The organism is Mesorhizobium sp. WSM3879 (assembly GCF_002294915.1).
GTDB lineage: Bacteria > Pseudomonadota > Alphaproteobacteria > Rhizobiales > Rhizobiaceae > Mesorhizobium.
The window spans coordinates 1-56211 of the sequence record NZ_NSFZ01000021.1 but is presented as its reverse complement, the minus strand read 5'-3'; the positions used below and the strand labels follow the sequence as shown (position 1 = coordinate 56211).

Annotated in this window: 56 protein-coding genes, 1 tRNA gene and 1 riboswitch; of the genes, 24 read left to right on the top strand and 33 right to left on the bottom strand. The window is 64.6% G+C overall.

All coding sequences use genetic code 11. From position 1 onward, the window contains the following. Positions 1–81: 81 nt before the first annotated feature. The 22 genes from CK218_RS29145 to CK218_RS29040 all read right to left on the bottom strand — a co-directional run bounded on the left by CK218_RS29145 (position 82) and on the right by CK218_RS29040 (position 23191). On the bottom strand, positions 82–765 hold the full coding sequence (locus tag CK218_RS29145) for an ABC transporter ATP-binding protein (RefSeq protein ID WP_179294634.1): 684 nt from the start codon (positions 763–765) through the stop codon (positions 82–84). After that, positions 762–2045, bottom strand: coding sequence for a lipoprotein-releasing ABC transporter permease subunit (locus CK218_RS29140; RefSeq protein WP_067001237.1), 1284 nt, complete (start codon positions 2043–2045; stop codon positions 762–764). Before CK218_RS29140 ends, CK218_RS29145 begins: the two co-directional genes overlap by 4 nt. Further along, positions 2045–3370, bottom strand: coding sequence for a proline--tRNA ligase (gene proS / locus CK218_RS29135; RefSeq protein WP_095829712.1), 1326 nt, complete (start codon positions 3368–3370; stop codon positions 2045–2047). The genes CK218_RS29140 and proS overlap by 1 nt, the downstream gene beginning before the upstream one ends. A 577-nt stretch (positions 3371–3947) precedes the next feature. Further along, on the bottom strand, positions 3948–4232 hold the full coding sequence (locus CK218_RS29130; RefSeq protein ID WP_095779752.1) for a DUF1467 family protein: 285 nt from the start codon (positions 4230–4232) through the stop codon (positions 3948–3950). Continuing rightward, complete coding sequence (gene mce / locus CK218_RS29125) at positions 4229–4633, bottom strand: methylmalonyl-CoA epimerase (RefSeq protein WP_067001242.1); 405 nt, start codon at positions 4631–4633, stop codon at positions 4229–4231. The genes CK218_RS29130 and mce overlap by 4 nt, the downstream gene beginning before the upstream one ends. A 93-nt stretch (positions 4634–4726) precedes the next feature. Then, positions 4727–6397 (bottom strand): ribonuclease J, encoded by a 1671-nt coding sequence (locus CK218_RS29120; RefSeq protein WP_095779753.1) that lies wholly within the window; start codon positions 6395–6397, stop codon positions 4727–4729. Positions 6398–6446: 49 nt separating this feature from the next. Then, positions 6447–7268 carry a biotin--[acetyl-CoA-carboxylase] ligase gene (locus CK218_RS29115; RefSeq protein WP_095779754.1) on the bottom strand — a complete coding sequence of 274 codons (822 nt, stop codon included), beginning with the start codon at positions 7266–7268 and terminating at the stop codon, positions 6447–6449. Positions 7269–7272: 4 nt separating this feature from the next. Continuing rightward, on the bottom strand, positions 7273–8709 hold the full coding sequence (nuoN, locus tag CK218_RS29110; protein WP_095829700.1) for an NADH-quinone oxidoreductase subunit NuoN: 1437 nt from the start codon (positions 8707–8709) through the stop codon (positions 7273–7275). 13 nt (positions 8710–8722) lie between these two features. Next, positions 8723–10228, bottom strand: coding sequence for an NADH-quinone oxidoreductase subunit M (locus CK218_RS29105; protein ID WP_095826201.1), 1506 nt, complete (start codon positions 10226–10228; stop codon positions 8723–8725). Beyond that, positions 10228–12201 carry an NADH-quinone oxidoreductase subunit L gene (gene nuoL / locus CK218_RS29100; RefSeq protein WP_095780845.1) on the bottom strand — a complete coding sequence of 658 codons (1974 nt, stop codon included), beginning with the start codon at positions 12199–12201 and terminating at the stop codon, positions 10228–10230. The genes CK218_RS29105 and nuoL overlap by 1 nt, the downstream gene beginning before the upstream one ends. A gap of 11 nt (positions 12202–12212) precedes the next feature. Next, entirely contained in the window at positions 12213–12521 is a 309-nt protein-coding gene (nuoK, locus tag CK218_RS29095) for an NADH-quinone oxidoreductase subunit NuoK (protein WP_066998791.1), read from the bottom strand. Between the two features lies 1 nt (position 12522). Further along, the gene (locus CK218_RS29090; protein WP_066998787.1) at positions 12523–13143 is read right to left on the bottom strand and encodes an NADH-quinone oxidoreductase subunit J; all 621 of its coding nucleotides are present in this window, start codon (positions 13141–13143) and stop codon (positions 12523–12525) included. Positions 13144–13379: 236 nt separating this feature from the next. After that, entirely contained in the window at positions 13380–13871 is a 492-nt protein-coding gene (nuoI, locus tag CK218_RS29085; protein WP_066998784.1) for an NADH-quinone oxidoreductase subunit NuoI, read from the bottom strand. Continuing rightward, positions 13871–14914: an NADH-quinone oxidoreductase subunit NuoH gene (gene nuoH, locus CK218_RS29080; protein WP_066998780.1), complete on the bottom strand. Its 1044-nt coding sequence runs from the start codon at positions 14912–14914 to the stop codon at positions 13871–13873. The genes nuoI and nuoH overlap by 1 nt, the downstream gene beginning before the upstream one ends. A 2-nt stretch (positions 14915–14916) precedes the next feature. Continuing rightward, positions 14917–16998, bottom strand: a complete 2082-nt coding sequence (nuoG, locus tag CK218_RS29075) for an NADH-quinone oxidoreductase subunit NuoG (protein ID WP_095829699.1) — start codon at positions 16996–16998, stop codon at positions 14917–14919. 72 nt (positions 16999–17070) lie between these two features. Continuing rightward, a complete protein-coding gene (locus tag CK218_RS29070) occupies positions 17071–17751 on the bottom strand; it encodes an NADH-ubiquinone dehydrogenase (RefSeq protein ID WP_066998774.1) in 681 nt (226 codons plus the stop codon). Positions 17752–17823: 72 nt separating this feature from the next. Continuing rightward, on the bottom strand, positions 17824–19128 hold the full coding sequence (gene nuoF, locus CK218_RS29065; protein ID WP_095829698.1) for an NADH-quinone oxidoreductase subunit NuoF: 1305 nt from the start codon (positions 19126–19128) through the stop codon (positions 17824–17826). A 10-nt stretch (positions 19129–19138) separates the two neighbouring features. Next, positions 19139–20443: an NADH-quinone oxidoreductase subunit E gene (locus tag CK218_RS29060; RefSeq protein WP_095829697.1), complete on the bottom strand. Its 1305-nt coding sequence runs from the start codon at positions 20441–20443 to the stop codon at positions 19139–19141. After that, the gene (locus CK218_RS29055) at positions 20444–21634 is read right to left on the bottom strand and encodes an NADH-quinone oxidoreductase subunit D (RefSeq protein ID WP_095779761.1); all 1191 of its coding nucleotides are present in this window, start codon (positions 21632–21634) and stop codon (positions 20444–20446) included. It lies immediately after the preceding gene. Positions 21635–21643: 9 nt separating this feature from the next. After that, positions 21644–22249 (bottom strand): NADH-quinone oxidoreductase subunit C, encoded by a 606-nt coding sequence (locus CK218_RS29050; RefSeq protein WP_066998762.1) that lies wholly within the window; start codon positions 22247–22249, stop codon positions 21644–21646. Between the two features lie 4 nt (positions 22250–22253). After that, complete coding sequence (locus CK218_RS29045) at positions 22254–22835, bottom strand: NADH-quinone oxidoreductase subunit B (protein WP_013531090.1); 582 nt, start codon at positions 22833–22835, stop codon at positions 22254–22256. After that, on the bottom strand, positions 22826–23191 hold the full coding sequence (locus tag CK218_RS29040; RefSeq protein ID WP_027169002.1) for an NADH-quinone oxidoreductase subunit A: 366 nt from the start codon (positions 23189–23191) through the stop codon (positions 22826–22828). The genes CK218_RS29045 and CK218_RS29040 overlap by 10 nt, the downstream gene beginning before the upstream one ends. A gap of 327 nt (positions 23192–23518) precedes the next feature. On the opposite strand from CK218_RS29040, the gene CK218_RS29035 reads away from it, so the two are divergent. The 8 genes from CK218_RS29035 (at position 23519) to CK218_RS29000 (ending at position 33595) form a co-directional block, all read left to right on the top strand. Next, on the top strand, positions 23519–24718 hold the full coding sequence (locus tag CK218_RS29035; protein ID WP_095829696.1) for a winged helix-turn-helix domain-containing protein: 1200 nt from the start codon (positions 23519–23521) through the stop codon (positions 24716–24718). Between the two features lie 29 nt (positions 24719–24747). After that, a riboswitch (cobalamin riboswitch) is annotated at positions 24748–24947 on the top strand. A gap of 38 nt (positions 24948–24985) precedes the next feature. Further along, positions 24986–25414, top strand: a complete 429-nt coding sequence (locus CK218_RS29030) for a DUF1636 family protein (RefSeq protein ID WP_066998755.1) — start codon at positions 24986–24988, stop codon at positions 25412–25414. 1 nt (position 25415) lies between these two features. After that, positions 25416–26453, top strand: a complete 1038-nt coding sequence (gene cobW / locus CK218_RS29025; protein ID WP_095829695.1) for a cobalamin biosynthesis protein CobW — start codon at positions 25416–25418, stop codon at positions 26451–26453. Positions 26454–26470: 17 nt separating this feature from the next. Beyond that, positions 26471–30085, top strand: coding sequence for a cobaltochelatase subunit CobN (cobN, locus tag CK218_RS29020; protein ID WP_095829694.1), 3615 nt, complete (start codon positions 26471–26473; stop codon positions 30083–30085). Next, positions 30082–31443, top strand: coding sequence for a precorrin-3B synthase (cobG, locus tag CK218_RS29015; protein WP_095779766.1), 1362 nt, complete (start codon positions 30082–30084; stop codon positions 31441–31443). The genes cobN and cobG overlap by 4 nt, the downstream gene beginning before the upstream one ends. A 3-nt stretch (positions 31444–31446) precedes the next feature. Next, positions 31447–32079 (top strand): precorrin-8X methylmutase, encoded by a 633-nt coding sequence (locus CK218_RS29010; RefSeq protein ID WP_095829693.1) that lies wholly within the window; start codon positions 31447–31449, stop codon positions 32077–32079. Continuing rightward, complete coding sequence (locus CK218_RS29005; protein WP_095829692.1) at positions 32076–32834, top strand: precorrin-2 C(20)-methyltransferase; 759 nt, start codon at positions 32076–32078, stop codon at positions 32832–32834. Before CK218_RS29010 ends, CK218_RS29005 begins: the two co-directional genes overlap by 4 nt. Next, the gene (locus tag CK218_RS29000; protein ID WP_095829691.1) at positions 32831–33595 is read left to right on the top strand and encodes a precorrin-3B C(17)-methyltransferase; all 765 of its coding nucleotides are present in this window, start codon (positions 32831–32833) and stop codon (positions 33593–33595) included. Before CK218_RS29005 ends, CK218_RS29000 begins: the two co-directional genes overlap by 4 nt. Here the strand turns inward: CK218_RS29000 and CK218_RS28995 are convergent. Further along, positions 33559–34326 carry a cobalt-precorrin-6A reductase gene (locus tag CK218_RS28995; RefSeq protein WP_095829711.1) on the bottom strand — a complete coding sequence of 256 codons (768 nt, stop codon included), beginning with the start codon at positions 34324–34326 and terminating at the stop codon, positions 33559–33561. The two genes, CK218_RS29000 and CK218_RS28995, sit on opposite strands and share 37 nt — an antisense overlap. 1 nt (position 34327) lies before the next feature. Here CK218_RS28995 and cbiE point away from each other — a divergent pair, with 1 nt between their 5' ends. From cbiE to CK218_RS28955, 8 genes are all read left to right on the top strand, one after another. Next, the gene (gene cbiE / locus CK218_RS28990; protein ID WP_095829690.1) at positions 34328–35569 is read left to right on the top strand and encodes a precorrin-6y C5,15-methyltransferase (decarboxylating) subunit CbiE; all 1242 of its coding nucleotides are present in this window, start codon (positions 34328–34330) and stop codon (positions 35567–35569) included. Further along, the gene (locus CK218_RS28985; RefSeq protein WP_095780855.1) at positions 35566–35952 is read left to right on the top strand and encodes a cobalamin biosynthesis protein; all 387 of its coding nucleotides are present in this window, start codon (positions 35566–35568) and stop codon (positions 35950–35952) included. The genes cbiE and CK218_RS28985 overlap by 4 nt, the downstream gene beginning before the upstream one ends. After that, entirely contained in the window at positions 35949–36713 is a 765-nt protein-coding gene (gene cobM, locus CK218_RS28980; RefSeq protein WP_095829689.1) for a precorrin-4 C(11)-methyltransferase, read from the top strand. The genes CK218_RS28985 and cobM overlap by 4 nt, the downstream gene beginning before the upstream one ends. After that, the gene (gene cobA, locus CK218_RS28975; protein WP_179294633.1) at positions 36710–37525 is read left to right on the top strand and encodes a uroporphyrinogen-III C-methyltransferase; all 816 of its coding nucleotides are present in this window, start codon (positions 36710–36712) and stop codon (positions 37523–37525) included. The genes cobM and cobA overlap by 4 nt, the downstream gene beginning before the upstream one ends. Further along, on the top strand, positions 37522–38838 hold the full coding sequence (locus tag CK218_RS28970) for a cobyrinate a,c-diamide synthase (protein ID WP_095780857.1): 1317 nt from the start codon (positions 37522–37524) through the stop codon (positions 38836–38838). Before cobA ends, CK218_RS28970 begins: the two co-directional genes overlap by 4 nt. Further along, entirely contained in the window at positions 38835–39605 is a 771-nt protein-coding gene (cobS, locus tag CK218_RS28965) for an adenosylcobinamide-GDP ribazoletransferase (protein WP_095829688.1), read from the top strand. The genes CK218_RS28970 and cobS overlap by 4 nt, the downstream gene beginning before the upstream one ends. A gap of 24 nt (positions 39606–39629) precedes the next feature. Next, the gene (gene cobT, locus CK218_RS28960; protein WP_066998717.1) at positions 39630–40655 is read left to right on the top strand and encodes a nicotinate-nucleotide--dimethylbenzimidazole phosphoribosyltransferase; all 1026 of its coding nucleotides are present in this window, start codon (positions 39630–39632) and stop codon (positions 40653–40655) included. Between the two features lie 88 nt (positions 40656–40743). After that, a complete protein-coding gene (locus CK218_RS28955) occupies positions 40744–41139 on the top strand; it encodes a hypothetical protein (protein ID WP_095829687.1) in 396 nt (131 codons plus the stop codon). A gap of 48 nt (positions 41140–41187) precedes the next feature. On the opposite strand, the gene CK218_RS28950 is transcribed toward CK218_RS28955, so the two are convergent. Together CK218_RS28950 and CK218_RS28945 are read right to left on the bottom strand one after the other, a co-directional pair. Then, a tRNA-Lys gene (locus CK218_RS28950) sits at positions 41188–41263 on the bottom strand. Positions 41264–41368: 105 nt separating this feature from the next. After that, positions 41369–42271 carry a PhzF family phenazine biosynthesis protein gene (locus CK218_RS28945; RefSeq protein WP_095829686.1) on the bottom strand — a complete coding sequence of 301 codons (903 nt, stop codon included), beginning with the start codon at positions 42269–42271 and terminating at the stop codon, positions 41369–41371. A gap of 132 nt (positions 42272–42403) precedes the next feature. Here CK218_RS28945 and CK218_RS28940 point away from each other — a divergent pair, with 132 nt between their 5' ends. The 3 genes from CK218_RS28940 to CK218_RS28930 are packed head-to-tail and all read left to right on the top strand — an operon-like array spanning position 42404 to position 45611. After that, on the top strand, positions 42404–43690 hold the full coding sequence (locus CK218_RS28940) for an efflux RND transporter periplasmic adaptor subunit (protein WP_095829709.1): 1287 nt from the start codon (positions 42404–42406) through the stop codon (positions 43688–43690). Continuing rightward, positions 43687–44397, top strand: a complete 711-nt coding sequence (locus tag CK218_RS28935) for an ABC transporter ATP-binding protein (protein WP_095829685.1) — start codon at positions 43687–43689, stop codon at positions 44395–44397. The genes CK218_RS28940 and CK218_RS28935 overlap by 4 nt, the downstream gene beginning before the upstream one ends. Further along, positions 44394–45611, top strand: a complete 1218-nt coding sequence (locus CK218_RS28930; protein WP_095829684.1) for an ABC transporter permease — start codon at positions 44394–44396, stop codon at positions 45609–45611. Before CK218_RS28935 ends, CK218_RS28930 begins: the two co-directional genes overlap by 4 nt. Positions 45612–45639: 28 nt before the next feature. On the opposite strand, the gene CK218_RS28925 is transcribed toward CK218_RS28930, so the two are convergent. Next, positions 45640–46359: a hypothetical protein gene (locus tag CK218_RS28925; protein WP_095829683.1), complete on the bottom strand. Its 720-nt coding sequence runs from the start codon at positions 46357–46359 to the stop codon at positions 45640–45642. Positions 46360–46363: 4 nt separating this feature from the next. Beyond that, positions 46364–47476 (bottom strand): endonuclease/exonuclease/phosphatase family protein, encoded by a 1113-nt coding sequence (locus CK218_RS28920; RefSeq protein WP_095829682.1) that lies wholly within the window; start codon positions 47474–47476, stop codon positions 46364–46366. Positions 47477–47638: 162 nt separating this feature from the next. Between CK218_RS28920 and CK218_RS28915 the strand changes: the two genes are divergently transcribed. Both CK218_RS28915 and CK218_RS28910 read left to right on the top strand, forming a co-directional pair. Then, positions 47639–48235: a BA14K family protein gene (locus CK218_RS28915; RefSeq protein ID WP_095829681.1), complete on the top strand. Its 597-nt coding sequence runs from the start codon at positions 47639–47641 to the stop codon at positions 48233–48235. A 164-nt stretch (positions 48236–48399) separates the two neighbouring features. Beyond that, positions 48400–48684 carry a PilZ domain-containing protein gene (locus CK218_RS28910; protein ID WP_067323293.1) on the top strand — a complete coding sequence of 95 codons (285 nt, stop codon included), beginning with the start codon at positions 48400–48402 and terminating at the stop codon, positions 48682–48684. Between the two features lie 58 nt (positions 48685–48742). On the opposite strand, the gene ilvC is transcribed toward CK218_RS28910, so the two are convergent. The 3 genes from ilvC to CK218_RS28895 form a co-directional block, all read right to left on the bottom strand. Further along, the gene (gene ilvC / locus CK218_RS28905) at positions 48743–49762 is read right to left on the bottom strand and encodes a ketol-acid reductoisomerase (protein WP_067323290.1); all 1020 of its coding nucleotides are present in this window, start codon (positions 49760–49762) and stop codon (positions 48743–48745) included. A 129-nt stretch (positions 49763–49891) separates the two neighbouring features. Next, a complete protein-coding gene (locus CK218_RS28900) occupies positions 49892–50566 on the bottom strand; it encodes a TetR/AcrR family transcriptional regulator (RefSeq protein WP_245435234.1) in 675 nt (224 codons plus the stop codon). A 128-nt stretch (positions 50567–50694) separates the two neighbouring features. Beyond that, a complete protein-coding gene (locus CK218_RS28895) occupies positions 50695–51150 on the bottom strand; it encodes a MarR family winged helix-turn-helix transcriptional regulator (RefSeq protein ID WP_095829680.1) in 456 nt (151 codons plus the stop codon). A 95-nt stretch (positions 51151–51245) separates the two neighbouring features. Between CK218_RS28895 and CK218_RS28890 the strand changes: the two genes are divergently transcribed. Next, positions 51246–51551: a Rieske (2Fe-2S) protein gene (locus CK218_RS28890; RefSeq protein WP_095829679.1), complete on the top strand. Its 306-nt coding sequence runs from the start codon at positions 51246–51248 to the stop codon at positions 51549–51551. A gap of 1 nt (position 51552) precedes the next feature. Continuing rightward, complete coding sequence (locus CK218_RS28885) at positions 51553–52272, top strand: glutathione S-transferase family protein (RefSeq protein ID WP_179294632.1); 720 nt, start codon at positions 51553–51555, stop codon at positions 52270–52272. Here the strand turns inward: CK218_RS28885 and CK218_RS28880 are convergent. Both CK218_RS28880 and CK218_RS28875 read right to left on the bottom strand, forming a co-directional pair. Beyond that, complete coding sequence (locus CK218_RS28880) at positions 52160–53455, bottom strand: NAD(P)/FAD-dependent oxidoreductase (RefSeq protein ID WP_095829677.1); 1296 nt, start codon at positions 53453–53455, stop codon at positions 52160–52162. The genes CK218_RS28885 and CK218_RS28880 overlap by 113 nt on opposite strands. 91 nt (positions 53456–53546) lie before the next feature. Then, a complete protein-coding gene (locus CK218_RS28875) occupies positions 53547–53957 on the bottom strand; it encodes a helix-turn-helix domain-containing protein (RefSeq protein ID WP_095829708.1) in 411 nt (136 codons plus the stop codon). A gap of 166 nt (positions 53958–54123) precedes the next feature. On the opposite strand from CK218_RS28875, the gene CK218_RS28870 reads away from it, so the two are divergent. Continuing rightward, the gene (locus CK218_RS28870) at positions 54124–55017 is read left to right on the top strand and encodes an SDR family oxidoreductase (protein WP_095829676.1); all 894 of its coding nucleotides are present in this window, start codon (positions 54124–54126) and stop codon (positions 55015–55017) included. Positions 55018–55051: 34 nt separating this feature from the next. On the opposite strand, the gene CK218_RS28865 is transcribed toward CK218_RS28870, so the two are convergent. Beyond that, entirely contained in the window at positions 55052–56092 is a 1041-nt protein-coding gene (locus tag CK218_RS28865) for an aldehyde reductase (protein ID WP_095829675.1), read from the bottom strand. Between the last annotated feature and the right edge of the window lie 119 nt (positions 56093–56211).

The window sequence follows — 56211 nt, the reverse complement described above, 5'->3', positions numbered from 1 at the left end:
TCCGAGGACCGGAGACGGCGGTACTGTACGCGCAAGAAACTGCGGTCGATAGCGCCGGCCTCAGCCTACTATCGGCTTGCCTTAAAGCGGCACCACCTTGCCTTCTGCCAGCGTCACCCGCCGGTCCATTCGCGAGGCCAGCTCGTGATTGTGGGTGGCGATCAGCGCCGCCAGCCCCGACTGCCTGACCAGCGCCTCCAGCGCATCGAACACGTAAGAGGCGGTGGCCGGGTCGAGATTGCCGGTAGGTTCGTCGGCCAGCAGCACCAGCGGCGCATTGGCGACCGCGCGCGCGATCGCCACGCGCTGCTGCTCGCCGCCGGATAGCTCGGCCGGCCGGTGCTGCGCCCGCTTGCCGATCTGCATGTAGTCGAGAAGCTGCGCCGCCCGCTCGGATGCCTCCTTGCGGCCGAGCCCCTTGATCAGCTGCGGTATCATGATGTTTTCGAGCGCGGTGAACTCCGGCAGCAGATGATGGAACTGGTAGACGAAGCCGACATCGTTGCGGCGGATAGCGGTGCGCTCGTCATCCGACAGCCGGCCACAGGCGCGGCCGCTGAGGATCACGTCGCCGGCGTCCGGCCGCTCGAGCAGCCCCGCCGTATGCAGCAGCGTCGACTTGCCGGTGCCCGACGGCGCCACCAGCGCCACCATCTCGCCACGCCTAAGCGAGAAGTCGGCGCCGTTCAGAATGGTCAGCTTGCGCGGCCCCTGGACATAGTGCCGCTCGACGCCCTTAAGCTCGATAATGGCTTCGGCCATCACTCGTACCTCAAGGCTTCGACCGGATCGAGCCGGGCTGCCCGCCAGGCCGGAAATACCGTGGCCAGGAAAGACAGGGTGAGCGCCATGATGACGACATAGGTGGTCTCGCGCGGGTCCATTTTCGCAGGCAACTGGCTGAGGAAATAGAGCTCGGGATTGAACAGGATCCTGCCGGTCATCCAGGAGAAGAACTGGCGGATCGATTCGATGTTGAGACAGATGACGACGCCGAGCAGCACGCCGGCGATGGTGCCGGTGACCCCGATCGCAGCCCCGGTCATCAGGAAGATGCGCAGGATCGCGCCGCGCGACGCGCCCATGGTGCGCAGGATCGCGATGTCGTGTCCTTTGTCCTTCACCAGCATGATGAGGCCGGAGATGATGTTGAGTGCCGCCACCAGTACGATCAGCGTGAGAATCATGAACATGACGTTGCGCTCGACCTGCAGCGCCGAGAAGAAGGTCTCGTTGCGCTGGCGCCAGTCGACGAGGTCGACCGGCCGCTGCGCCGCCTGCTCGACCAACGGCTTCAGCGCATCGACATTGTCGGGATTGTCGACGTAGATCTCGATGGTCTGCGCCCGTCCGTCCATGTTGAAATAGAGCTGGGCTTCCGAAAACGGCATGTAGACGATCGAGCTGTCATATTCCGACATTCCGACCTCGAAGATCGCCGCCACCTTGTAGCCCTTCATGCGCGGCGTGGTGCCAAGCGGGGTAACGTCGCCTTCGGGTGAGATCAGCGTGATGGTGTCGCCGAGCACCAGCCCGAGATTCTCGGCCATGCGCTTGCCGATCGCCACGCCATCGCCGGTGTCGAAACCGTCGAGCGTGCCCTGCTTGATGTTGCTGGACACAATCGAGATCTTGTTGAGATCCTCGGCGCGAATGCCGCGCACCAGCGCGCCGGTGCCGCCGCCGACATTGCCTTGCGCCAGCACCTGCCCGTCGATCAGCGGGATGGCGTATTTGACGCCGGCAACGCCGTTGATGCGGCTCGCCACCTGCGCATAGTCCTCCAGCGGCGAATCGAGCGGCTGCACGATCAGATGGCCGTTGACGCCGAGGATGCGGGTGAGCAGCTCGGCGCGAAAACCGTTCATCACCGCCATGACGACGATCAGCGTGGCGACGCCCAGCATGATGCCGAGGAACGAGATCGAGGCGATGACCGAGATCACCGTCTCCTTGCGCCGCGAACGCAGGTAGCGCCACGCCACCATGCGCTCGAAGCCTGAAAAGGCGCCTGCCGGCGATCGAGCTGCAGCCGCCTCGCCCATCAGGCGATACCCAGGCGTTTCTGGGCCTCCGCAATCGGCAGCGTCTCGCGCTCGCCGCTCCGGCGGTTCTTGATCTCGACCTCGCCGCTAGCCACCCCGCGCGGTCCGACGATCACCTGCCAGGGCAGACCGATCAGGTCGGCGGTTGCGAACTTGCCGCCCGGCCGCTGGTCGGTGTCGTCATAAAGCACGTCCTTGCCGGCCGAGGTCAGCGCTGCGTAGAACCCGTCGCAGACGCGGTCGCATTCGGCGTCGCCGACCTTCATGTTGATCAGACCGATATCGAACGGCGCGACCGCTTCCGGCCAAATGATGCCGTTCTCGTCATGGCTCGCCTCGATGATCGCCGCGACCAGCCGCGACGGGCCGATGCCGTAGGAACCGCCCGAAGCATAATGGTCCTTGCCATCGGGACCGGTGACCTTCGCGTTCATCGGCTTCGAATACTTCTCGCCGAAATGGAAGATATGGCCGACCTCGATGCCGCGCGCCGAGAGCCTCTCGCCTTCGGGCACCTTCTCCCATGCCGCTTCGTCATGCATCTCGTCGGTGGCGGCGTAAGGAGTCGTCCATTTCGTCACGATGCCGCCGATCTCGGCATCGTTGGAGAAGTTCGTATCCGCGCCGGGCACGTCGAGCGACAGATAGGCGCGGTCGCAGAACACCTGGCTCTCGCCGGTCTCGGCCAGGATGATGAACTCGTGGCTGAGGTCGCCGCCGATCGGGCCGGTATCGGCGCGCATCGGAATGGCCTGCAGGCCCATGCGCGTGAACGTCCTCAAGTATGAGACGAACATGCGGTTATAGGCGGCTCTGGCGCCTTCAAAATCGAGATCGAAGGAGTAAGCGTCCTTCATCAGGAACTCGCGCGAGCGCATCACGCCGAAGCGGGGGCGCACCTCGTCGCGGAACTTCCACTGGATGTGATAGAGGTTGAGCGGCAGGTCCTTGTAGGACTTGACGTAGGCGCGGAAGATCTCGGTGACCATTTCCTCATTGGTCGGACCATAGAGCATGTCGCGGTCCTGCCGGTCCTTGATGCGCAGCATCTCCTTGCCGTAGTCATTGTAACGGCCGCTCTCGCGCCACAGATCCGCCGACTGGATCGTGGGCATCAGGATTTCCAGCGCGCCGGCTCGGTTCTGCTCCTCGCGGATGATCTGGCAGACCTTGTCCAGCACGCGCTTGCCGAGCGGCAGCCAGGAGAAGCTGCCCTGCCCCTGCTGGCGGATCATGCCGGCGCGCAGCATCAGCCGATGCGAGACAATTTCGGCCTCACGGGGGTTTTCTTTCAGAATGGGCAGGAAGTAGCGCGACAAACGCATGGACTGGTCCGTGAATGAAAAAATGGCGGCGCGGGGAATCGGCGCAACCGAGGCTGCTTGCCCGGGCTTCATAGCCATTTCATGACCGAATGGAAACCCGAGCGCTCTAAAGTGTTGCGGCGTTCTGCGGATGATCAAAAGGGCCCGTTTTGGCCACCAAAGTGCCGCATCTGGCCTTTTGATCGATTCACAAGCAAGCCCTGCCCCACTATTGTGCAGTGCAGCACGATATTGCCTATTTGGGGGCAAAATTCTTCGTGACATTTTCACCTGCCTTGGTCTAGTGTGCGCCGATAACCGAGAGGGCGGAGAAAAATCTGCTCTCCTACGCGGTCAAAGTCTTGGGAGGATGCGATCTAGGCGCGGTTACTCGCTGCCGCCGGACACCGGAAACAGATCGGACGCGTTTAAATTGCAAGGCCTCGTGCCTTGCATTTTTTTTGTGCAATCATCTGCTTAGCACCACGACCTGCCAAACAGCATTATGCTGCGCCAGCCCTTGAAATCGGAAGCCGGCCTCCAATTTCAACCAGCACGGGCGCGGGCTGATCAATACTTGCGGAAACAGTGCAGGCCGCTAGCGGCCGGCAGTATGAGTAAAGTCCGGCACGATGTGCGGAATGTCATCGAAGCCGAAGCCGAGCCCCCTTGTCAGGCCGTAGAAAATGCCGATCACGATCGCGGTGACGATTGTCGTGCGGATCGCCGCGCGCAGCATGTGCGGTCCCTTCGGCGCGCTCGAGACCGTGCCGAGCGTCACGTCCTTGTCCTCATCCTGGGTGCGCAGGCTGAACGGCAGCACCGCAAACAGCACCAGCCACCAGGTGACGAAGAACAGTGCGACAAAGGAAACCCAGTTCATGCCTGCTCCAATTCCACCAGCGTGCCGAAAAAATCCTTGGGATGCAGGAACAGCACAGGCTTGCCATGCGCGCCGATCTTCGGATTGCCGTCGCCGAGCACACGCGCGCCGCTTGCTTTGAGCTGGTCGCGCGCGGCGAGGATATCGTCGACCTCGTAGCAGACATGATGCATGCCGCCCGACGGGTTCTTCGCGAGGAAGGCTGCGATCGGTGAAGCGTCGCCCAGCGGCTCCAGCAGCTCGATCTTGGTGTTGCCGACATCGACGAACACAACCGTGACGCCATGTTCCGGCAGCGCCTGCGGCTCGCTCAGCTGAGCGCCCAGCGTATCGCGATACGCAGCTGTCGCCGCAGCCAGGTTCGGCACGGCAAGCGCGACATGATTTAGGCGTCCGAGCATAAGCGCTCCGAAAGTTAGGGGAGTAGGGGGGTAGGAAAGACTCCGAGCTATTTGCTCTTCCCTACTCCCTTATTCCCGTACTCCCCTACTCCCTTATCTAGTGACAAACACCGTCACCAGCGGCTTCTTGCCCCAGGCTTCGTTGGCGGCGCCGCGGACGGCGCGGCGCACGGCCTCCTGCACAAGGTCGAGGTCTTTTCTGCGCTGGCGGGGGATCGAGTCCACCGCGCCGATTGCCGCATCGAGCATCAGGTCCTCTAGCGTCTCGCCGCTGGCATCGGCCTCGGCGACGCCGATCGCCACCAGATCGGGATCGCCGGCTAGCTCGTATTTCTCGTCGAGCACGACGTTGACCGCAACATGTCCGGCATAGGACAGCTTGCGCCGGTCGCGTATGCCCATCGCCTGATCGGTGCCGATCAAGTATCCATCCTTGTAGAGGCGGCCGAACGGCACCTGGTCGATGATCGTGGCCGGACCGGGCCAGAGCCTCAACATATCGCCGTCGCGCACCTGCGCCACCTGGCCGATGCCCGACATCGACATCAGCGAGCCCTGCGCCACCAGATGCGCCGCCTCGCCGTGCACCGGCACGCCGATCTGCGGCCGCACCCATTCATACATCTTGCGCAACTCGCTGCGGCGCGGATGGCCGGAGACATGCACCAGCGCGTCGCCGTCCTCGATGATCTTCATGCCGAGGTCGATCAGCCGGTTCTTGATTTCCAGGATCGCCTTCTCGTTGCCGGGAATGGTGCGCGACGAAAACACCACCGTGTCGCCGGCCGTCAGCGCCACCGACTTCATCTCGTCGCGCGAAAGCTTCGCAAGTGCGGCCAGCGGCTCGCCCTGGCTGCCGGTGCAGATGACCACCAGATTCTCGCGCGGGATATAGCCGTAATCCTCCTCGGCAATGAATTCCGGCAGGCCGTCCATGTAGCCGAGTTCGGTCGCGACATCGATCACGCGCTTCAGCGAGCGGCCGAGCACAAGGCACTGCCGGCCTGCATCCCGCGCAGCCTTGGCGATCGAAACGATGCGCCCAACATTGGAGGAAAAGGTGGTGACCGCGACGCGGCCCTTGGCGTTTTCGATGACGCCTTTCAGGCCCTCGCCGACCGCCACTTCCGACGGCGACTCCCCTTCCCTCAGCGCATTGGTGGAATCGCAGATCAGCGCCAGCACGCCCTTGTCGCCGTAAGCGCGGAAGCGCGCCTCGTCCGTCTTGGGGCCGATCGTCGGCGCCGGATCGATCTTCCAGTCGCCGGTGTGGATTACCGTGCCGGCGGGCGTGGAGATCGCCAGCGACATCGGCTCGGGAATGGAATGCGCAACCGGGATGGCTTCGATCTCGAACGGCCCGACAGTGAACGTCTCGCCGGCCCTGTAGATCATTGCCGGGATTTTTGGCGCGTTCTGCTCGCCCTGCCGTTTGGCCTCCAGCAGGCCGGCGGTGAACGGCGTCATCCAGACCGGCACTTTGAGCTTCGGCCAGATATCGAGCAGCGCGCCGTAATGGTCCTCATGCGCATGCGTTATGACCACGCCGCGCAAGCCGTCGAGGTTCTCCTCGATGAAGCGTGTGTCGGGCAGGATCAGATCGACGCCCGGATGCGCGCTGTCCGGAAATGTGACTCCGACATCGACTACGATCCATTCGCGCGCGTCCGCGGGCCCGTAGCCATAGAGGGCGAAGTTCATGCCGATCTCGCCGACGCCGCCGAGCGGCGCGAAGACGAGTTCGGCGTTCTCAGTATTCGCCATAAATCCTTTCCTTCCTGGCCAGTCAGGCCAAGCCAATCAAATCAAGTCGTCAAAGACGGGCCGACGCGACCGCGCCGAAATGCACGTCGCCGGCCGCGATCGTCAAAACAGTTCCGTCATCGTCGCGGATCACGAAACGGCAGTCCTCGTCAATGGTTTCGAAGACGCCGCGCACCACATTGCCGTCAATTCTGACAGCAACCTCGCCGCCGAGCCCCGCGGCGCGAGCCAACCAGCGTTTCCTAATCGCGCTAAGTCCCCGCCCGTCATCCCACAATCTGAAATTCTCGCTCCAGGCATCCGAGAGCGCCAGGAACAGCATCTCGGCATCGCAATTGGCGCCAAGTGCCTGCAGCGACGTCGCCGGATAAGGCAGATCCTCGGGGTATGCCACGACGTTGACGCCGATGCCGACGGCAACCGCGAAACGGCCGCCTTCGAGCAGGGTCGATTCCAGCAGGATGCCGGCAAGTTTGGCGCCGGTGGCGAGCACGTCGTTCGGCCATTTCAGCTCGAAGCGGTTGCGTCCTTCGCTGGCTCCGTCCAGGCCAACGGCGATCCGCCCTTGCGGGACGACGGCATCGAGCGCGTCGGCCAATGCAAGCCCAGCGACGAAGCCAAGCGTCGCGGCGAGCCGCAACTCGCCATTCGGAACCAGAAGCAGCGTCGCCGCCAGATTGCCTTCAGGCGTCGCCCAGGCGCGGCCGCGCCGACCGCGTCCGCTTTCCTGCCTCTTCGAGACGACCCAGAGTTTTCCCGGATCGCCCGCGCGTGCATGCTCAAGCGCCAGCGCGTTGGTCGAGCCGACGCTGTCATGGGCCTCGAGCCGGAACCCCTCCGACGCCGCGGTTGGAGCCAGCCGAAATGCCATCCCGTCAGAAGAAGGTCTTGGCGGCGGCTTCGGCATAGCTGCCGATCGGCCCGCCGATCAGCACATAGAACAGCACGAAGGCGCCGCTGACGCCGAGCACGAGGCGCAATTCGCTGGCCATCGGCACGAAGCCGCCGACAGGCTCGTCGAACCACATGATCTTGATGATGCGCAGGTAATAGTAGGCACCCACCACCGAAGCCAGCACGCCGATGATCGCCAGGGCATAGAGATGCGCGTTGATGGCGGCGAGGAACACGTACCATTTCCCCCAGAAGCCGGCGAGCGGCGGAATGCCGGCCAGCGAGAACATCAGGATGGTGAGGATGGTGGCCATGATGGGATTGGTCGAGGCGAGGCCCGCCAGATCGCCGATCTGCTCGACATTGCCCTCCTTGCGCCGCATGGCGAGGATGAAGGCGAAGGTGCCGAGCGTCATCACCAGATAGATCAGCATGTAGATCGCCACGCCGCGCACGCCGGCCTGGCTGTTCGCGGCAAGGCCGACCAGCGCGTACCCCATATGGCCGATCGAGGAATAGGCCATCAGCCGTTTGATGTTGGTCTGGCCGATCGCGGCGAAGGCGCCAAGCGCCATCGAGGCGATCGAGATGAACACGACGATCTGCTGCCAGTCGGCGGCGATCGGCTTGAAGGCCCCCATGGTGACGCGCACGATCAGCGCCATCGCCGCCATCTTCGGCGCGGCGGCCAGGAAGGCGGTGATCGGCGTCGGCGCGCCCTCATAGACGTCCGGCGTCCACATGTGGAACGGCACCGCCGAGATCTTGAAAGCGAGGCCGGCGAGCACGAAGACCAGGCCGAAGACAAGGCCGAGCTGACGTTCGCCGCTGCCCAGCGCCGTCGCGATCTCGTGGAAGCCGGTGTTGCCGGTATAACCGTAGACCAGCGAGATGCCGTAGAGCAGCATGCCCGACGACAGCGCGCCGAGAACGAAATATTTGAGGCCGGCCTCGGTCGAGCGGACATTGTCACGGTTGATCGCCGCCAGCACGTAGATCGCCAGCGACTGCAGCTCGAGCCCGAGATAAAGGCCGATCATGCCGTTGGCCGAGATCATCAGCATCATGCCGAGCGTGCACAGCACGATCAGCACCGGATATTCGAACTTGTCGAAATGCTCCTGCCTGGCAAACCGCATCGACATGACGAGCGTGACGGCAGAGCCGATCAGCGCCAGCATCTTCATGAAGCGGCCGAAGGAGTCCTGGACGAAAGCGCTGCCATAGGCAGACCCCTCGCCGCCGGAGAAAGCCAGCCACAGGCCGGCGATCACAAGCACCGCGACCGCGAGCCCGGTCACCGTCATGGTGTTGTTGGAGCGCGAATACGCACCCACCATCAGAAGCGCCAGCGCGCCGACGGCGAGGATCAGTTCCGGCGTCGAGAGCGAAAGGCTGGAGAGAAGGTCCGGCGTCATGGTGTTTCCCCGGTCAGTTCGCCGCCGCGGTTTGCGCGGAATTGATGGATGCGGTGACGTTGGTGACGAGCGCCTTGACCGACTGCGTGGTGGCATCGAAGACAGGCGCCGGATAGACGCCGAAGAAGATCACCAGCACCACCAGCGGGTAGATGATCGCCTTCTCGCGCGTCGAAAGATCGAGCAGGTTCTTCAGGCTCTCCTTGGTCAGCGCGCCGAAGATCACGCGGCGGTAGAGCCAGAGCGCGTAGGCCGCCGACAGGATCACGCCGGTAGCGGCGAAGAACGCCACCCAGGTGTTGACCCGAAACACACCGAGCATGGTCAGGAACTCGCCGACGAAGCCGCTGGTGCCCGGCAGGCCGACATTGGCCATGGTGAAGATCATGAACGCGGTCGCGTATTTCGGCATGTTGTTGACCAGCCCGCCATAGGCGTCGATCTCGCGCGTATGCATGCGGTCGTAGATGACGCCGACGCACAGGAACAGCGCGCCGGAGACGAGCCCATGGCTGAGCATCTGGAACATCGCGCCCTGCACGCCCTCCTGATTCATCGCGAAGATGCCCATGGTGACGAAGCCCATATGGGCGACCGACGAATAGGCGATGAGTTTCTTCATGTCCTCCTGCATCAGCGCCACCAGCGAGGTGTAGATGATGGCGACGACCGAGAGCGTGAAGATCAGCGGCGCGAACATCTCCGACGCCAGCGGGAACATCGGCAGCGAGAAGCGCAGGAAGCCGTATCCGCCCATCTTCAACAGGATGCCGGCCAGGATGACCGAACCCGCCGTCGGCGCCTCGACATGCGCGTCGGGCAGCCAGGTGTGCACCGGCCACATCGGCATCTTCACCGCGAAGGAGGCGAAGAAGGCGAGCCACAGCCAGGTCTGCATGTTGGCCGGGAAGTTATGCGTCAGCAGCGTGGTGATGTCGGTCGTGCCGGACTGGAAGAACATCGCCATGATGGCGAGCAGCATCAGCACCGAGCCGGCAAGCGTATAAAGGAAGAACTTGAACGAGGCATAGACGCGCCGCTTGCCGCCCCAGACACCGATGATGATGAACATCGGGATCAGGCCGCCCTCGAAGAAGACGTAGAAGAGCACAATGTCGAGCGCGCAGAACACGCCGATCATCAGCGTCTCGAGGATCAGGAAGGCGATCATGTAGGCCTTGACGCGCTTCTCGATCGCATCCCACGAGGCCAGGATGCAGAGCGGCATCAGGAAGGTGGTCAGGATGACGAACAGCATCGAGATGCCGTCGACGCCCATATGGTAGGAGATGCCCGAATCCAGCCAGGCGTGCTTCTCGACGAACTGGAAGCCGGCCTGCGAATTATCGAAGCCCTTCCAGATGAACAGCGACACCACGAAGGTGAACGCCGTCGTGATGAAGGCGATCGAGCGGATGTTGCGGCGCGCGTTTTCGCTGTCGTCGCTGATCGGCAGAATGAGCAGAACACCAACCAGCGGCAGGAAGGTGACCAGCGAGAGGATTGGCCAGTCGGTCATCAGAGCATCATCCAGGTGACGAGAGCGGCCACGCCGATCAGCATGGCGAAGGCATAGTGGTAGAGGTAGCCGGTCTGCAATTTGACGACGCGGTTGGTGACGTCGACGACGCGCGCCGAGATGCCGTCGGGGCCGAGCCCGTCGATGATGGCGCCGTCACCGGTCTTCCATAGGAACCGGCCGAGGCGCTTCGCCGGCCGCACGAAAAGGAAGTCGTAGAGCTCGTCGAAATACCATTTGTTGAGCAGGAAGCCGTAGAGCAGGCGATGGTTGGCGGCGACGCTCCGGGGCAGTTCCGGCGAGCGGATGTAGAACTTCCACGCGACCGCAAAGCCGATGACCATGGCGATGAACGGAGCCAGTTCCACCCACAACGGCAATTCGTGGATCTCGTGCAGGATGTGGTTGTCCGGCAGCGTGAACAGCGAGGCCTTCCAGAACTCGGCATAGCCCTCGCCGATGAAGGCGCCGTGGAAGATGACACCGGCAAACAGCGCGCCGGCAGCCAGCACGTAGAGCGGCACCAGCATCACCGGCGGCGATTCATGCACGTGATGCATGACCTCGTGGCTGGCGCGCGGCTCGCCGTGGAAGGTCATGAAGATCAGTCGCCAGGAATAGAAGCTTGTGAAGGCGGCGGCGATCACGAGCAGCACGAAGGCAAAGCCCGCGACCGCGTTGTGGCTGGCAAAGGACGCTTCGATGATGGCGTCCTTGGAGAAGAAGCCGGCGGTGCCGATCACCGTCGCCGGGATGCCGACGCCGGTCAGCGCCAGCGTGCCGATCACCATCATCCAGTAGGTCTTGGGGATAAGCGTCCTCAACCCGCCCATCAGGCGCATGTCCTGCTCGTCGGAGACGGCATGGATGACCGAGCCAGAGCCGAGGAACAGCAGCGCCTTGAAGAAGGCATGCGTGAACAGATGGAAGATCGCCGCGCCATAGGCGCCGACGCCGAGCGCCACGAACATGTAGCCGAGCTGCGAGCAGGTCGAATAGGCGATGACGCGCTTGATGTCGTTCTGGACAAGGCCGACGGTGGCCGCGAAGAAGGCGGTGAAGGCGCCGATGAAGGTGACGACGGTCAGCGCCGAATGCGACAACTCGAACAGCGGCGAGAGCCTCGCCAGCATGAACACGCCGGCCGTCACCATGGTCGCGGCATGGATCAGCGCCGAGACGGGCGTCGGGCCTTCCATGGCATCGGGCAGCCAGGTGTGCAGCGGCACCTGCGCCGACTTGCCCATGGCGCCCATGAAGAGCAGCAGGCAGACCACCGTCAGCGCCGTGTGCTTGTCGAGCGCATGGCCTAAGAAGGTGAGCACCGCGGCTCCCTCCGGCGCGCCTTCGGCCGGAAGGAAGGAGGCTGCGTTGGCGAAGACTGTGCCGAGATTGACCGAGCCGAACAGCACGAAGACGCCGAAGATGCCGAGCGCGAAGCCGAAGTCGCCGACGCGGTTGACGACGAAGGCCTTGATCGCCGCGGCGTTGGCGGAGGGCTTCTTGTACCAGAAGCCGATCAGCAGATAGGAGGCGAGGCCGACGCCTTCCCAGCCGAAGAACATCTGCACCAGATTGTCAGCCGTCACCAGCATCAGCATCGCGAAGGTGAACAGCGACAGATAGGCGAAGAAGCGCGGCCGGTTCGGATCGTGGTGCATGTAGCCGATCGAATAGATATGGACCAGCGCCGACACGGTGTTGACGACGACCAGCATCACCACCGTCAGTGTGTCGATCCTGAGCGCCCAGGCGACGTCGAGCCCGCCCGCCTGGATCCAGCGCAGCACCGGCACGGTGAACACTTCGCCATGGCCGAAGCCGACGGTGAAGAAGGCGATCCACGACAGCACCGCCGCGATCACCAGGAAGCCGGAAGTGATGTATTCGGATGCCTTGGCGCCGAGCGAATTGCCGAACAGGCCGACAATCAGGAAGCCGAGCAGCGGAAGGAAGACGATGGCCTGGTACATGGTTGTTCCCGTCAACCCTTCATCTGGTTCACGTCTTCGACCGCTATCGAGCCGCGGTTGCGGAAGAAGACGACAAGAATGGCAAGTCCGATCGCGGCCTCCGCCGCGGCGACCGTCAGCACGAACAGGGCGAATACCTGCCCTACGAGGTCATGCAGCGCCGCCGAGAAGGCGACGAAGTTGATGTTGACCGCGAGCAGGATCAGCTCGATCGACATCAGGATGACGATGATGTTGCGGCGGTTCAAAAAGATGCCGAACACGCCGAGCGTGAACAGGATCGCCGATACGGTCAGATAATGCGCGATGCCGACGACCATCTCAGATACCCTCGCCCGACTTGACCTTGCGGATTTCCATGCCCGTTGCCGGCGTGCGGCCGACCTGGGCGGCGATCGACTGCCGCTTGACGCCTTCCTTGTGGCGCAGCGTCAGCACGATGGCACCGATCATGGCGACCAGAAGCACGAGGCCGGCGATCTGGAAATAATAGAGATAGTCCGTGTAGAGGATGTCGCCGAGCGCCGCCGTGTTGGAGCGCGCGGCGAGGTCCGGCGTTGCCTTCGCCACCGTCGAAGCAAGCTGCGGCGCGAAGCTGTAGCCGCCGAGCACGACGATCAGTTCCGCCGCCAGGATCAGTCCGACCAGCGCGCCGATCGGCGCATATTGCAGCGCGCCCTGCTTCATCTCCGCGAAGTCGACGTCGAGCATCATGACGACGAAAAGGAACAGCACCATCACAGCGCCGACATAGACGACGAGCAGGATCATCGCCAGGAACTCGGCGCCGGTCAGCATGAACAGGCCAGCGGCATTGAAGAAGGTGAGGATCAGGAACAGCACCGAATGCACGGGGTTGCGCGACGAAATGACCATGAAGGCCGACGCCACGGCGATAAAGGCGAAGAGGTAGAAAAAGACCGCCTCTAGTCCACTCAGCATGGGGTTCCCTCGGGTTCCTGTCCGAACACTGGCTCAGCGCCCCTGCTCGATGTCGCCGCCGCCTCCGGCTGGCAACGTTGCGTGTTCCTATCGCATGTTCCGATCGGGTTGAAAGACCCGATCGGAAGAAACATGCGACACTCTTTTCATTCCGGAGGATGATCTGGTCCGAAAGTCTGCAACTTTTCGGGGACCATCCTTTGGACGAGGCCCTCGCCCCGTCCATGCGTCAAATGTCAGCGATAGGGCGCGTCCAACGCGATGTTGCGCGCCAGCTCACGCTCCCAGCGATCGCCGTTCGCGAGCAGCTTTTCCTTGTTGTAGTAAAGCTCCTCGCGCGTCTCGGTCGCGAATTCGAAATTCGGCCCCTCGACGATGGCGTCGACCGGGCAGGCTTCCTGGCAGAAGCCGCAATAGATGCACTTCACCATGTCGATATCGTAGCGCACGGTGCGCCGCGTACCGTCGTTGCGGCGCGGGCCGGCTTCGATGGTGATCGCCTGTGCCGGACAGATCGCCTCGCAAAGCTTGCAGGCGATGCAGCGCTCCTCCCCATTGGGGTAGCGGCGCAGCGCGTGCTCGCCGCGGAAGCGCGGGCTGGTCGGTCCCTTCTCGTGCGGATAGTTGATCGTCTCCTTCGGCGCAACGAACTGGCGCATCGACAGGAAGAAGGCGCTGACGAAATCCTTCAGCAACAGGGCCTTTGCGGCTTGGGCAAGAGCGGACATCACGCAAACCCCGTGATCTTGAGGAAGGCCGCGGTGGCGACGACCATGAACAGCGAGATCGGCAGGAAGACCTTCCAGCCTAGCCGCATCAGCTGATCATAGCGGTAGCGCGGCACAAACGCCTTCACCATCGAGAACATGAAGAACACCAGGCAGACCTTGAGCACGAACCAGATCAGGCCCGGCACCCAGGTGAAGGGCGCGAAGTCGAACGGTGGCAGCCAGCCGCCGAGGAACAGGATGGTGGCCAGCGCGCACATCAGGACGACGGCGACGTACTCGCCCAGGAAGAAGAGCAGGAACGGCGTCGACGAATATTCGACCATGTGTCCGGCGACGAGTTCCGATTCCGCTTCCACCAGATCGAAGGGCGGACGGTTCGTCTCGGCCAGCGCCGAGATGAAGAACACGATGAACATCGGGAACAGCGACAGCCAGTGCCAGTCGAGGAAGGTGTTGGGCAGGCCAAGCTTGGTGCCGAGGCCATCCTGCTGCGAGAGCACGATGTCGGAGAGGTTGAGCGAGCCGACGCAAAGCAGCACGGTGACGATGACGAAGCCGATCGACACCTCGTAGGACACCATCTGCGCGGCTGAGCGCAGCGCGCCCAGGAACGGATATTTCGAGTTCGACGCCCAGCCGCCCATGATCACGCCGTAGACCTCGAGCGAGGAGATGGCGAAAACATAAAGGATGCCGACATTGATGTTAGCGATAGCCCAGCCTTGATTGACCGGAATGACCGCCCAGGCCGAGATCGCGAGCACGGCTGAGACCAGTGGCGCCAGCAGGAAGACGCCCTTGTTGGCGCCCGACGGGATCACCGGCTCCTTGAAGACGAATTTCAAAAGGTCGGCGAAGGCCTGCAGCGTGCCCCAGGGACCGACCACGTTCGGGCCGCGGCGCAGCTGCACCGCCGCCCAGATCTTGCGGTCGGCATAAAGCACGTAAGCCACGAAGATCAAAAGAACGACGATCAGCACGACCGACTTCAACAGGATCAGCAGCGCCGGCAGCACGTAGAAGGAAAAGAAGGTGTCCATGCTTATTCCGCCGCCTGCTTGAAGCCGCTCTTGGCCAGCGCCGAGCACTCAGCCATCACGGCCGAGGCCCGCGCGATCGGGTTGGTGAGATAGAAGTCCTTCACCGGCGAGGTGAAGGTGCCCTTGTTCAAGCGCCCGCCGAGCTTCGCCGCCCTGGCAACGCCGTCGGCGCTGCCCGCCGCGACATGATCGACGCGGGCAAGATGCGGGTATTCGCCATAGAGCTTGGCGCGCAGCTGCGCGAGCGAATCGAACGGCAGCTTCTTGCCGAGCACATCCGACAGCGCCCGCAGGATCGCCCAGTCCTCGCGCGCTTCGCCCGGGGCGAAACCGGCGCGGTTGGTCTGCTGCACGCGGCCTTCCGTGTTCACATAGGTGCCGGACTTTTCGGTGTAGGCGGCAGCCGGCAGGATGACATTGGCGCGGTGTGCGCCCACATCGCCATGCGTGCCGATATAGACGACGAAGGCGCCGCCGGTCTTGGCCATGTCGATCTCGTCGGCGCCAAGCAGGAACAGGAGATCCGTCGCGCCCAGCATGCCGGCGACATTCTTGCCGCCCTCGCCCGGCACGAAGCCGACGTCGAGCCCGCCGACTCTGGCCGCCGCGTTGTGCAGCACCGCGAAGCCGTTCCACTCGGCCGTGACGGCATTGATGGCCATCGCCAGCCTTGCCGCCTGGCCGAGCACTGCCGCGCCGTCCGAGCGCGCCAGGGCGCCCTGGCCGACGATAATCAGCGGATGCGCTGCATTCTTCAGCACCTCGAAGAACCTGCCGTTGCCGTCGGCCAAGTCCTTCAAGGATTCTGGGCCGGCGCCGATGAGCTCGTAGTCATAGCGCGTGTCGCCGATCTCGCCGATGACGCCGATCGGCATGTTGCCGACGCGCCAGCGCTTGCGGATGCGGGCGTTGAGCACCGAGGCCTCGAAGCGCGGATTGGCGCCGACGATCAGCACCGCGTCGGCCTGCTCGATGCCTTCGATGGTCGGATTGAAGATGTAGCTCGCGCGGCCGAGCGACGGATCGAGCGCAGCGCCGTCCTGGCGGCAGTCGATGTTCTTGGAGCCGAGCGCTGCCATCAAAAGCTTGAGCGCATAGATTTCCTCGACCGCGGCGAGGTCGCCGGCGATGGCGCCGATGCGCTCGGGCGCGGTCTTCGACACCTCGTTCTTGATCGCCGTGAAGGCTTCCGCCCAGCTTGCCGGAGCAAGCTTGCCGTTCTTGCGAACGTAGGGACGATCGAGGCGCTGGGTGCGCAGGCCATCCCAGATGAAGCGCGTCTTGTCCGAGATCCACTCCTCGTTCACGGCCTCGTTGACGCGCGGCAGGATGCGCATCACCTCGCGGCCGCGGCTATCGACGCGGATCGCCGAGCCGACGGCGTCCATGACGTCGATCGACTCCGTCTTGGTCAGCTCCCACGGCCGCGCCTGGAAGGCGAACGGCTTGGAGGTCAGCGCGCCGACCGGGCAAAGGTCGATGACGTTGCCCTGGAGCTCCGAGGTCATCGCCTGTTCGAGATAGGTGGTGATCTCGGCATCCTCGCCGCGGCCGATCAGGCCGAGTTCGGAGATGCCGGCGACCTCGGTCGTGAAGCGGACGCAGCGCGTGCAGTGGATGCAGCGGTTCATCACCGTCTTGACCAGCGGACCGATATACTTGTCTTCGACCGCCCGCTTGTTCTCATGGTAGCGCGAGGAGTCGACGCCGAAGGCCATCGCCTGGTCCTGCAAGTCGCACTCGCCGCCCTGGTCGCAGATCGGGCAATCCAGCGGATGGTTGATCAGCAGGAACTCCATCACGCCTTCGCGGGCCTTCTTGACCATCGGCGTGTTGGTCAAGATTTCCGGCGCTTCGCCATTCGGGCCGGGGCGCAGGTCGCGCACGCCCATGGCGCAGGAGGCCTGCGGCTTGGGCGGGCCACCCTTCACCTCGATCAGGCACATGCGGCAATTGCCGGCGATGGACAACCGCTCATGGAAGCAGAAGCGCGGCACTTCCGCGCCGGCGTCCTCGGCCGCCTGCAGCAGCGTGTAATGGTCGGGTACCGTGATCTCTTTCCCGTCGACCTTGAGCTTTGCCATTCGCCTCAAACCCTCGCGGATTTCCCGCAATCTTTCGTTCCGGGGCGCGACTGCGCCCGGCATTTCATCTCACTATTTGGCGGCCAGCGCCGCCGCTTGGCCAGTCCAGTCGTCGCGGCCGACGCGGCCGGCGAGCGACAGGTAATCCTCGACCCAGGCGATCTCTTCCAAGGTCCAGGCAGCGATCTGGTCGTAGGACCAGATGCCAAGACCATTCAGCACCTTCTCCAGCTTCGGCCCGATGCCCGATATCGCCTTCAGGTCGGACGGCTTTGCCGGCTTGTCGATCGCCTTGGGCTGCCTGAAATCTTCCGGCATCAGACCGGTCGCGGCCGTTCCGGCTACCGTGTCGCCTCTCGCGTCGAGCGCCTTCTCAGCGCTGGCGTTCGCCGCGATGTCGGTCACATCCCTGGCGAAGGTCTGCGCCTCGGCGATCAGCGTCTCGGTCGCTTTGCGCGCTTTGGACGAATTGTTGGCGGCCTCGGTCCGCGCCTCGAGATCGTCGAGGAACGGCTGGAGCATGCGCTGCGAGGCTTCGACGGCGCCGGAGAGCGCGCCCATCCAGACACCCAGGGCATGGTTGGCGAAACCGATGCCTACCGCAGATAGCGCAGCCACGCCCGCGACAGGATGCGCCATCAGGTTGACGGCGCTGGCCATCTCCCGCGGCATCATCTTGGTCAGGTCCGGGTTCATCTTCTCGAGTTCGTCCAAATAAGGCATCAGCGGGTAGGCTATCGAATACGGCGCCATAGACATCTCCTGGTCGTTTCTTCGTACGCCCCGCCCCTGCTTTCCGTCCCGGGCAATGCCCGTCTTGCAAATCTATTCCGCCGCCACCATCACCGGCTCGACCCGGTGCGCGTTGCGCGAAAACTCGTCGATGCGGCGCTCCACCTCGCCGCGGAAATGTCGCATCAGGCCCTGGATCGGCCAGGCCGCGGCATCGCCCAGCGCGCAGATCGTGTGACCTTCCACCTGCTTGGTGACATCGAGCAGCATGTCGATCTCGCGCTTCTGCGCTTCGCCGCGCACCAGCCGTTCCATCACCCGCCACATCCAGCCGGTGCCTTCGCGGCACGGCGTGCACTGGCCGCAGCTCTCATGCTTGTAGAAGTAGGAAAGCCTGGCGATCGCCTTCACGATATCGGTCGACTTGTCCATGACGATGACAGCCGCAGTGCCGAGGCCGGATTTGAGGTCGCGCAATGCATCGAAATCCATCGGCGCGTCGATGATCTGCTCGGCCGGCACCAGCGGCACCGAAGCGCCGCCCGGGATGACCGCGAGCAGATTGTCCCAGCCGCCGCGAATGCCGCCGCAATGCGTCTCGATCAGTTCGCGGAACGGGATCGACATCGCCTCTTCGAAGGTGCACGGATTGTTGACGTGCCCGGACACGCAGAAGAGCTTGGTGCCGGCATTGTTCGGCCGGCCGAAGGACGAGAACCAGGCAGCACCCCGGCGCAGGATCGTCGGCGCCACCGCGATGGATTCGACGTTGTTGACCGTGGTCGGGCAGCCATAAAGGCCGACATTGGCCGGGAATGGCGGCTTCAGTCGCGGCTGGCCCTTCTTGCCCTCGAGGCTTTCGAGCAGCGCCGTCTCCTCGCCGCAAATATAGGCGCCGGCGCCGTGGTGCATATAGACGTCGAAGTCGTAGCCGGAGGTGTTGTTCTTGCCAATGAGCTTGGCCGCATAAGCCTCGTCGATGGCGCGCTGCAGCGCCTCGCGCTCGCGGATGAACTCGCCGCGCACATAGATGTAAGCAGCGACCGCGCCCATGGCGAAACCGGCGACCAGCGCGCCCTCGACCAGCGTATGCGGATCGTTGCGCAGAATGTCACGGTCCTTGCAGGTGCCGGGCTCGGATTCGTCGGCATTGATGACGAGATAGCTCGGCCGGCCATCGCTCTGCTTGGGCATGAACGACCATTTCAGGCCGGTCGGGAAGCCGGCGCCGCCACGGCCGCGCAGGCCGCTTGCCTTCATTTCGTTGATGATCCAGTCGCGTCCCTTGGCGATCAGGCCGGGTGTATCGTCCCACATGCCGCGCGCCTGCGCTCCGGCCAGCGACTTGTCGAACAGGCCGTAGATGTTGGTGAAGATGCGGTCTTTGTCCTGAAGCATTGTTCGTCCCTCAGACCGGCTTCTTGCCGAAGACGCGGATGTACTCGGCGACGCCGCCCTTGGCGAGCGCCTTGGCCTGCTTCGCCCAGTCGTCGCGCTCGATACGGCCGCGGAAATTGAGATAGCCGTCGACCCATTCGCGCTCGGCCTTCCTCCACGCAGAGACCTGCGCGAAAGTATAAATGCCAAGCGAATGCAGGACGCCTTCGATCTTCGGACCGACACCGGAGATCAGCTTCAGATCGTCGACCGTTGCCGGACGCGCGATCCCGGCCGGGCGGTTCTTGTCCTCGAGCGAAGGCTTGGCCGTCTTGGTCGCAGGCTGCTTCGCTTCCGGCGACTTGAAGGCGGACGCCGGCTCGGCCTTGGCCTTCGGCCCGCTGCGCGGCTTCGAAACCGCCTCGACTTCCGGAGAAGCCTGGTTGGCATTGGCTGCGGAGTGGCGCGGCGCCCTGACGCTGGCCGCCTTCTCGGTGGCGGGCGAAACCTTGACCGGCGACGGTGTCCTTAGTGCCGGACTGGTTTCGGGCGCGTCGGTTTTCGGCTTGCCGGATTTCGATGGCCCGACAGGGGCCGAGGGCGGCGCGGCAGGCGCCTGCGAGACGACGGCGGCGGATGCAGCAGCGGGCGCTGCGGCAGCAGCTTGTCTGGCTGCCTTCGCGGCGGCCTTGGCTTCCTTGTCGCGGGTGGATTTCAGGATTGCCTTCTCGCTCTTCAGCGTCGTCAGGCCCGTGGCCGGCTCCGAACCGGTGCGGCCGTTCTGCGGACCGGGCTTCACCTCGGCGCCTTTGCCGGCTTCATAGAGATCGATGATCTCGGCAAGGCGCTCCGGCGTCAGGTCTTCGAACGTGTCCTTGAAGATCATGACCATCGGCGCGTTGACGCAGGCGCCGAGGCATTCGACCTCCTCCCACGACAGCGTACCCTTGTCGTTGGTATGGAACTGGTCGTGATGGATCTTCGAGCGGCACACATCCATCAGCGCTTCCGAGCCGCGCAGCATGCAGGGCGTGGTGCCGCAGACCTGGATATGGGCGCGGGTGCCGACCGGATTGAGCTGGTATTGCGTGTAGAAGGTGGCCACCTCGAGGCCGCGGATGCGCGGCATGCCGAGCATATCCGAGATCGTCTCGATCGCCGCCTTCGTTACCCAGCCTTCCTGTTCCTGAGCGATCATGAGCAATGGGATGATGGCCGACTGCTCGCGTCCCTTCGGGTATTTGGCGATCCACTGCTGCGCCGCCGCGGCGTTCGCCTTGTTGAAGGCGAAGGAGGCTGGCTGGACGCTGGCATCTGCGAGACGGCGGACTGACATTTAGCGATCGACCTCACCAAACACGATGTCGAGGGAGCCAAGCACGGCGGTGACGTCGGCCAGCATGTGGCCGCGGCACAGGAAATCCATGGCCTGCAGATGCGCAAAACCCGGCGCGCGCAGCTTGCAGCGATAGGGCTTGTTGGTGCCGTCGGAGACGAGATAGACGCCGAACTCGCCCTTCGGCGCCTCGACAGCCGCATAGACCTCGCCGGCCGGCACGCGGTAGCCCTCGGTGTAGAGTTTGAAGTGATGGATGAGCGCTTCCATCGAGCGCTTCATCGCCGCGCGCTTCGGCGGCACCACCTTGCCGTCGAGGTTCGATACCGGGCCACCGCTTTCCTTGCCGAGCAGCAGATCGACGCACTGGCGCATGATCTTCGCCGACTGGCGCATCTCTTCCATGCGCACGAGATAACGGTCGTAGCAGTCGCCGTTCTTGCCGATCGGGATGTCGAAATCCATCTCGGAATAGCATTCATAAGGCTGCGCCTTGCGCAGGTCCCAGGCCGCGCCCGAGCCGCGCACCATCACGCCCGAAAAACCCCAGGCCCAGGCGTCGGCGAGCGACACCGTGCCGATGTCGACATTGCGCTGCTTGAAGATGCGGTTGCCGGTGAGCAAGGCGTCAAGGTCGTCGACCGACTTCAGGAACGGATCGATCCACTTGCCGATATCCTCGATCAGCTTCTGCGGCAGGTCCTGATGCACGCCGCCTGGCCGGAAGTAGGCCGCATGCATGCGCGAGCCGGAGGCGCGCTCATAAAACACCATCAGCTTCTCGCGCTCGACAAAGCCCCACAGCGGCGGCGTCAGCGCGCCGACGTCCATCGCCTGCGTCGTCACATTGAGGATGTGCGACATGATGCGGCCCATTTCGGAATAGAGCACGCGGATCAGCTGGCCGCGCTTCGGCACCTCGATGCCGAGCAGGCGCTCGGCCGCGAGCGCGAAAGCATGCTCCTGGTTCATCGGCGCGCAATAGTCGAGCCGATCGAGATAGGGCACCGCCTGCAGATAGGTCTTGGCCTCGATCAGCTTCTCGGTACCGCGATGCAGCAGGCCGATATGCGGATCGACGCGATCGACCACCTCGCCGTCCAGCTCCAGCACGAGACGCAAAACCCCGTGCGCAGCAGGGTGTTGAGGCCCAAAGTTAATGTTAAAATTGCGGACGGAGGTTTCAGCCATTGTGGCGCCTCAATTTGGCTTCGCCTTTTCATCGCCCGGAAGGACGTAATCCGTTCCCTCCCACGGGCTCAAAAAGTCAAAGTTTCTAAATTCCTGCTTCAATTCCACCGGCTCATAGATGACTCGCTTGGCCTCGTCGTCGTAGCGAACCTCGACGAAGCCGGTCAGCGGGAAGTCCTTGCGCAGCGGATGCCCTTCAAAGCCGTAGTCGGTGAGGATGCGGCGCAGGTCCGGATGGCCGGAGAAGAGCACGCCGTAGAGATCATAGGTCTCGCGCTCGAACCAGTCGGCGCCGGGATAGACGCCGGTCAGCGACGGCACCAGCGTCTCCTCGTCGGCCTGGACCTTGAGGCGGATGCGGACGTTCTGCTTCGGCGACAACAGGTGGTAGACGACGTCGAAGCGCTTGGCACGCGACGGATAGTCGGCGCCGCAAATGTCGATGATCGAGACGAACTGGCAGCGCGGGTCGTCGCGCAGGAAGGTCGCGACCTCGGTCAAGTTGCCCGGCTCGACGCAAACCGTCAGTTCGCCATAAGCAAGCACCGTTTCGCCGATGCGGCCGGAGAGCTTCTCGCCGAGATAGGTGGAGAGTTCGTGCAACGCCAAGGCCATTGGTTCACCGTTCGATCGTGCCGGTGCGGCGGATCTTCTTCTGCAACAGGAGAATGCCGTAGAGCAGCGCTTCGGCGCTCGGCGGGCAGCCGGGGACATAGATGTCGACCGGCACGATGCGGTCGCAGCCGCGCACCACCGAATAGGAATAGTGATAATAGCCGCCGCCATTGGCGCACGAACCCATCGAGATGACGTAGCGCGGCTCCGGCATCTGGTCGTAGACCTTGCGCAGCGCCGGCGCCATCTTGTTGGTCAGTGTGCCCGCGACGATCATGATATCGGACTGGCGCGGAGACGCGCGCGGCGCGACGCCGAACCTCTCTGAGTCATAGCGCGGCATCGAGGTGTGGATCATCTCGACCGCGCAGCAGGCGAGACCGAAGGTCATGAACATCAGCGAGCCGCTGCGCGCCCAAGTGATCAGCGCCTCGGTCGAGGTGACAAGGAAGCCCTTGTCGGCCAGCTCATTATTGATCTCGAGGAAGAAGGGATCGTCCTCCCCCACCGGCCTGCCGGTGTTGGGATCGATGATGCCCTTGGGCTTCGGCGCGACGAGGGTGCCTGAACTGTCGTTCAATCCCATTCTAGCGCTCCTTTTTTCCATTCATAGGCAAAGCCGATGGTCAGCACCGCCAGGAACACCATCATCGACCAGAAGCCGAGCATGCCGAGCTTGGAGAAGGACACCGCCCACGGGAACAGGAAGGCGACCTCGAGATCGAAGATGATGAACAGGATCGACACCAGGTAGAAGCGGATGTCGAACTTCATGCGGGCGTCGTCGAACGAGTTGAACCCGCATTCATAGGCGGAAAGCTTTTCCGGATCGGGATTGCGGTAGGCAACCAGGAACGGCGCAACGATCAGCGCCAGGCCGACAACCATCGCCACTGCGATGAAGAGCACGATAGGCAGATACGAACTTAGGAGTGCGCTCATGCGGCGACTTTCCTTCGGCGGCCAGTTCACTTTGATTACAGCAACGGACTCTAAGGCGGAAGCGTGACAGTTTAACCCGCTGAACCGTTTTAGGTGGCCTATGCTGCGACGCGGCGAGGGTTAGCGCAGCGGTTTCGGCGACGCAAGTCAAACCTTGTTCAAAATCCGGCGCTGGACGCCATATCGGAAGAAACTGGTCCGATCCGCTCCTGTTTGATTTCCTTCATGTTTTACTCCACTTTTCTATCCTGACATATCTCCCGCCATTTGCCTGCTAGCATGGCCGGAATCACCGACTGGAAACCCCGGCAAAGGATCGGTAGCTGGATGAAGGAAAAGATCTCGCTCGCCGCAGCAAGGCGCATTGCGCTCGGTGCGCAGGGTTTTACCGATGCGCGGCCTGCCGGCACGCCCGATCGTCGCCATCTCGCCCGCGTGCTTTCCCGAACTGGCCTGCTGCAGATCGATTCCGTCAGCGCCGTGGTGCGCGCCCACTATATGCCGCTCTATTCGCGCCTCGGCCCCTACCCGCTTGCGCTGCTCGACAACGCGGCCGTCACCCGCAAGCGAACCGTCTTCGAATACTGGGCCCATGAGGCTTCCTTCCTGCCCGTCGAGACCTATCCGTTGATGCGCTGGCGCATGCAGCGCGCCGAGCAAGGCGAGGAAATGTATCTCGGCCTCGCCAAATGGGGCCGCGAGCGCAAGGCGATGATCGAGGAGATCTACGGCCAAGTCGCGCAACGCGGGCCGATCGCCGCCTCCGACATCGAAGGCCACAAGGGCAATGGCGGCTGGTGGGGCTGGAGCGAGGCCAAGCACGCTTTCGAATGGCTGTTCTGGGCCGGGCGCATCACCACCGCCTACCGGCGCGGATTCGAGCGCTATTACGACCTGCCCGAGCGGGTTCTGCCGCAGGCCGTGCTCGACCTGCCGGTGCCCTCGGTCGAGGACGCGCATCGCGAATTGCTGCGCATTTCCGCCCGCGCCCATGGCATCGCCACCTATGGCGATCTGCGCGACTATTTCCGCCTGGCGCCTGGCGATACGAAGGCCAGGATCGAGGAACTGGTCGAGATGGGCGAACTGCTGCCGGTGAAGGTCGAAGGCTGGGACAAGCCCGCCTATCTCCACAAGGACGCCCGCTTTCCGCGCCGGATCGAGGCCCGCGCCCTGCTCGCGCCCTTCGATCCGGTGGTATTCGAACGCACCCGGACGGAAAAACTCTTCGGCTTCCGCTACCGCATCGAGATCTACACGCCGGCCGAGAAGCGCCAGTACGGCTACTACGTGCTGCCTTTCCTGCTCGGCGACCGGATCGTTGCCCGGGTCGATCTGAGAGCTGACCGCCCGGCCGGCGTGCTGCGCGTCCATGCGGCTTTTGCCGAAGCCGGCGCTCCCGCCGAAACGGCCGCACAGCTCTTCGATGAGTTGAAACAGATGCAGGCATGGCTCGGCTTGGAAACCATCGAGGTGACGCCGGCCGGCGACCTTGGGCCGGCGTTGGCCGACATTTCGGTGTCGTAGCCGCGCGTTGACATGCCAGCACCTCTAAGCCTAAATCCGCCGCAGACGGTCTCCTCCCGGCAAGGGGAGGAGCCAAGAGGGAATGCGGTGCGGGAAAACCCAAATCCGCGGCTGTCCCCGCAACTGTGAGCGACGAGCCTCAGCCGAAAACCACTGGGATGTTCCCGGGAAGGCGGCGCAAGGCGACGACCCGCGAGCCAGGAGACCTGCCGTCTGAGACATGAGAATCCGATCGCTCGGCGGGTTTTCCGGGCAAGGAGCCTGGTTTTGGATCGCAACGTCAGTTTTCCGGCTAGTACCGCGGACATTTCGTCCGAACCCCGCGACGCGCTATCGGAAGTGACCGTCATCGTCTGCTCCTCCTGCCGCGATGAGACCGGTTCGGACGCGCATCCGCGCGCCGGCGCCCTCCTTGCCGAAGACGCGCGCCGCGCCGCGCCGGACGAGAAAATCCGCATCCGCACCGTCGAGTGTCTCGGCAATTGCAAACGCCGCCTGAGCGCGGCGCTGCTGCGCGACGGCTGCTGGAGCTATGTCTTCGGTGACCTGGAAACGACCAGCGGCGCCGACCTCGTCACCGGCGCAAAGCTCTTTGCCACCTCGACCGACGGCCTCATCCCCTGGCGAGGCCGGCCCGATTCCCTCAAGCGCGGCCTGGTTGCCCGCATCCCTCCCCTCGACCTGCTGAAGGACTGACATGACCGCATCCCTCTCCCGTGTTCCCTGCACTGTCGTCACCGGCTTTCTCGGCGCCGGCAAGACCACGCTGATCCGCAACCTGCTCGAAAACGCCAAGGGCAAGCGGCTGGCGATCATCGTTAACGAATTCGGCGATGTCGGCATCGACGGCGAGATCCTGAAAGGCTGCGGCATCGACACCTGCCCAGAGGAAAATATCGTCGAGCTCGCCAATGGCTGCATCTGCTGCACCGTCGCCGACGATTTCGTGCCGGCGCTCGACCAGATCCTGTCGCGCACGCCGAAGGTCGACCACATCCTGATCGAAACCTCCGGCCTCGCTTTGCCGAAGCCGCTCGTCCAGGCCTTCCAGTGGCCGACGGTGAAGAGCCGCGTCACGGTCGATGGCGTCATCGCCGTGGTCGACGGTCCGGCGCTGGCCGACGGCCGCGTCGCCTCCGACCTAGACGCCTTGCAGGCGCAGCGCGCCGCCGACGATTCCCTCGACCACGATGATCCGGTCGAAGAGGTGTTCGAGGACCAGATCGCCTGCGCCGACCTCATCATCCTGTCGAAGAGCGATCTGATGGACGCGGCCGGCTCGGAGCGCGCCAATGCCGTCATCGGCGAGCATGTGGCGCGCGCCGTCAAGGTCGTGCCGACCGCGCAGGGCAAGGTCGACCCCTCCGTGCTGCTCGGTCTTGGCCTCGCCGTCGAAGACGACATCGAGAACCGCAAGACCCATCACGATGACGAGCTCGACCATGAGCATGACGATTTCGACTCCTTCGTCCTCGATATCCCGTCCATCGCCAGTCCGGATGAGCTGGCAAAGCGCGTCGCTCTCGCCGCCGAGCAGGAAAACGTTCTGCGCGTCAAAGGCTTTGTCGAGGTGGGTGGCAAGCCGATGCGGCTGCTGCTCCAAGCCGTCGGCCCGCGCGTCAACCACTATTACGACCGCGCCTGGACGCCGGACGACGACCGCCGATCGCGGCTCGTCGTCATCGGCCTCAAGGGGCTGAACCGCCCGGCGATCGAGCGTATCCTCGCCGGCTGAGGCAAGACCGAACCGCGATGCACATCCTCACCACGACATCCGCCTCGCTCGACGATCTCGCCGAGCCGATCGACCTCAGGCAGACGCCTGCGGATGTCGTGGCCCTGTCCTTCACCGACAGCGATCTCGCCGGCCTCGCCGCTGCCTGGAAGGCCGACGCCGCTCGGCTGCCGTCGATGCGGCTGGCAGCACTTCGCGATCTCCGCCATCCGATGTCGGTCGATCTCTGGATCGGAAGTGTCGCGCGCCATGCCAGGGTCGTCCTGGTCCGCATTCTCGGCGGCTACGACTGGTGGCGCTACGGCTGCGACCAGCTCGCAGCGGTTGCGCGCGAGCGAAATATCAAACTGGCGCTGCTGCCGGGCGAAAGCCACGACGAGGATCTGCGGCTGATCGAAGGCTCGACCCTGCCGCGCGCCGAACTCGACGCCCTGCTCGGCTATTTCCGCGAAGGCGGCCCAGCGAACATGAGCGCGCTGGTGCAAAGACTGGCAAGGCTCGCCGGGTCGGATACGGCCGTGGCCGAGCCGGTGAGCGTGCCGAAGGCGGGGTATTACCAGGCTGGATTGGGGGTTGTAGAGGAGCCTGAGATCATCGATGTCGGCGGTCCTTCACACCCCCCTCTGTCCTGCCGGACAGAGGGGGGTGTGACAGAGCTCAACATCGACAGCGTCGGTGCCCCCGTCATCCCCATCCTCTTCTACCGTTCGATGCTGCTCGCCGCCGACGTCGCCCCAATCGATGCCCTGACGGAGGCGTTGCGGTCGCAGGGCATCATGCCCGTGCCGATCTTCGTTTCGAGCCTCAAGGACCCGGTATCGCTGGCTTTCGTCGAAACCGCCATCACCTCGTTGAACCCGTCCGCCATCGTCACTGCAACCGCCTTCGCTTCCGGTGCCGAGCCTGGTGCCGAAACGCTCTTCGACCGTGCCGGCGTGCCGGTGTTCCAGGTCATCGTCGCCACGACGCGGCGCGAAGTCTGGGAGAAAAACCAGCGCGGCCTGGCGCCCGCCGACCTTGCCATGCATGTCGTGCTGCCCGAGCTCGATGGCCGTATCCTCGCCGGCGCGATCTCCTTCAAGGGCGAGATTGACACCGATCCGGCGTTGGCCTTCCGCGCCTTCGCCAACCGTCCTGAGGCGGATCGCGTCGCGCAGGTCGCCGCTCGCGTCGCGGCGATCATTCGCCTGCAGCAGACCGAGCGGGCGGAACGCAAGCTGGCGATCCTGATTCCGGATTATCCAAGCGCGCCCGGACGCACCGGCTATGCTGTCGGCCTGGATGTGCCGTCGAGCGTGCTCGCCATGCTGCATGACCTGAAGGAACAGGGCTATACGGTTGACAGGATTCCGCAATCGCCGCGCGGATTGCTGGAGGCACTGGAGCTTGGCGGTCAAGGGTTGACCCTGCGCGATTATCGAAACCTCTCGTCGGAGCTTCCCGAAGCAGCACGCGACGTAGTTGAGGCGGCATGGGGCAAAGCCAACAACGAAGCTCACGTCAATGCGCCCCCCTCTGTCCTGCCGGACATCTCCCCCACCTGGGGGGAGATTGGCAGTTCTGCTGCCGGCTCTTTTCCTGCACCGTGGGGGATTGGCGAAAGCCACCACGCAAGCTCAATCTCCCCCCTAGTGGGGGAGATGTCCGGCAGGACAGAGGGGGGCGCGACAGAACGCCTACCTTTGCAGACAAGCCCCGAAACCCGCTTCCCCTTCCGCGCCGCCGCCTTCGGCAACGTCACCGTGGCGCTGGCCCCCCACCGTGGTCGCTCCGCAGACCGCCGCGCTGACTACCATGACCCGACCCTTCCCCCGCGCCACGAGCTGATCGCCTTCGGCCTGTGGTTGCAAAAGTCGCTCGGCGTCCACGCCATCGTCCATGTCGGCGCGCATGGCACGCTCGAATGGCTTCCCGGCAAGACGGTCGCGCTCTCCGACAACTGCTTCCCTGAGATCGTCACCGGCTCTCTGCCCGTCATTTATCCTTTCATCGTCTCCAATCCCGGCGAGGCGGCGCAGGCCAAGCGCCGCATCTCGGCCGTCACGCTCGGTCACCTGCCGCCGCCGCTGACCGGCGCCGGGCTCGACGAGGCGCAACAGAGGCTTGAGCGGCTGGTCGACGAATACGCACAAGCCGACGGGCTCGACCGCCGCCGCCGTGACCGACTTGCAAGGCTGATCGTCGAAACGGCGCAGAAGACAGGCCTTGCTTCTGAAGCCGGAGTTGCCGGAACCGATGCGCCGGACGAGGCGCTGCGCCGCATCGACGCGTGGCTGTGCGACCTCAAGGATTTTGCCGTCAAGGACGGGCTGCATGTCTATGGCCGCGCGCCCGATGACGAAGCCGATCCGCTGCGCCGCCAAAGCGTCGAGACCGAAAAAAACGCCCTGCTCGCTGCGCTCGACGGCCGTCACATCAAGGCCGGACCGGCAGGCGCGCCGGCGCGCGGTCGTTCCGATGTCCTGCCCACCGGCCGCAACCTTTTCACCTCAGATCCGCGCACCATGCCGACGTCGACGGCCTATGATCTCGGGCAGGCGGCGGCGGAAGAAGTCGTGCGCAGCTACATGCAGAGCCATGGCGACTGGCCGCGCTCGTTGGTCATCGACCTCTGGGGCTCCGCCTCGTTGCGCACCGGCGGCGAGGAGATCGCGCAAGGCCTGGCGCTGATGGGCTGCCGGCCGCAATGGGATGCCGCAACGGGCCGCGTCACCGGCATCGAGGTGATGCCGCCGGCCGCCCTCGGCCGCCCGCGCGTCGACGTCACCTGGCGCATCTCCGGCCTGTTTCGCGATATGTTCCCGACCCAGATCGGGCTGATCGACGCCGCTGCCAGCGCCGTCGCCGGTCGCGACGAGGACGATTCGGAAAATCCGCTTGCCGCCGCGGCCCGTGCCCAAGGCAAAATCGGTCCGCGCATTTTCGGCACCTCGCCCGGCACTTACGGCGCCGGGGTAGAGGAATTGCTGTCGCGCGGCGAATGGAGCGCGCGCGAAGAGATCGGCCGCGCCTATCTCGAAGCAACCTCGCATGCCTATGGCGGCGCCGACGGTGAGGCCATCTCCGCGCCCGGCGTCTTCGAGGGCCGCATCGCCGACGCGGACCTGCTTGTCCACACCGGCGACGACCCGGGCCGCGACATCCTCGAAGGTTCGGCCGATGTCGCCTTCATCGGCGGGTTTTCGGCCGCACTTGCCGCACTTGGCAGGAATGCCGATGTCATCGTGCTCGACACGACTGACCCTAAGAAGCCGAGGCCGCGATCGGTCGGCGAAGCCGTGTCACGCGTGGTGCGGGCCCGCGCCGTCAATCCGCGCTTCATTGCCGGGCAGATGCGCCACGGCCCCCGCGGCGCCTCGGAATTCGCCGAGACGGTCGACCGCCTGGTCGGCTTCGCCGAGACCACGCATGCCATATCGGGCGCGCTGATCGAGGCGGTGCACGACGCCTATATCGGCGACGCGGAAGTCCGAGCCTTCTTGCTGCGCGAAAATCCCGCCGCCGCGAAGGTCATCGCTGAGCGATTCCTGGCTGCGCGACGGCGCGGTCTCTGGCATCCGCTCAGGAATTCCATCGACGACGATCTCACGGCCTTGATCGCCGAGGCGCAGGCAAGCGGGGTGGCGGCATGAACGCCTTCTCGCGCCGCGGCGCCTGCCCTGCTTTGTCCGCACCGATGCAGACCGGCGACGGCCTGCTGGTGCGGCTCAATCCGGTTGCTGGAGGGCTTGCGCCCAAGTCGCTGATCGGTCTCTGCGAATCCGCCTTGCGCCACGGCAACGGCATCATGGAAGTGACCGCTCGCGGTAGCCTGCAGATCCGCGGCCTGACCGCATACAGCGCTGGGCTGCTGGCGGCGGAAGTGGATGCGCTGGGCATTGCGGTGCGGACGGGCGTGCCGGTGGAGACCGGGCCGCTCGCGGGTATCGACCCCCAGGAGATTGCAGATCCGCGCCCGCTGGCGGAACGGATCAGGGCGGCGGTTGAAGAGGCCGGGCTGACTCGACGGTTGGGGCCGAAGGTGTCCGTGGTCGTCGACGGCGGCGGGCAGTTGACGTTGGACGCAGTGACAGCTGATGTGCGGTTGAAGGCAGTGCACACTGCTGCTGGCGTGAAATGGGGCATGTCCGTTGCGGGCGACGCGCACGATGCAAGACCGCTCGCGACAGTCGATGCGGATGCCGCACGCGACATCGCCCTCGCAGCGCTCAGGATGGTCGCCGAGAAAGGTCGCGAGGCGCACACACGGGATTTGTCGGAGCGGCAATTGGCTTCTCTCGCAGGCTGGCATTCCTTCGCGCCCCCCTCTGTCCTGCCGGACATGTCCGGCAGGACAGAGGGGGGCGCCTTAGAGCGCCATCGCTCACCGATCGGCCTCTTTGACCTACGCGAAGGTCAAGCCCTCGGCATCGGCCTGCCCTTCGGAAGCATGCCGGCCCAGAACCTCATCGACCTCGCCGCCCGGGCCTCAGATCTGGACTCGACCGAAATCCGCCTGGCCCCAGGCCGCACCCTGCTTTTCCTCGGCCTCACCGCATCCGCCTGCCCTCCCCTCCAAGCCTCCGCGTCCGCCCTCGGCTTCATCACCGCCCCCACCGATCCGCGCACCCGCATTGCCGCCTGCCCCGGAGCGCCCGCCTGCGCCTCCGGCCGCATCGCCACCCGCGCCATCGCCGAAGAAATCGCAACGGAAAGCCCCGATCTCTTCGATGCCTCCCTCACCCTCCACATTTCCGGCTGCGCCAAGGGCTGCGCCCATCCCGGCCCAGCGGGCCTCACCCTGGTCGGCGACGAAAACGGAGCCGGACTTGTCGTGGACGGGACGGCAAAGGCCCTTCCTGCCGGATACAGGCCGGGCTATGACGCCGCGCGCGGGGTCGCCGGCATTGCGGCGGCGATCCGAAACGCACGGCATCCCGGCGAGACTGCCGCCGCTTGCCTCACAAGGCTCGGCGCGACTGAGATCGCCGAACTCTATCGACGGAACTGAAGAATGGCCGCCTACGACTATATCCATGACGGGATGGCGATCTACGAGCGCTCTTTCGCCATCATCCGCGCCGAGGCGGACTTGTCGCGCTTTTCCGAGACAGAGGCCGATGTCGCGATCCGCATGATCCACGCCTGCGGCCAGGTCGAGGCAGCCAGCCAGTTCGTGTTCTCCAGCGGTTTCGTTGAAGCGGCCCGTGCCGCCCTTGCCGCCGGGGCGCCTATCTTCTGCGATGCCGAGATGGTCGCCCACGGCATCACCCGTGCCCGCCTGCCGGCCGGAAACGAGGTGATCTGCACGCTGCGCGACCCGCGCACCGTCGATATCGCCAAGGAAATCGGCAACACGCGCTCGGCCGCCGCTATCGACCTTTGGAGCGAGCGCATGGCAGGTTCGATGGTCGCCATCGGCAACGCACCGACCGCGCTCTTCTATCTGCTCGAAAAATTGCGCGACGGCGCGCCGAAGCCGGCCGCCATCATCGGCATGCCGGTTGGTTTCGTCGGTGCTGCCGAATCCAAGGATGCTCTGGCCGAGAATTCCTACGGTGTGCCTTACGCCATCGTGCGCGGCAGGCTGGGCGGCAGCGCCATGACCGCCGCTGCACTCAACGCATTGGCGAGGCCAGGCCTGTGAACGCTTTCCCCAAAGGCCGGCTCGTCGGCGTCGGCACCGGTCCCGGCGATCCGGAGCTGTTGACGCTGAAGGCCGCGCGGGCATTGGCTGAAGCGAATGTCGTCGCCTATTTCGCCAAGCGCGGCAACAACAGCAACGCGCGCGCCATCGTCGAGGCGCGCTTTCGCCCGGATATGGTCGAGCTGCCCCTGCTCTACCCGGTGACGACCGAGATCGACAAGGATCACGACGACTATCGCTCGCAGATCACCGATTTCTACGAGCAGTCCGCCGAACAGGTCGCCGGGCATCTCGGCGCCGGCAAGATAGTGGCCGTGCTGTCGGAGGGCGATCCGCTTTTCTACGGCTCCTACATGCATCTGCACGTGCGCCTCTCGCACCGATTCCCGACCGAAGTCATTCCCGGTATCACCGCCATGTCCGGCTGTTGGTCGGCGACCGGCCTGCCGATCGTCCAGGGCGACGATGTGCTGACCGTGCTTCCCGGCACGATGAGCGAGTTCGAGCTGACGCGACGGCTGGCCGATACCGACGCCGCCGTCATCATGAAGGTCGGCCGCAACCTGCCGAAGATCCGCCGCGCGCTGGAAGCGACCGGCAAGCTGGCGAAGGCCGTCTATGTCGAGCGCGGCACCATGCCGGGCAGCGTGTCGATGCGGCTCGCGGAAAAGCAAGACGACAAGGCGCCCTATTTCGCCATCGTGCTGGTCGCCGGCTGGTCGGCGCGTCCCGGAGCTCCCGGAGCAAAGCCATGAGCGGCCGCCTCACCGTGATCGGCCTCGGTCCCGGCAATGCCGATCAGGTCACGCCGGAGGCGATCCGCGCCGTGACGGAGGCTTCCTTCTTCTATGGCTACAAGCCCTATCTCGACCGGCTCGAGCTGCGACAGGATCAGACCCGCATCGGCTCCGACAATCGCGAAGAGCTAGCCCGCTCGAACGAGGCGCTGGCCAAGGCAGCCGAAGGTCACAGCGTCGCTGTCGTGTCCGGCGGCGATCCCGGCGTATTCGCCATGGCGGCCGCCGTCTGCGAGGCGATCGAAGCCGGCCCGCCAGAATGGAGGTCGATCGAGCTCGCGGTCGTCCCCGGCGTCACCGCCATGCTCGCGGTCGCCGCCCGCATCGGCGCGCCGCTCGGCCATGATTTCTGCGCCATCTCGCTCTCCGACAATCTAAAACCCTGGGAGCTGATCGAGCTGCGTCTGCTGGCGGCGGCTGGCGCCGGCTTCGTCATTGCGCTCTACAATCCGATCAGCAAGGCGCGCCCCTGGCAGCTCGGCCGCGCCTTCGAATGCCTGAAGGCCATTCTGCCGGGCACCACCCCGGTGATCTTCGGCCGCGCCGCCGGCCGGCCCGATGAGCGCATCGAGGTGTTTCTGCTCGCCGACGCCGATGCGGCAAAGGCCGACATGTCGACCTGCGTCATCATCGGCTCGCCCGAGACCCGCATCATCAAGCGCGGCGACAAGCCCGCGCTGGTCTACACGCCGCGTTCGGCAACTGGGTCGAGAAAATGATCGACCATCGCAGCCAGCTGATCGACGGTCTCGGCCGACGCAATGTCAGGCAGCGGCGGCCTGCGCACCATGATCACTTCGATGCCGAGCGCGCGCGCCGCGGCGATCTTGCCGTAGGTCGCCTCGCCGCCGCTGTTCTTCGAAACGACGGTATCGATGGCGTATTTTTCAAGCAGCGCGCGCTCGTCCGCTTCGGGAAACGGCCCGCGCGCCAGAAGGTAAACTACGTCAGGCACAGCCAGCTTCGGCTCGATCGGGTCGACGCTGCGAATGAGATAGCGATGCTGCGGAGCGGTCTCGAACGCGCCGGCTTCCTGCCGGCCGATCGCCAGCAAGACTCGTCGCGGTGCCGTGCCAAGCGCCTTGGCCGCTTCAGCGACGCTCTCCACCAGCGTCCAGCGATCACCCGCGACAGGCTCCCAGCCGGCACGCCGCAGCGCAACGATCGGCACGCTGGTTTGCCTGGCCGCCTCAGCGGCATTGGCCGAGATACGGGCCGCATAAGGATGCGTGGCGTCGATCACCAGATCGACCTGTTCCCGGTGGAGATAGGCGGCCAATCCCTGCACGCCGCCAAAGCCGCCGGTACGCATGGGCACGCCTTGCGCCATGGGGCTTTCGGTGCGGCCGGCGAGCGACAGCGTGATCGAGAAATCCTTCCGGCGAGCCAGCTTGCCCGCCAGCTGCCGGGCCTCCGTGGTTCCGCCGAGAATCAGAATACGGTGGGTCATCATGCCTGCTGAGGGTTCGCGCGCTGCCAAGCCGGTCGCAAGATGGCTGACCATCGTCGGCATCGGCGAGGACGGTGTAGCGGGTCTGGGCGACGAGGCCAAGCGCAGGATCGCCGAGGCCGAAGTCATCTTTGGCGGCAAGCGGCACCTCGCGCTCGTCTCAGACTTGGTCAAGGGCAGGGCGCGACCGTGGCCGACGCCGTTCGATGCCGAGATGCATGACGTGCTGGCGCTCGAAGGCAGAAGCGTCTGCGTGCTGGCTTCCGGCGACCCGTTCTTCCACGGCGTCGGCGTCACGCTGGCGCGCAAAGTGAAACCGGATGAGATGCTCGTCCTGCCGGCGCCGTCATCGCTGTCGCTGGCCGCCTCCCGCCTCGGCTGGGCGCTGCAGGATGTCGAGACCATCTCGTTGCATGGCCACCCGATCGACCTCCTCCGCCCCCTGCTCCACCCCGGCGCACGTATCCTTGCGCTCACATCCGACAGCGACGCGCCGGCCGCCATCGCCGCGCTGCTCGACGAACTCGGCTTCGGTCCGTCGCGGTTGACGGTTCTCGAAGCGCTTGGCGGCCAGGACGAAACGCGCCGCGCTGTCCGAGCCGACGCCTTCGATCTCAAGAACATCAATCCGCTCAACGTGCTGGCGCTCGAAATAGAATCGACTCCGGATGCGCGCATCCTGCCTTTGACCGTCGGCCTTGCCGATCATCTGTTCGAGCATGACGGCCAGATCACCAAGCGCGAGATCCGCGCCATGACGCTGTCGGCGCTGGCGCCGCGGCGCGGTGAACTGCTCTGGGACATCGGTGCCGGCTCCGGCTCGATCGGCATCGAATGGATGCGGGCTCACCCTTCGATGCGGGCGATTGCCATCGAAGCCGACAGCGAGCGCGCCGCCCGCATCCATCGCAACGCCGCGCATTGCGGCGTGCCCGGTCTCGTCGTCATCGAAGGCTCGGCGCCGAAAGCGCTGGCAACACTGGCGACACCAGACGCCATCTTCATCGGCGGCGGCGGCAGCGATGCCGGCGTGCTGGAGACAGCGATCAAGTCGCTGCGCGCCGGCGGCCGGTTGATCGCCAATGCTGTGACGCTGGAAATGGAGGCGCTGCTGCTTGACCAGCATACCAGGCGCGGCGGCGACCTTCTGCGCATTGCCCTCTCGCGTGCGGCGCCGGTAGGATCCATGCAGGCCTGGCGTCCGGCCATGCCGGTCATGCAATGGAGCTGGGTAAAGCCATGATGGTCGCGGGTATCGGCTGCCGGAAGGGTGTGACGGCGCGCGACGTGCGGGCCGCGATCGAGACCGCGCTCGAAGCGCATGGGTTGGCAGTAACCGCGCTTTCAGCGCTGGCAACGGGCGAAATGAAACGCGACGAGCAAGCGATCTTTCTTGCCGGTCGCGACCTCGACCTGCCCGTGCTCGTCGTCTCCGACGACGCCTTGCAAACCGTCTCGTCCGGCACGATCAGCCAATCCGAATGGTCGCGGGCTCATGCCGGCACGCCGTCGGTTTCGGAAGCGTCGGCCCTGGCCGCGGCCGGCAAAGAGGCGAAACTGCTTGGGCCGCGCACGGTACTTGGTCCTGTTACCTGCGCCATCGCCCTTGGTGGAGGCCGAAAATGACCGTCCATTTCATCGGCGCCGGCCCTGGTGCTGCCGACCTCATCACCTTGCGCGGCAGCCGCCTGCTGGCGTCCTGCCCGGTCTGCCTCTATGCCGGCTCGATCGTTTCGCCGGAACTGCTCGAACACTGCGCGCCCGGAACCAGGCTGATCGACACCGCGCCGATGTCGCTCGACGAGATCGAGGCCGAATATCTTGCCGCCCACAAAGCCGGCCAGGACGTCGCGCGCCTGCATTCTGGCGACCTTTCGGTGTGGAGCGCAGTGGCCGAGCAGATCCGGCGGCTCGAGAAGCGCGATATCCCCTACACGATGACGCCGGGCGTGCCTTCCTTCGCGGCGGCAGCGGCGGCGCTTCGGCGCGAGCTTACCATTCCCGAGCTCGCGCAGAGCCTCGTGCTGACCCGCGTGTCTGGCCGCGCCTCGAAAATGCCGCCCGGCGAGACGCTTGCCGGCTTCGGCCGCACCGGCGCAACTCTAGCCATCCATCTCGCCATCCATGCCATCGACCGCATCGTTGCCGAACTCACGCCGCTCTACGGCGCAGAATGCCCAGTGGCGGTCGTCTTCCGCGCTTCCTGGCCGGACGAGCGCATTCTGACCGGCACGCTGGGCACGATCGAGGCGCAGCTTGCGCAAAATCCGATGGAGCGCACGGCGATCATCTTCGTCGGCAGCGCATTGGCCGCGCAGGATTTCGGCGAGAGCTCACTTTACGACGCCCACTACCAGCGGCGTTTTCGCGGACGGGACGGATTGTGAACGCCAGCACCAACAGAAACGGACGGGCAACGGTGGAGCAGGCGCTGGCGCGGCTGAACTTCAAGCCGCGCGCGCTGGAGCCCGGCCATGTCTGGCTGGCCGGCGCCGGCCCCGGCGATCCCGGCTGCCTAACGCTAGAAGTGCTGGCGGCACTCGGGCAATGCGATGCGCTGGTCTATGACGCGCTGGTCTCGCCCGACGTCGTCGCGGTTGCTGCAGGCGCGGAGCTCTTCTACGCCGGTAAACGCGGCGGCCAGCCCTCGATGAAGCAGGACGACATCAACGCCCTGCTCGTGCGGCTGGCGCGCGAGGGCCGCCGCGTCGTGCGGCTCAAGGGCGGCGATCCCTATATTTTCGGCCGCGGCGGCGAAGAGGCGTTGTCGCTGGCACGGGAAAACATACCATTTCGGGTGCTCTCCGGCCTCACCTCCGGTCTCAGCGCATTGGCCGCCACCGCCATCCCTGCCACCATGCGCGGCATCAACAAGGCGGTCATCCTTGCCACGGGCCATGCCGCCGGCACCGATGACGACATCGACTGGGCCGCAATCGCGCGCACCGGCCAGCCGGTCGTCATCTATATGGGCATGGCCAATCTGCCGGTGATAGCGGCAAAGCTGCTCAGCGGTGGCCTCGCGCCGTCGACGCCTGCCGCCGTGATCGTCGCAGCGACCACGCCGCAGGAGCGCATCGTTGTCGCCACGCTCGCCACAATCGCCGAGGAGGCCGCTGCCGCCGGGCTCGCCTCCCCGGCGCTGATTGTCGTCGGCGGTATCGTCGCCATGCGCGCGGCACTGGCGGGCGGGTCATGACGGCGCGCGCGATCATCATCGGCGCGCCGCGCTCCGGCTCGGGCAAGACCAGCGTCACCATAGGCCTGTTGCGCGCGCTTGCCCGGCGCGGGCTGAAGGTGCGGGGCGCGAAGTCCGGACCGGATTACATCGATCCCGGCTTCCATACCGCCGCCACCGGCCTCTCCGGCGTCAATCTCGACAGCTGGGCGATGCCGCCTTCCCTGCTCAACGCGCTGGCGAACCAGGCAGCGTGTGGTGCCGAGTACGTCATTCTCGAAAGCGCGATGGGCCTTTTCGACGGCATTCCCGCGCCGGAAGGCCGTTCGGGTTCGGCCGCCGATCTCGCCCGGCTCTATGGCCTGCCGGTGCTTCTGGTGCTCGACGTTTCCGGCCAGTCGACCACGGCCGCCGCCGTCGCCAAGGGCTTTGCCACCTACGATCCGGATGTGCGCATGGCCGGCGTCGTGCTCAACCGCCTCGGCAGCGAGCGCCATCGCCGACTGGCGGGCGACGCGATCGAGGCGATCGGCCTGCCGGTGGTCGGCGCCATCATGCGCGATCCGACGCTCAATCTGCCGGAGCGGCATCTCGGCCTCGTCCAGGCAGGGGAGCACGAGAACCTCATGGCGCATCTCGACCGGCTGGCCGATATGGTCGAGAAGTCGCTCGATATCGACGCCATTCTCGCGCTGGCGTCTCCTCTTGAACCTGCGGCCGGCGACTTCGGCGAGGCATTGCAGCCGCCAGGCCAGCGCATTGCGCTGGCCGAGGACGCCGCCTTCACCTTCCTCTACCCGCACGTCGCCTCATACTGGCGAAACGCTGGCGCCGAGATCGTGCCCTTCTCACCGCTTGCCGACGAAGCGCCGAGCCAAGATTGCGATGTCTGCTGGCTGCCAGGCGGTTATCCAGAACTGCATGCCGGCAAGCTTGCGGCCGCTGGCAACTTCCGTGCGGGAATGGCGCGTTTCGCCGCGACCAAGCCAGTGCATGGCGAGTGCGGCGGCTTCATGGTGCTGGGCGAGGCGCTGGAGGATGCGGACGGCGAGAGCCATAAAATGCTTGGCCTGCTTGGCCATTCGACCAGCTTCGCCAGGCGCAGGATGAACCTCGGCTATCGCGAGGCGCAGCTGCGCGCCGGGTGTCCGCTTGGCAGCGAAGGCATGCTCATCCGCGGCCATGAGTTCCACTATGCGCAGATGACCGCCACAGGCAATGACGAGCCGCTGGCGGACCTCGCCGACGGCCAGGGCAATCCGCTGGGCGCGTCGGGTTACCGGCGCGGCCATGTCAGCGGCACTTTCTTCCATGCTATTGCGAGGGGCGCATGAGCGGCGGCCTTTCAGAGCCTCGGCGATTGCTCGACGACATAGGCCTCAGCCTTGTCTTCTTGACACGGCTGAGGCTGCCGTCGAGCGATTTCGGCGGCCGCAGCCTTGCCGAAGCGATCTGGGCGGCACCCTTTGCCGGTCTCGCCGTCGCCGTCATCGGCGCGCTTGTCTACGCCATCGTTGGCGCCCTCGGCCTTGCCGCCGGTCCGGCTGCGGCGCTCGCGCTTGCAGCGACGATGCTTGTCACCGGCTGCCTGCACGAGGACGGGCTCTCCGATATCGCCGATGGATTCGGCGGCGGCAGGACGCGCGAGAAGAAGCTGGAGATCATGCGCGACAGCCGCATCGGCGCCTATGGCGCCGTGGCGCTCGGCATCTCGCTGCTCATCCGCTGGAGCGCGCTTTCGGAACTGGCCGGCCCTGGCCACATCTTCCTGGCGCTGCTGGCAGCGCACGCCGCCTCGCGCGGCCTGTTCGGCGCCTTCATGCATCTTCTGCCGCCGGCGCGCCCCGATGGGCTGTCGGCCGACGCGGGCTCGGTCACTGCCGAAACCGCCGTCGTTGGCGCCGCGCTCGGAGCCGTGGCGCTGTTGGCGCTCGGCCTCGGCGGCGCAATTGCCGCGGTCGTCCTGCTTGGCCTGGTGTTTGCCGCCTTTCGTGCGCTCTGCCTCAGCCAGATCGGCGGCCAGACCGGCGACACGATCGGCGCGCTGCAGCAGCTCGGCGAGATCGCCGTGCTGCTTGTCGCTTCCGTTTGCCTTTCCTGATTCTCTTTCGGAGACCTTGCCCTCATGTCCCCCCAAACAACTTCGTTCAAATCGCTCGAAGACCTTCGCGCCGCCTGCCTCGATCTGTCCGGCGGCAGCGATCCGGCCGCCGCCGCCGTTGCCCGTCGCCAGGACACGTTGACCAAGCCGCAGGGCAGTCTCGGCCGTCTGGAAACGATCGCGGCCTGGTTGGCCCGCTGGCAGGGCCGCGACATGCCGAAGCTCGATGCGGTCAAGGTCTTCGTGTTTGCCGGCAATCACGGCGTCACCGCGCAGGGCGTGTCGGCCTATCCTTCGGAAGTCACTGTGCAGATGGTGGCGAACTTCGCCGGCGGCGGCGCTGCGATCAACCAGCTCGCCCGCGTCGCCGGCGCCAGGCTCGACGTCATCCCGCTCGATCTCGACCACCCGACCGGCGATTTCACGCAAGCGCCGGCCATGGACGAGCAGACCTTCCTCGCCGCGGTCTCGGCCGGCTACGACGCCGTGACCAACGATCTCGACCTCGTCTGTTTCGGCGAGATGGGCATCGGCAACACCACGCCGGCAGCAGCGATCTCGGCCGCTCTTTTCGGCGGCGGCGCGGAAAAATGGACCGGCCGCGGCACCGGCGTCGATGATGCCGGATTGATCCGCAAGATCACCGCCATAGAGGCGGGCCTGAAGCGCCATGCCGATTCGCTTTCCGACCCGCTGAAGATCGCCGGAGCGCTTGGCGGACGCGAGCTTGCGGCGATCTTCGGCGCCACGCTCGCCGCGCGCAAGAACAACGTGCCGGTGCTGCTTGACGGCTTCGTCTGCACCGCCGCCGTGGCGCCGCTGGCAAGGCTGCACCCGACCGGGCTGGCGCACACCGTCGCCGCCCATGTCTCGGCCGAAGCCGGTCATCGCCGCCTGCTCGAAGCGCTGGGCCTGCCGCCGCTGCTCGACCTCGGCATGCGGCTCGGCGAAGGCTCCGGCGCCTGCCTTGCCGTCAACATCGTCCGCTCGGCGCTCGAGTGTCATACGAGGATGGCGAGCTTCGCCGAGGCTGGCGTTTCGGAAAAATAATCTTCCTTCAAAATTTCAACGCTGTTGAAATGACGAAATAACGTCGTCTTGATTGTTTCGTGCGACAGAGATGTCTCCGGGAGATCGAATGATGTATTTGAAGGGCCTAATATTTGTTACGTTTCTTGCTGGGATGGCACTGCCGGCCCTTGCCCAAGACCAATATGTTCGCCCGCTGCGCCCCGGCGAAGACGGATCTGCCAGAATCCAATCGTCGATTTCGATGACCCTTCCGGTCAAGGACGACGAAGACGCAGCCGCCCAGCAGCAGGCCGCACTTCGCTCTTTCTACAAGGTCGCGGCCGTCAGTTGCGCCATGGTGGCCGAGACTGTCGCCGACACCTGCGAAATCACCGGCATGACAACTAACGTCAATGCCCGGGACCGCAATGTCGGCGGTTATGGCGGATCGCAGGTTACGGTGACCGGCCAGATCACGATGAAGGTCAAGTTCAAGGCCAGCTTGAGCAAGACAGCGCAGTAGGACTGGTGCCCATCTCGCTTGTTTTCTGGCCGCCTTATGAAAAGAATTTGGTGGGTGTGCACAGGATCGAACTGTGGACCCGCTGATTAAGAGTCAGCTGCTCTACCAACTGAGCTACACACCCACACCGCCGGGAAATCCAGCGTCGGCGGCGCATATAGCCGCCGGTTTGAGCGATGTCCAGCCCTGCCGGATCATTTCCCGACAAATCGCCGAATTGCCGCAGGTGTCACACAAAAAGCTGGCCTTCCGCCACTTTGATCGCATGGCCTCCGATGCGCGCGGAGGCCAGTTTTCCGCCGTCGACGTTGAGTTCGAGCCGGATGCGCGAGGGCCTCCCCATTTCCAGCCCCTGCTCGATCCAAAGCTGCGAGATCCCATCCGTTGGACCGTCGAAATGCATAATGGCGCCGGCAAAGGCCGCCGCCGCGGAGCCGGTCGCCGGATCTTCGTAGGAGGGATTGCCAGGCACGATCATGCGCACATGGAAGGCGCTGTCGTGATGCACCGTCTCACGGCAATAGACATACGGGCTGGCGAAGGTCCATTCGCTCTTGCGCGGCGCGAGTTCGGACCATGCCTGGTTGTCCAGCCTGACTTTTGCGGCGGCTTCGAGGCCGGCAACCGGAATGGTGACGTAGGGCACGCCGGCCGACCAGAAAGAGACGCGGTGATTCTCGAAGCCGAGCTCATGCGGGCCAAGGCCAAGCGCGGCGCCGATCATTTCCGGTTCGGCGGCGAGTTCCAGCCGCTCAGGCAGTTTCGCCAGGTCGAATTCGGCGAAGGTAGCGCCATCATGCTTGCTGACCGCGCAACGCACGGGGCCGATATTCTCCTCCAGCACAAAGATGCCGGTCGCTTCTTCAGCCTGCTCCGCAAGCGCGATAGCCGACCCCACCGTCGGATGGCCCGCGAACGGCATCTCATAATCGGGCGTGAAGATGCGTATACGGTTGCGATGCTTGGGATTTTCGGGCGGCAGCACAAACACCGTCTCGGACAGGTTGAATTCGCGCGCGATCGCTTGCATGGCGGCCGTATCCAGCCCCTCGCTGTCGAGCACCACCGCCAGCGGATTCCCGGCCAGCCGCTCGGTCGTAAACACGTCGTAAAGCAAGTAGTCGCGCATCATTTGGAAAACCTTCCGCCTCGTCCCGAATTTCTGCTCGATCCCAACATGAGGGAAATTTAATTTGAAATTCGAACCTCAAGGCATGATTTGTTCACGGATAGGGACATCAATTTGTCGTTATAGGGGTCCGTGGTGGACCAGCTTGTCAATCCGCCAAACGCAGAAACCGACACTTCCATCGAAACGGCCCTCGGGCTCGACCGCAAAGGCGTGAGCCGCAAGCGCCGCCGCTTCTGGCTCTACCCGCTGCTGGCGCTGGCTATCGTGGCGGCCGCGATCGCTGGCTACCGCTGGAACGCCGTCTCGCCGCCCCGGATCGAATACACGACTGCGCCTGCGACGATTGCCGACCTGATCGTCAAGGTGTCGGCGACCGGCACGCTGCAGCCGCTGACGCAGGTCGACATCTCCAGCGAGCTTTCCGGCATCGTCCGCGCCGTCGCCGTCAACGAGAACCAGCAGGTCAAGAAGGGCGACGTTTTGGCGACGCTCGACACCGCCAAGCTCGAAGTCCAGATCGAGCGCGCCACCGCCTCGGCAAAGGCGGCGGCGGCGGCCGTCGAGGATGCCAAGGTCACGTTGCAGGAAAACCAGAACGCGGTGGTCCGCGCGAGCGCCCTCACCAAGCGCGGCATGGCGACGGATCAATCGCTTGAGGCCGCGACCGCGACGCGCGATCGCTCCAAGGCCGCGCTCGACAGCGCCGAGGCCAATCTCGCCATCGCCGAGGCTGATCTGAAGGCCCAGCAGACCGACCTTGCCAAGAGCACCATCTACGCGCCGATCGACGGCATCGTGCTCACGCGCTCCGTCGATCCGGGGCAGACGGTCGCTTCTTCGCTGCAGGCGCCGGTGCTGTTCGTCATCGCCGCCGACTTGCGGAACATGGAGCTGCAGGCGGCAGTGGACGAGGCCGATATCGGCCAGGTCAAGCCCGGCCAGCATGCCCGCTTCACGGTCGATGCTTTCCCGGATCGCCCTTTCGACGCCGAGATCCGCGACATCTCCTATGCCTCCGTCACCACCGACGGCGTCGTCACTTACAATGCACGGCTGGAAGTCGACAACAGCGAGCTTCTGCTCAGGCCAGGCATGACCGCCACGGTCGCCGTGGTGACCAGGCAGGCCAAGGGCGTGCTCACCGTGCCCGCCACAGCCTTCCGTTACCGCCCGGCGCAACAGGCGGCCCGCGGCTGGAGCCTGCGCGACCTCTTTACCGGCCGCATGGGCCGCCCCAACCGGCCGCGCGAGGCGACGAAGGCGCCGATCGACGGCTCGCGCACGCTCTATGTGCTGGAAAACGGACGGCCGCATGCCGTCAACGTCAGGATCGGCTCGACCGACGGCGAGCTGACCGAGATCACGTCCGGCCTCAAGGAAGGCGCAGAGGTCATCACCGGCTCGCAGCAACGGAGCTGACCGTGTCCGCTCCCCTGCTCATCACCTTCGACAGTGTATGGAAGAGCTATGGCGAGGGCGAAGCGTGCGTGCACGCACTTGCCGGCGTCGATCTTGCCATCCGCAGAAGTGAGTTCGTCGCCATCATGGGACCGTCCGGCTCGGGCAAGTCGACGGCGATGAACATCATCGGCTGTCTCGACACGCCGACGGCCGGAACCTACCGCTTCAAGGGCGTCGATGCCGGCCGGCTCGACCGCAACCGCCGCGCCCTGCTGCGCAACCTTTATGTCGGCTTCGTCTTCCAGGGCTACAATCTCCTGCCCCGCACCACGGCGGCGGAAAATGTCGAGCTGCCGCTGATCTATCGCGGCGTTTCCGCGCGCGAGCGCCGGGAGCTGGCCATGCAGGCGCTCGCCCAAGTCGGACTTGTCGGGCGCGAACATCACACGCCGGCCGAGCTCTCGGGCGGCCAGCAACAGCGCGTGGCGATCGCGCGTGCCATCGTCACCAAACCGACTCTGCTTGTTGCCGACGAGCCCACCGGAAATCTCGACACCGCGCGCACGCACGAAATAATGGAATTGCTGACCAGGCTGAACGCCGAATTCGGCCTCACCATCGTCATGGTCACGCACGAAGCCGACGTCGCGGCATATGCCGGGCGCACGGTGCGCTTCCTCGACGGCCACGTCGCTTCCGATACAGCGAAAGCCGAAGCAGCATGATCTGGGAAACCGTCCGCCTTTCGCTGATTTCCATCCGCCGGAACGTGCTGCGCTCGTTCCTGACCCTGCTCGGCATCGTCATCGGCGTCGCCGCGGTCATCGCCATGCTCACCATCGGCTCCGGCACCACCGAGAAGGTCAAGGCCGACATCTCGAAACTCGGCAGCAACCTGCTCGTCGTCCGCTCGGGCCGTCCGGCAGGGCCTGGCGGCCCGGGCGGGCTCGACCAGGTCACCCGACCGCTGGCCGCCAAGGACCTCGAAGCACTGGTTGCCCATCTCAGCGGCGCACGCGCCATCGCACCGGCGTCGCAAAAACAGGTGCGGGTCATCTTCGGGACGGAGAGCCTGACGTCGGGCGTTACCGGCACCGACAGCGCCTATCTCGACGCGCGCGACTGGAAGCTGGTGTCGGGCCGTCCCTTCAGCGATTCCGAGACGCGCGCCGGCGCCGGCGTCTGCCTGATCGGCGAGACGGTGCGGCAGCAGTTCTTCGGCGCCGGCGATCCGGAGGGCGAGACGATCCGCGTCAACCGCACCTCCTGCCGGATCATCGGCTTGCTCGAGCCCAAGGGTTACACCGGCTTCGGCCAGGATCAGGACAATGTCGTGCTGATGCCGCTGGCCGCCTACCAGCGGCGCATCGCCGGCAACCGCGACATCGACTCGATCTACATCGCCGCCGACGACAGGACGCCGACCACCGAACTGCAGCCGCGCGTCGAGGACATCCTGCGCGACACGCGCCGCATCACGCCGGACCGCGATGCCGATTTCTCGATCCGCGACATGACCCAGATCGCCGACGCCATGGCTAGCGCCACCACCACCATGACCGGCATGCTGGGTGCCGTCGCCGGCGTCAGCCTTCTGGTCGGCGGCATCGGCATCATGAATATCATGCTGGTATCGGTCACTGAGCGCACGCGCGAGATCGGCATTAGGCTGGCGATCGGCGCGCACGAAAAACACATCCTGATCCAGTTCCTAGTCGAGGCGACGGTGCTGTCGCTGGTCGGCGGCATCATCGGCATCCTGATCGGACTGGCGCTCGCAGGCCTGGCCTCGGTGACGCTGACGATACCCTTCGCGCCGAGCCCGGCGGTCATCCTGCTCGCCGTCGGTTTTTCGGCGCTGATCGGCATGGTGTTCGGCTTCTTCCCGGCACTGCGCGGCGCGAGGCTCGATCCGATCGAGGCGCTAAGGCACGAGTGAACCGCCGCGTCGTCGGCCCGTGACCGAGTCAGACCAGCTCGTTGGCGAAATGCCACTCGATCAGCGGCTTCATGTGCCCCATCAGCCCGACCGGCAAGTCGGTTGCGTTGCGGATGATGACCGGACTTTCGATCTCGGGCTCCGCTTCGGTTGCAACGAAGGCGCTGATGCGCCGCGCAAGCTCTTCCGCCGGCTCGGGAACGTGATAGCGGCGGAAGATCACCGTGCCGCTCGAAGTCGACAGCGCATAGTAGCGCTGTCCGCGGGCGGCGCCCGACAGATCGATCCCGGTTTCCTCGCCCACCTCGCGGATCATGTTGAAATCGATATCGACGACGCCGTCGCGGAAATCGATCGGCTCGAAGGAGCCGGCGGCGAAATAGACGCGGCCGGCGTTCACCGTGTGCGAGCCCATCCGGATCGCCACCAGCGCATTGTCGCCGGCAACCAGCACGGCGTGCGCATAGGCATGTTCGGCGCCGCTCAGCTCCCGGTTTTTGCGCCACAGCATGAAAGTCGAGTACTTCACCGCATGACAGCGACCGATGAGCCGGCTGTCGCGATAGCTCAGCGCTGAAAGCAACACCACGGTGCCGTCATATAGCGCCGGCTTCATCTCCATTTCGCGGCGCCAGTTTTCCGCGATCGCTGTCTGATTGTCGCGCTCGAACGGATGCGGGCTGGCAACGAGCCGTACGTCGACCGCGTCGACCGGCAAAATGACATTGCGCGGCAGGTCGAAGCTCACGGGCTCAGGCCATGTCCAGGTTGATCACCACCGGGCAATGGTCGGAGGCCTTCGGCCTGTCCCACCCGGCACGCGGAAAACGCTCTACTTCCTGGCCAGGCGGAAAGATGGTGCGCCAAGGCTGACCGTTGCGGATGATCTCCGGAACCGCGGTGGCGTTCTTCGCCGCCAAGGCCTTCGACAGCAGGATATAGTCCAATTGGCACAAATGCCGCTCTTGCGGGCCGCGCGTGTGATAAAAACTCCAGCGGTCCATCTCGGGCCGCCGCTCGACGACATTTTCGCAAAAGCCGCCGGCGGTCAGAACGTTGATCGAGGACTGGGCTTCGTCGACGACGTGGAAGCGATAGCCGTCGAAGCTGTCGCCTTCGATCTTCACGCGCTGCCGATAATCATTCATGTCGCCGCAGATTGCCCAGCGCTTGTCGGCCGCATGGTCCTTGCCGAAGCGGTCCTCGATGATGCGGCGCACGGCCTGCGCCTCGGCGATGCGCAGTGGCATCGTCGCCTCGCGGCCATCGAGCCCGTTGCGCGGCGAGCCCATTGACTTGAAATGCACGAGATACAGCGTAAGCGGCACGCCGCCGACCGTTATGTCGATTTCCAGGCAGTCGCGCCGGAAGACGCGTTCGGTGGCCAGGTGCCCGAACGCCGCCAGCTCCGGCGTGAACAGTCCGAACTGCTCGAACGTGACATAGGCATGGCTGGTCATGCGCACGAATTCGATCGGCTGCCCCTGCGCGGTCTCGTTGCGCATCATCACGGCGACGTCGATGCCGCGGGAGTCGTTGCCGGCGGTGGTGTATTTCTGACGATAGCCCTGCCCGATCATCTTGAAGAGATAGCCATATTCGAAGGCCTTCAGCCCCTCGATATTGTCCACCTCCTGCATGCAGATGACGTCGGCGCGTGTCGCGGCTATGGCGAGCGCGGTAAGCTGGCGGGTGTCATCGGACTGGGCGATGGCGCGCGCCTGTTCGAGCAGCCTGTATTCTGCTTCGCTCTGGATGTCGAACAGCGCCAGTGTTCGGTCCTCGTTGAGCTGGTTGCGATAGCCGGAGAAGTCGAACCTGTTCATCAGGTTCTCGACATTGAAGGTGGCGAGGCGCAGCGACATGGCCGAGACCTTTGCCCGCAAGCAATGGCGAACACAAGAGCAGACGCACGCCCGTTATGGTTGACGGAACCTTTCTGTTCATCTTCCGTTCAGATGGAAAGTTCCATCAATAGGCCTATTCCCGAGCGTTTTGGGCGTGGGGCCTTACTCGTGGAGAGTGAAATGAAACCGCTCTTGTCTTCCCTTGGATCCGGGCTTCTGGCCTTGGGTCTCTCCGCTGGGCTGACGGTGCCGTCGATTGCCGGCCCGGTCCTGCAGCCCGACATGTCGACCGTGACCAGCACGGCCGCATCCACCATCATTCCCGTTCGCGACAGCTGGGCCGGCGGCAACGACCGGCGGCAGATGTATGACTGGCGCTGGCGGCGCGGCGGTGACTGGCGCGGCCGCGATTTTAGATGGCGTGGCGGCGACTTCCGCGCACGTCATTTCTCTCGCAACTGGGATGGAGATCGCAATTGGCGCTGGCGGCATCATCGCCATCATCGCCATCGCCACTTCGACAGCGGGGGCGCGGCCATCCTTGGGCTCGGCCTAGGCCTCGGCCTCGGCAGCCTCGCCTACAACAATTTCTACAATCCCTATTATTACGATCCCTATCCGCGCTACTATCAGCCGCGGCGCATTTACCGGACCGAGCGGCTTTCCAGGGCCCATGTCCAATGGTGCCACGACCGCTACCGGTCCTATCGGGCCTGGGACAACACGTTCCAGCCCTATAACGGCCCGCGCCGGCAGTGCATTTCGCCCTATATCTGAGCCCCTCGGCACGAAGCTCAACGGCGCCCGGCAGGCGCCGTTTCTTTTTGTCAGGGCGCGCCCGACGGCGACGCGATAACCTTAAATTTAGCAGATGCGTCTATCCGTCATGCGGTGCCCCATATGACGATCGCCAAGCTGCGATCCGCTAGGACGACTCCGCCATGACCGAGAACGAGTTGAGAGGCAAGCGCCGGCAACGCGTGCTGAAGGGCGCGGCGATCCTGACCGGCATCAACAATTCCGGGGTCATGTGCACGGTGCGCAACATGCATCCTGGCGGCGCCGAACTGAAGCTGCCGATCGAGGCGCATGTGCCCGACGAATTCCTGCTTTACGTGACGAAGGACCGGATCGGCTACAAGGCGATCGTCCGCTGGCGCCGCGACGACCGCATCGGCGTGGAATTCGCGGGCACCGAGCCGAAGCCGCATTGGCATTACGGCTGAGCGTGAGAGAAGCCGGCGGATCGCTCCGCCGGCTTTCACGAAGCATGAATAGACCGAATTAATTCTTCGCCTTGTCGACCAGCTTGTTCTTGGCGATCCACGGCATCATCGCGCGCAGCTTCGCGCCAACCTCTTCGATCTGATGACTGTCGTTGTTGCGGCGGATGCCCTTGAAGCGCGACAGGCCGGCGCGATATTCCTGCATCCATTCCGAGGTGAATTTTCCGGTCTGGATATCCTTCAGGATGCGCTTCATCTCGGCCTTGGTGTCGGCCGTGATGATACGCGGACCGGAGACATATTCGCCCCATTCGGCGGTATTCGAGATCGAGTAGTTCATGTTGGCGATGCCGCCCTCATAGATGAGGTCGACGATCAGCTTCACCTCGTGCAGACACTCGAAGTAAGCCATCTCCGGCGCGTAGCCGGCTTCCACCAGCGTCTCGAAGCCGGCGCGGATCAGCTCGACCAAACCGCCGCACAGCACTACCTGCTCGCCGAACAGATCGGTCTCGCATTCCTCACGGAAATTGGTCTCGATGATGCCGGAGCGGCCGCCGCCGACGCCGCAGGCATAGGAGAGCGCGAGGTCGAGCGCATTGCCCGAGGCGTCCTGGTTGACGGCAACCAGGCACGGCACACCGCCGCCCTTCTGATATTCGCCGCGCACGGTATGGCCGGGGCCCTTCGGCGCGATCATGACCACATCGACCGAAGCCTTCGGCTCGATCAGGCCGAAATGCACATTGAGGCCGTGCGCGAAGGCGATGGCGGCGCCGTCGCGGATGTTCGGCGCGATCTCTGATCTGTAGATGTCGGCCTGCAATTCGTCGGGCGTTGCCATCATCATCAGGTCTGCCCACTTGGCGGCATCCGCCACGCTCATCACTTTCAGCCCGTCGGCCTCGACCTTGTTGGCGGTCGCCGAGCCGGCCTTCAGGCCGATGGCGATCTCCTTGACGCCGGAATCCTTGAGGTTGAGCGCATGCGCCCGGCCCTGGCTGCCATAGCCGATGATGGCGACCTTCTTGCCCTTGATCAGATTGAGATCGGCGTCACGATCGTAATAGACACGCATTTCGTCTTCCTTCCCGTTTTGAAGATCAGAGCATGATGCCGAAAAGTGTGAAGCGGTTTTCGGACGACATCATGCTCTATCTCTTGGATTTGGAGCCGGATTCAGATTTCAGGTCGACTTGACCTGAAATCATCCGGCCCCGGGGCCTTGCGGCCGGTTGTTTGCTCCCCCGGTCCTTGAGCCGTAAAGAGCGAGAAACTGCTGCGTCGCGCGGGCGGCATCGCCGCCGATCGTCGCCTCGGTCAATTGCAGCCGGTCGCCGAGCAGAAGCCGCATCTGCACGTCGCGGCCGACCAGACCGAAAAACGTCCGGAACGCCGTCTCGGCGTCGTCTAAGTCGAGCAGCCCGGCCTCGCGTCCCGCTTCGAGCACGGGCTTCAGACGCCTGGCCAGTGCAAAACGCCCATTCTGCAGCACGATCGCGCCAAGATCATCCTTCCCGGAGCCGGCATGGCCGACCGCGACACGGTTGAGCGCGATAGACGTATCGCTGGAGATGACCCTCAGCCAGTCGGAAGCGAAGCGTTCGAGGCTTGCGGTCAGCCAAGCGAGGTCGAGGCCTTTGCGGTCGACCGGCGCCACGCGCACTTTCGAGGCCTGCCATTGCACCGTCGCCGTCAGCAGCCCGTCGCGGTCGCCGAACCATTTGTAGAGTGTTTCCTTGGAGCAGCTTGCCCGCCGCGCCACCGCGGTCATGGTCAGGTTGTCGCCCTCTTCGACCAGTAGGCGAAGTGCTGCGTCCAGAACGGCCTGCTGCCGCTCGGTAAGCGTTTCGCTGCTGTCGGTGTCGGCGGCTTGCAACACTTTTTCACCCGTTCCCGGTCGCTCAATAATGCGTACCGTACGTTACGGTTCGGCTTATTGCGCATTCGGGTTTCCAACGCAAGGGGCTGCGGCGAAAAAATCTGACGGTACGCACAAAGAGTCGTGAGCTAATCGCCGGCCAGTGGCTCGCGCAACCGCCCGAGTAGTGCAGCCAGCGTTTCCAGCTCCTTGGCGGAAAGCTTATCGCCCATCAACTCGGCTATGGACGCCCCATAGACCGCCCAGATGCGGCGGCGCATCTCCCGGCCGCTTGGCGTGATGCGCACTGTCTGGCCACGGCCGTCATCCGAGACAGGCAGCTTTTCCAGCAGGCCATCCGCTTCCAGCCGGGCCAGCAGTCGCGACACGTTGTACTGCGCCAACAGAACGCGATCGATCAGCTCGAACGGCCGCAAGCCGCCCTCGCCCGCCTCGGCAAGCTCGTGCAACACGTCGTACCAGGCGAGCGGCGGCAAGCCGCCGGCTTTCAGGGCATACTCGGTCTTTTCGACCAGCTGGCGCGACACGCGCATCAGGCGGCCCCAGGCTGTGACGGCCTCGGGCGCAGGAGATTTTCTCGTCATCGAGAAACTTTATTCGATAGATGCATTTGCATCAAGCTTGACGGTCGATGCAAATGCATCCATATCGATGCAATTGCATCGATAAGGAGTTCCCGATGAAACATGAGATCTGTAAAGTGGCCGACATCCCGCAGACCGGCAGCCTGATCGCGCCTTTCTTCGGCCGCGAGGTCCACGTCTGGCGCAGCGGCGAGCGTGTCCGTGCCGCGGCCAATGCCTGCGTGCATTTCGGCGGGCCGCTCGACTGCAAGAACGGCGCGTTCATCTGCCAGTGGCACGGCGCCCGCTTCGACATGCAAAGCGGCGAGCGCCTCGAAGGCCCGGCGCCGAAGGGCTCGCGCCTGATGTTCCTGTCGACCCGCGTCGAGGACGGCGCGCTGAACTATGTCTGGGGAGAATAAGATGACGGCCAAACTCACCCTCGTCAGCCATCACCTTTGTCCCTACGTCCAGCGTGCGGCAATTGCCCTCGCCGAGAAAGGCGTGCCGTTCGAGCGGGTCAATGTCGACCTTGCCAGCAAGCCCCACTGGTTCAAGGCTATCTCGCCGCTCGGCAAGGTACCGCTGCTCTGCGTTCGAAACGGCAGCAAGGAGGAGATCATTTTCGAATCCGCCGTCATCCTCGAATTCCTCGAGGAGACGCAGGCCAATCCGTTGCACCCGGCCGATCCGCTCATGCGGGCCAGGCACCGCTCCTGGGTCGAATTGGGTTCGGCCATCCTCAACGCCATCGGGCGCTTCTATTCCGCCGCCGATGAGGCCGGCTTCCTCAAGGAAAGCAGCGGCTTGTCGGAACTGTTTGAGCGTGTCGAGGCAGAACTGTCGGCAAGGCGGAGCGGTCCGTGGTTTGCCGGGAAGCGCTTCTCGCTGGTCGACGCCGTCTACGGGCCGATCTTCCGCTACTTCGACACGTTCGACGAGATCGGCGCTTGCGGCATCCTGGACGGTAAGCCTCTCGTCCAGGCCTGGCGCATGGCGTTGAGCGACCGGCAATCGGTGAAGGAGGCTGTCAGTCCGGACTATCCGCTGCGGCTGCACGCTTTCCTTCGGGCAAAGGCATCCTATCTTTCGCGAATGATCCGGCTGCAGGCCATTGCGATTCCGCAAGCCCGATCGGCCTGAACGGGTCGATCACCGTTCCCGCGACCATGGCGGCGAGCAACTGCGGCACCGGCGGGATCTTCGCCAGCGCCGCCACCAGCCGGTCGCGCACGAACGGCAACACGACGGAGTCCGACTGGTAGAACGGCGTCAACGACAACGACAGCGCCTGGAATACCCGCACGTGCCAGCGGCGTGCCCTTGCATAGGTCATCAGCGCTTCGTCGATGTCGCTCGTTCGCGCCAGGGCATGGCTGAGTGCTGCCGCGTCAAGCAGCGCCATGTTCGCGCCTTGCCCGAGCTGCGGACTGGTCGAATGCGCGGCGTCGCCGATAACCGCCAGACGTCGGCCGGCCGGCAGCCTCATCGTGTGGTGGCCGTAGCGGGCCAGCGAGAGCTGCTCGAAACTGTCGATCTGGCTGGTGAAGGCCTCGCATTCTGGCCAGACCGAAACAACCTTCGCCTTCCAGGCGCCCAGACCTTCGGCTCTCACCTGTTCCGCTCCGGCCGGCTTGAGGCTCCAGAAGAAGGCAGCCATGGCTCCGGCGCCAGTATCCGGCCGGCCGATCGGCAGCACGCCGACCATGATGCTTGCCTTGTCGTAGCGCTGCAGCAGCGCCTTTTCGTCAAAACCGTCGCGCCATCCGAGTGAGGCCCAGAACGCGCCATAGGTGAGCGGACGCGGCACAGCCGTGTCGCCAAGGCATTGCCGCAGCCTGGAGCGCCCGCCGCTGGCGTCGACGACCAGATCGAAAGACCCCAGCCGCTTTCCGTTGGCGCAGACCGGCCGCGCACGTTCACCCGTCTCCAGCGTCTCGATCTCGACATTGGTTTCGATGGGAATTTCCGCGCGCCGGGCAGCGCGATAGAGTACGCCGAAGAGCGCTGCCCGGTGCACCGCGAGACCGAAGCGGCGACCGCGGCGCGCGTCATAGCGGACATCGAGCACTGTTCGCCCGCTTTTGGCATCGGTCCCGTGTAGCCGCTCGATACGGCTCCCTAGCGAAAGAATCTCGTCAAGCAGCCCGAGATCGGCGAGCGCCGTCAGCCCGGTCGGCTGCAGCATCAGCCCCGAACCGACGGGCTTCGGCTCGTCGAAGCGCTCGAAGACGGTGACCTTATGCCCTGCCCGCCTGAGATAGAGCGCCGCAGCCAGTCCGGCCGGCCCCGCGCCGGCGATCGCTATCTCGTAAGGCTTGTCCATTGCGCCCAAACCCGAACCGGCGAGGAACAATCCCGCAGCGAAAGCGCGAGATCAAGAGGCGCTTTGACGCTTGTATCGGGGGAGGAAAGGCTCAGGCCTGCGCGGCATCGAAGGCGACGCGCGCCTCACGAACGGCATCGTGGTTGAGCTCGGCCCATTGGATCAGCATCTGCAATGGCGCAAACATCGAGCGGCCGAGATCGGTGAGGCTGTATTCGACGCTCGGCGGCTTGGTCGGAAAGACTTCGCGATGCACATAGCCGTCGCGCTGCAGATCGTAGAGCGTCTGCGTCAGCATACGCTGCGAAATGTCGGGCACCAGGCGGCGCAACTCCCCGAACCGGTACGGCTTCTCGGCCAAAGCCATGACCAGCAGCGAGCTCCATTTGCCGCTGATGCCCTGGATCACGTCGCGAACCGGGCAGTCGGCGAAATTGCCGCCGCCGGTCATGGCCTTGTAGACCTCAAGCTTCGATTTCAGATTGAAGATCTTGCTGTCCATCGCGACATCCATTGATCGACGCGGCGACCCGCCGGTGGTTCCCCGGCTGTGCCTACCTCCCGAAAAACTGCCTTCTTTACGGCCTCGGGTCAATTCTTATTTTAGTGCTGGTCTCTTTTTGAGACCGACATTCAAACCCGTTCGACGCAATTTTCAGGAACCTCCCATGACCGAAACTCTCCTTGTCACCGGCGCTTCCGGCCATCTCGGCCGCGCCGTGATCAACCATCTGCTCGATGCGCAGAAAGTCGCGCCGGCAAACATCATCGCAACCACGCGCAATCCCGAAAATCTCGCCGACCTGGCAGCCCTCGGTGTTGTCGTCAGGCCGGCCGACTTCGATGATGCGGCCTCGCTGGAGCGCGCCTTCAAAGGCGCCGACCGGGTGCTGATCGTCTCGACCGGCGAGCTCGACCTGAAGAGCGACCGGCGCCTCAACCAGCATCAGACCGCGGTGGCCGCTGCCAAGGCGGCCGGTGTCTCGCACCTCCTCTACACCTCGATGCCCAATCCCGAGCCGGTCTCGCCGGTGCTGTTTGCCGGCGACCACTACGGAACCGAGCAGGCCATCAAGGCGAGCGGCATTCCCTACACCATCTTCCGCAACGGCTGGTACCAGGAGAACCTGTTCATGGCGCTGCCGCACGCCGTTTCGTCGGGCAAATGGTACACGTCGGCCGGCGACGGGCGCATCGCGCACGCCGCGCGCGACGACATGGCCGCCGCGATCGCCGCAAGCCTCGCTTCCGGCTCGTCGGAGAGCCACGTCTACACGTTGACCGGCCCGCATGCTTACACGACGAACGAAATTGCCGCTCTGGTGAGCGAAGTCACCGGCAAGCCCCTGGAGGTTATCCAATTGCCTGACGAGGCCCTGACCGAGGGCGTCAAGGCGGCCGGCCTTCCCGAGGACTTTGCGCGCATTGTCGTATCCTTCGACGCCAACACACGCTCCGGCCGTATCGGCATGGTGACCGACGCTATCGAGACGTTGTCGGGCCGCAAGCCGAAGACGCTGAAGCAGTTCCTGGAAGGGAACAAGGCCGCACTGCTTGGCTGAGCCGTTGCGCCTGGGAGGTAGCCTCCCGGGCGCGTCACCTCGACTTTTTGAGCAATCCGAGCCGGACCAAGCTTTCGCCGGTGGCGACGAGCGCTTCTTCGCGCGATCGCGGCGCCCAGCCGAGCATGCGCATGGCCTTGGCCCCGGTTGCGTTCCTGGCCTTGCCCAATTCCGTCACGATCTGAGCCGCTTGCCCGTCGAACAGTCCGACGGTCCGGACCAGCCAGTCCGGCAGCATTCTCGTCGTAACGCGCGACGCAACGCTGCCCAGCCGCGATTTCAACGTTTGTGCGATCGCCAGCGTCGTCATGAAATCGCCGCTGATGGCGAGGAACCGCTCCCCCTTGGCGGCGGGACTGCTCATGGCGCGCAGATGCAGATCCGCCACGTCCCGCACATCGACCACACCGAACACCATGCGCGGCAGACCAGGCATCTCGCCGTCCAGCAATCGCTTGATGAAGTCCGTCGAGGTCGAATGATCCGGCCCCAGGACCGGTCCAAATATCCCGACCGGATTGACGACCGTCAGTTCCAGCGCTCCGCCCTGGTTGGCAAGGAAATCCCAGGCCGCACGTTCCGCCAGCGTTTTCGACTTCACATAGGCGCTCACCTTGGCCGCCAGGTTGGTCCAGTTCTCTTCCGTGAACGGACTGCCCGGAATTGGCGTCTGGCCATAGCCGATGGCCGCAAAGGACGAAGTGAGCACCACTCGTTTGACGCCCGCATCGCGCGCGGCCCGCAGCACACGCAACGCACCCTCGCGCGCAGGAACGATCAGATCGTCCTCGTGTTTCGGCACGCCCGGCGGGAACGGCGAGGCGACATGAAGAACGTACTGGCATCCCGCGACCGCTTCCGGCCAGCCGGCGTCTGTCGTCAAATCGGCGTAGGCGAAGGAAAGCGCATCGCCCGGCTCGGCACCGCCGACCCTCAGCATGGCGAGAACATCGGCTTCGCGCTTGGCGGATCGCACTGTTGTGCGGACGCGGTAGCCTGCCTGCAACAGGGCTAGAACGCAGTGCGCGCCGAGGAACCCGGAGCCGCCGGTAACGAGCACCAACTCACCGCCCATTCCCACCTCCCCACCCCTTTAGGCGTTGCAGTCCCTCAAATGGCGACCTGAGTGCCGATCTCGACCACGCGCCCGGTGGGGATCTGGAAATACTCTGTCGCATCCGCCGCCGTCTTCGC

What these genes read in the sequence shown, in the direction of transcription:
- nuoN (WP_095829700.1), bottom strand. Translation starts at nt 8,709, where the DNA reads ATGACGCCGGACCTTCTCTCCAGCCTTTCGCTCTCGACGCCGGAACTG.
- nuoK (WP_066998791.1), bottom strand. Translation starts at nt 12,521, where the DNA reads ATGGTCGTCGGCATCGCGCATTATCTGACCGTATCGGCGATCCTGTTC.
- cbiE (WP_095829690.1), top strand. Translation starts at nt 34,328, where the DNA reads ATGCCTGCTGAGGGTTCGCGCGCTGCCAAGCCGGTCGCAAGATGGCTG.
- nuoI (WP_066998784.1), bottom strand. Translation starts at nt 13,871, where the DNA reads ATGTCCGCTCTTGCCCAAGCCGCAAAGGCCCTGTTGCTGAAGGATTTC.
- CK218_RS28870 (WP_095829676.1), top strand. Translation starts at nt 54,124, where the DNA reads ATGACCGAAACTCTCCTTGTCACCGGCGCTTCCGGCCATCTCGGCCGC.
- CK218_RS28955 (WP_095829687.1), top strand. Translation starts at nt 40,744, where the DNA reads ATGATGTATTTGAAGGGCCTAATATTTGTTACGTTTCTTGCTGGGATG.
- cobT (WP_066998717.1), top strand. Translation starts at nt 39,630, where the DNA reads ATGTCCCCCCAAACAACTTCGTTCAAATCGCTCGAAGACCTTCGCGCC.
- CK218_RS29090 (WP_066998787.1), bottom strand. Translation starts at nt 13,143, where the DNA reads ATGCTGAGTGGACTAGAGGCGGTCTTTTTCTACCTCTTCGCCTTTATC.
- CK218_RS28920 (WP_095829682.1), bottom strand. Translation starts at nt 47,476, where the DNA reads ATGTCGCTGCGCCTCGCCACCTTCAATGTCGAGAACCTGATGAACAGG.
- nuoH (WP_066998780.1), bottom strand. Translation starts at nt 14,914, where the DNA reads ATGGACACCTTCTTTTCCTTCTACGTGCTGCCGGCGCTGCTGATCCTG.
- CK218_RS29050 (WP_066998762.1), bottom strand. Translation starts at nt 22,249, where the DNA reads ATGGCCTTGGCGTTGCACGAACTCTCCACCTATCTCGGCGAGAAGCTC.
- CK218_RS28915 (WP_095829681.1), top strand. Translation starts at nt 47,639, where the DNA reads ATGAAACCGCTCTTGTCTTCCCTTGGATCCGGGCTTCTGGCCTTGGGT.
- CK218_RS29000 (WP_095829691.1), top strand. Translation starts at nt 32,831, where the DNA reads ATGAGCGGCCGCCTCACCGTGATCGGCCTCGGTCCCGGCAATGCCGAT.
- mce (WP_067001242.1), bottom strand. Translation starts at nt 4,633, where the DNA reads ATGCTCGGACGCCTAAATCATGTCGCGCTTGCCGTGCCGAACCTGGCT.
- nuoF (WP_095829698.1), bottom strand. Translation starts at nt 19,128, where the DNA reads ATGCTTCAGGACAAAGACCGCATCTTCACCAACATCTACGGCCTGTTC.
- CK218_RS29105 (WP_095826201.1), bottom strand. Translation starts at nt 10,228, where the DNA reads ATGACCGACTGGCCAATCCTCTCGCTGGTCACCTTCCTGCCGCTGGTT.
- CK218_RS29045 (WP_013531090.1), bottom strand. Translation starts at nt 22,835, where the DNA reads ATGGGATTGAACGACAGTTCAGGCACCCTCGTCGCGCCGAAGCCCAAG.
- CK218_RS29055 (WP_095779761.1), bottom strand. Translation starts at nt 21,634, where the DNA reads ATGGCTGAAACCTCCGTCCGCAATTTTAACATTAACTTTGGGCCTCAA.
- CK218_RS29070 (WP_066998774.1), bottom strand. Translation starts at nt 17,751, where the DNA reads ATGGCGCCGTATTCGATAGCCTACCCGCTGATGCCTTATTTGGACGAA.
- CK218_RS28970 (WP_095780857.1), top strand. Translation starts at nt 37,522, where the DNA reads ATGACGGCGCGCGCGATCATCATCGGCGCGCCGCGCTCCGGCTCGGGC.
- CK218_RS28880 (WP_095829677.1), bottom strand. Translation starts at nt 53,455, where the DNA reads ATGGACAAGCCTTACGAGATAGCGATCGCCGGCGCGGGGCCGGCCGGA.
- CK218_RS28985 (WP_095780855.1), top strand. Translation starts at nt 35,566, where the DNA reads ATGATGGTCGCGGGTATCGGCTGCCGGAAGGGTGTGACGGCGCGCGAC.
- nuoL (WP_095780845.1), bottom strand. Translation starts at nt 12,201, where the DNA reads ATGTACCAGGCCATCGTCTTCCTTCCGCTGCTCGGCTTCCTGATTGTC.
- CK218_RS29040 (WP_027169002.1), bottom strand. Translation starts at nt 23,191, where the DNA reads ATGAGCGCACTCCTAAGTTCGTATCTGCCTATCGTGCTCTTCATCGCA.
- CK218_RS28930 (WP_095829684.1), top strand. Translation starts at nt 44,394, where the DNA reads ATGATCTGGGAAACCGTCCGCCTTTCGCTGATTTCCATCCGCCGGAAC.
- CK218_RS28890 (WP_095829679.1), top strand. Translation starts at nt 51,246, where the DNA reads ATGAAACATGAGATCTGTAAAGTGGCCGACATCCCGCAGACCGGCAGC.
- CK218_RS29115 (WP_095779754.1), bottom strand. Translation starts at nt 7,268, where the DNA reads ATGGCATTTCGGCTGGCTCCAACCGCGGCGTCGGAGGGGTTCCGGCTC.
- cobN (WP_095829694.1), top strand. Translation starts at nt 26,471, where the DNA reads ATGCACATCCTCACCACGACATCCGCCTCGCTCGACGATCTCGCCGAG.
- CK218_RS28865 (WP_095829675.1), bottom strand. Translation starts at nt 56,092, where the DNA reads ATGGGCGGTGAGTTGGTGCTCGTTACCGGCGGCTCCGGGTTCCTCGGC.
- CK218_RS29130 (WP_095779752.1), bottom strand. Translation starts at nt 4,232, where the DNA reads ATGAACTGGGTTTCCTTTGTCGCACTGTTCTTCGTCACCTGGTGGCTG.
- CK218_RS28995 (WP_095829711.1), bottom strand. Translation starts at nt 34,326, where the DNA reads ATGACCCACCGTATTCTGATTCTCGGCGGAACCACGGAGGCCCGGCAG.
- proS (WP_095829712.1), bottom strand. Translation starts at nt 3,370, where the DNA reads ATGCGTTTGTCGCGCTACTTCCTGCCCATTCTGAAAGAAAACCCCCGT.
- cobS (WP_095829688.1), top strand. Translation starts at nt 38,835, where the DNA reads ATGAGCGGCGGCCTTTCAGAGCCTCGGCGATTGCTCGACGACATAGGC.
- CK218_RS29035 (WP_095829696.1), top strand. Translation starts at nt 23,519, where the DNA reads ATGAAGGAAAAGATCTCGCTCGCCGCAGCAAGGCGCATTGCGCTCGGT.
- cobW (WP_095829695.1), top strand. Translation starts at nt 25,416, where the DNA reads ATGACCGCATCCCTCTCCCGTGTTCCCTGCACTGTCGTCACCGGCTTT.
- CK218_RS29140 (WP_067001237.1), bottom strand. Translation starts at nt 2,045, where the DNA reads ATGGGCGAGGCGGCTGCAGCTCGATCGCCGGCAGGCGCCTTTTCAGGC.
- CK218_RS29120 (WP_095779753.1), bottom strand. Translation starts at nt 6,397, where the DNA reads ATGGCGAATACTGAGAACGCCGAACTCGTCTTCGCGCCGCTCGGCGGC.
- CK218_RS28945 (WP_095829686.1), bottom strand. Translation starts at nt 42,271, where the DNA reads ATGATGCGCGACTACTTGCTTTACGACGTGTTTACGACCGAGCGGCTG.
- ilvC (WP_067323290.1), bottom strand. Translation starts at nt 49,762, where the DNA reads ATGCGTGTCTATTACGATCGTGACGCCGATCTCAATCTGATCAAGGGC.
- cobM (WP_095829689.1), top strand. Translation starts at nt 35,949, where the DNA reads ATGACCGTCCATTTCATCGGCGCCGGCCCTGGTGCTGCCGACCTCATC.
- CK218_RS28910 (WP_067323293.1), top strand. Translation starts at nt 48,400, where the DNA reads ATGACCGAGAACGAGTTGAGAGGCAAGCGCCGGCAACGCGTGCTGAAG.
- CK218_RS28875 (WP_095829708.1), bottom strand. Translation starts at nt 53,957, where the DNA reads ATGGACAGCAAGATCTTCAATCTGAAATCGAAGCTTGAGGTCTACAAG.
- CK218_RS29060 (WP_095829697.1), bottom strand. Translation starts at nt 20,443, where the DNA reads ATGTCAGTCCGCCGTCTCGCAGATGCCAGCGTCCAGCCAGCCTCCTTC.
- CK218_RS28895 (WP_095829680.1), bottom strand. Translation starts at nt 51,150, where the DNA reads ATGACGAGAAAATCTCCTGCGCCCGAGGCCGTCACAGCCTGGGGCCGC.
- CK218_RS28885 (WP_179294632.1), top strand. Translation starts at nt 51,553, where the DNA reads ATGACGGCCAAACTCACCCTCGTCAGCCATCACCTTTGTCCCTACGTC.
- CK218_RS29010 (WP_095829693.1), top strand. Translation starts at nt 31,447, where the DNA reads ATGGCCGCCTACGACTATATCCATGACGGGATGGCGATCTACGAGCGC.
- cobG (WP_095779766.1), top strand. Translation starts at nt 30,082, where the DNA reads ATGAACGCCTTCTCGCGCCGCGGCGCCTGCCCTGCTTTGTCCGCACCG.
- nuoG (WP_095829699.1), bottom strand. Translation starts at nt 16,998, where the DNA reads ATGGCAAAGCTCAAGGTCGACGGGAAAGAGATCACGGTACCCGACCAT.